This is a genomic window from Modicisalibacter luteus DSM 23508, from assembly GCF_000378505.1.
Classification (GTDB): domain Bacteria; phylum Pseudomonadota; class Gammaproteobacteria; order Pseudomonadales; family Halomonadaceae; genus Modicisalibacter; species Modicisalibacter luteus.
This window is the reverse complement of the sequence record NZ_KB899989.1, coordinates 475,669-533,339: the sequence shown is the minus strand read 5'-3', so window position 1 is coordinate 533,339 and position 57,671 is coordinate 475,669. Positions and strand designations below refer to the sequence as shown.

The 57,671-nt window shown below is 61.6% G+C and carries 48 protein-coding genes and 3 tRNA genes (2 of these 51 only partly in view); 37 read left to right on the top strand and 14 right to left on the bottom strand.

Annotated elements, in window-relative coordinates:
* Nucleotides 1-288: the start of an ion transporter gene (locus F568_RS0102470; RefSeq protein ID WP_019017114.1), read on the bottom strand. The gene continues 741 nt to the left of window position 1, outside the view; only the first 288 of its 1,029 coding nucleotides appear in the window; its start codon is at nucleotides 286-288; its stop codon lies beyond the left edge, outside the window.
* Between the two features lie 48 nt (nucleotides 289-336).
* A complete protein-coding gene (locus tag F568_RS0102465) occupies nucleotides 337-852 on the bottom strand; it encodes an acyl-CoA thioesterase (RefSeq protein WP_019017113.1) in 516 nt (171 codons plus the stop codon).
* 155 nt (nucleotides 853-1,007) lie between these two features.
* Here F568_RS0102465 and F568_RS0102460 point away from each other — a divergent pair, with 155 nt between their 5' ends.
* On the top strand, nucleotides 1,008-1,304 hold the full coding sequence (locus tag F568_RS0102460) for a hypothetical protein (RefSeq protein ID WP_019017112.1): 297 nt from the start codon (nucleotides 1,008-1,010) through the stop codon (nucleotides 1,302-1,304).
* Nucleotides 1,305-1,353: 49 nt separating this feature from the next.
* On the opposite strand, the gene F568_RS0102455 is transcribed toward F568_RS0102460, so the two are convergent.
* Nucleotides 1,354-2,664 carry a short-chain fatty acid transporter gene (locus F568_RS0102455; RefSeq protein ID WP_019017111.1) on the bottom strand — a complete coding sequence of 437 codons (1,311 nt, stop codon included), beginning with the start codon at nucleotides 2,662-2,664 and terminating at the stop codon, nucleotides 1,354-1,356.
* An 83-nt stretch (nucleotides 2,665-2,747) separates the two neighbouring features.
* Nucleotides 2,748-4,085: an MATE family efflux transporter gene (locus tag F568_RS0102450; RefSeq protein WP_019017110.1), complete on the bottom strand. Its 1,338-nt coding sequence runs from the start codon at nucleotides 4,083-4,085 to the stop codon at nucleotides 2,748-2,750.
* 194 nt (nucleotides 4,086-4,279) lie between these two features.
* On the opposite strand from F568_RS0102450, the gene F568_RS0102445 reads away from it, so the two are divergent.
* Nucleotides 4,280-5,686: an alginate export family protein gene (locus F568_RS0102445; RefSeq protein WP_019017109.1), complete on the top strand. Its 1,407-nt coding sequence runs from the start codon at nucleotides 4,280-4,282 to the stop codon at nucleotides 5,684-5,686.
* 228 nt (nucleotides 5,687-5,914) lie between these two features.
* On the opposite strand, the gene F568_RS0102435 is transcribed toward F568_RS0102445, so the two are convergent.
* The 3 genes from F568_RS0102435 to F568_RS0102425 all read right to left on the bottom strand — a co-directional run bounded on the left by F568_RS0102435 (nucleotide 5,915) and on the right by F568_RS0102425 (nucleotide 8,691).
* On the bottom strand, nucleotides 5,915-6,163 hold the full coding sequence (locus F568_RS0102435) for a YfhL family 4Fe-4S dicluster ferredoxin (protein WP_019017107.1): 249 nt from the start codon (nucleotides 6,161-6,163) through the stop codon (nucleotides 5,915-5,917).
* A gap of 31 nt (nucleotides 6,164-6,194) precedes the next feature.
* Nucleotides 6,195-6,692 (bottom strand): pantetheine-phosphate adenylyltransferase, encoded by a 498-nt coding sequence (coaD, locus tag F568_RS0102430; protein WP_019017106.1) that lies wholly within the window; start codon nucleotides 6,690-6,692, stop codon nucleotides 6,195-6,197.
* Between the two features lie 112 nt (nucleotides 6,693-6,804).
* The gene (locus tag F568_RS0102425; RefSeq protein ID WP_019017105.1) at nucleotides 6,805-8,691 is read right to left on the bottom strand and encodes a beta-ketoacyl synthase; all 1,887 of its coding nucleotides are present in this window, start codon (nucleotides 8,689-8,691) and stop codon (nucleotides 6,805-6,807) included.
* Nucleotides 8,692-8,919: 228 nt separating this feature from the next.
* Here F568_RS0102425 and trmB point away from each other — a divergent pair, with 228 nt between their 5' ends.
* From trmB to dacB, 3 genes are all read left to right on the top strand, one after another.
* Nucleotides 8,920-9,618, top strand: a complete 699-nt coding sequence (gene trmB, locus F568_RS0102420) for a tRNA (guanine(46)-N(7))-methyltransferase TrmB (RefSeq protein WP_019017104.1) — start codon at nucleotides 8,920-8,922, stop codon at nucleotides 9,616-9,618.
* 89 nt (nucleotides 9,619-9,707) lie between these two features.
* Nucleotides 9,708-10,037 carry a DMT family transporter gene (locus tag F568_RS0102415; protein ID WP_019017103.1) on the top strand — a complete coding sequence of 110 codons (330 nt, stop codon included), beginning with the start codon at nucleotides 9,708-9,710 and terminating at the stop codon, nucleotides 10,035-10,037.
* 51 nt (nucleotides 10,038-10,088) lie between these two features.
* Entirely contained in the window at nucleotides 10,089-11,531 is a 1,443-nt protein-coding gene (gene dacB / locus F568_RS0102410; protein WP_019017102.1) for a D-alanyl-D-alanine carboxypeptidase/D-alanyl-D-alanine endopeptidase, read from the top strand.
* Between the two features lie 15 nt (nucleotides 11,532-11,546).
* On the opposite strand, the gene F568_RS0102405 is transcribed toward dacB, so the two are convergent.
* Together F568_RS0102405 and F568_RS0102400 are read right to left on the bottom strand one after the other, a co-directional pair.
* Nucleotides 11,547-12,299: a DUF481 domain-containing protein gene (locus tag F568_RS0102405; RefSeq protein ID WP_019017101.1), complete on the bottom strand. Its 753-nt coding sequence runs from the start codon at nucleotides 12,297-12,299 to the stop codon at nucleotides 11,547-11,549.
* Nucleotides 12,300-12,395: 96 nt separating this feature from the next.
* A complete protein-coding gene (locus tag F568_RS0102400) occupies nucleotides 12,396-14,921 on the bottom strand; it encodes a penicillin-binding protein 1A (RefSeq protein WP_019017100.1) in 2,526 nt (841 codons plus the stop codon).
* A gap of 243 nt (nucleotides 14,922-15,164) precedes the next feature.
* Here F568_RS0102400 and pilM point away from each other — a divergent pair, with 243 nt between their 5' ends.
* The 13 genes from pilM to eno all read left to right on the top strand — a co-directional run bounded on the left by pilM (nucleotide 15,165) and on the right by eno (nucleotide 32,666).
* Complete coding sequence (gene pilM, locus F568_RS0102395) at nucleotides 15,165-16,229, top strand: type IV pilus assembly protein PilM (protein WP_019017099.1); 1,065 nt, start codon at nucleotides 15,165-15,167, stop codon at nucleotides 16,227-16,229.
* On the top strand, nucleotides 16,226-16,798 hold the full coding sequence (locus tag F568_RS0102390; protein ID WP_019017098.1) for a PilN domain-containing protein: 573 nt from the start codon (nucleotides 16,226-16,228) through the stop codon (nucleotides 16,796-16,798). Before pilM ends, F568_RS0102390 begins: the two co-directional genes overlap by 4 nt.
* On the top strand, nucleotides 16,795-17,409 hold the full coding sequence (locus F568_RS0102385) for a type IV pilus inner membrane component PilO (protein ID WP_019017097.1): 615 nt from the start codon (nucleotides 16,795-16,797) through the stop codon (nucleotides 17,407-17,409). Before F568_RS0102390 ends, F568_RS0102385 begins: the two co-directional genes overlap by 4 nt.
* Entirely contained in the window at nucleotides 17,406-17,945 is a 540-nt protein-coding gene (locus F568_RS0102380; RefSeq protein ID WP_019017096.1) for a pilus assembly protein PilP, read from the top strand. Before F568_RS0102385 ends, F568_RS0102380 begins: the two co-directional genes overlap by 4 nt.
* Before the next feature lie 30 nt (nucleotides 17,946-17,975).
* Nucleotides 17,976-20,030 carry a type IV pilus secretin PilQ gene (locus tag F568_RS0102375; RefSeq protein ID WP_019017095.1) on the top strand — a complete coding sequence of 685 codons (2,055 nt, stop codon included), beginning with the start codon at nucleotides 17,976-17,978 and terminating at the stop codon, nucleotides 20,028-20,030.
* Complete coding sequence (gene aroK / locus F568_RS0102370; protein ID WP_019017094.1) at nucleotides 20,030-20,578, top strand: shikimate kinase AroK; 549 nt, start codon at nucleotides 20,030-20,032, stop codon at nucleotides 20,576-20,578. Before F568_RS0102375 ends, aroK begins: the two co-directional genes overlap by 1 nt.
* Nucleotides 20,575-21,681 carry a 3-dehydroquinate synthase gene (gene aroB, locus F568_RS0102365; protein WP_019017093.1) on the top strand — a complete coding sequence of 369 codons (1,107 nt, stop codon included), beginning with the start codon at nucleotides 20,575-20,577 and terminating at the stop codon, nucleotides 21,679-21,681. The genes aroK and aroB overlap by 4 nt, the downstream gene beginning before the upstream one ends.
* A 416-nt stretch (nucleotides 21,682-22,097) precedes the next feature.
* On the top strand, nucleotides 22,098-26,555 hold the full coding sequence (gltB, locus tag F568_RS0102360) for a glutamate synthase large subunit (protein ID WP_019017092.1): 4,458 nt from the start codon (nucleotides 22,098-22,100) through the stop codon (nucleotides 26,553-26,555).
* Nucleotides 26,556-26,570: 15 nt separating this feature from the next.
* Complete coding sequence (locus F568_RS0102355) at nucleotides 26,571-28,004, top strand: glutamate synthase small subunit GltD family protein (protein WP_019017091.1); 1,434 nt, start codon at nucleotides 26,571-26,573, stop codon at nucleotides 28,002-28,004.
* 113 nt (nucleotides 28,005-28,117) lie between these two features.
* Nucleotides 28,118-28,672 carry a cupin domain-containing protein gene (locus F568_RS0102350; protein WP_019017090.1) on the top strand — a complete coding sequence of 185 codons (555 nt, stop codon included), beginning with the start codon at nucleotides 28,118-28,120 and terminating at the stop codon, nucleotides 28,670-28,672.
* Between the two features lie 124 nt (nucleotides 28,673-28,796).
* Entirely contained in the window at nucleotides 28,797-30,446 is a 1,650-nt protein-coding gene (gene pyrG, locus F568_RS0102345) for a CTP synthase (protein WP_019017089.1), read from the top strand.
* A 31-nt stretch (nucleotides 30,447-30,477) separates the two neighbouring features.
* Nucleotides 30,478-31,329 carry a 3-deoxy-8-phosphooctulonate synthase gene (gene kdsA / locus F568_RS0102340; RefSeq protein ID WP_019017088.1) on the top strand — a complete coding sequence of 284 codons (852 nt, stop codon included), beginning with the start codon at nucleotides 30,478-30,480 and terminating at the stop codon, nucleotides 31,327-31,329.
* A 41-nt stretch (nucleotides 31,330-31,370) separates the two neighbouring features.
* Nucleotides 31,371-32,666 (top strand): phosphopyruvate hydratase, encoded by a 1,296-nt coding sequence (gene eno / locus F568_RS0102335; protein WP_019017087.1) that lies wholly within the window; start codon nucleotides 31,371-31,373, stop codon nucleotides 32,664-32,666.
* A 576-nt stretch (nucleotides 32,667-33,242) separates the two neighbouring features.
* Here the strand turns inward: eno and fdxA are convergent.
* Together fdxA and mutS are read right to left on the bottom strand one after the other, a co-directional pair.
* Nucleotides 33,243-33,566: a ferredoxin FdxA gene (fdxA, locus tag F568_RS0102330; protein ID WP_019017086.1), complete on the bottom strand. Its 324-nt coding sequence runs from the start codon at nucleotides 33,564-33,566 to the stop codon at nucleotides 33,243-33,245.
* Nucleotides 33,567-33,758: 192 nt separating this feature from the next.
* On the bottom strand, nucleotides 33,759-36,353 hold the full coding sequence (mutS, locus tag F568_RS0102325) for a DNA mismatch repair protein MutS (protein ID WP_019017085.1): 2,595 nt from the start codon (nucleotides 36,351-36,353) through the stop codon (nucleotides 33,759-33,761).
* 209 nt (nucleotides 36,354-36,562) lie between these two features.
* On the opposite strand from mutS, the gene F568_RS0102320 reads away from it, so the two are divergent.
* The 10 genes from F568_RS0102320 (at nucleotide 36,563) to F568_RS0102275 (ending at nucleotide 47,832) form a co-directional block, all read left to right on the top strand.
* On the top strand, nucleotides 36,563-40,441 hold the full coding sequence (locus F568_RS0102320) for an AsmA family protein (RefSeq protein ID WP_026300279.1): 3,879 nt from the start codon (nucleotides 36,563-36,565) through the stop codon (nucleotides 40,439-40,441).
* Between the two features lie 62 nt (nucleotides 40,442-40,503).
* On the top strand, nucleotides 40,504-41,013 hold the full coding sequence (locus tag F568_RS0102315; protein ID WP_019017084.1) for a CinA family protein: 510 nt from the start codon (nucleotides 40,504-40,506) through the stop codon (nucleotides 41,011-41,013).
* A gap of 168 nt (nucleotides 41,014-41,181) precedes the next feature.
* On the top strand, nucleotides 41,182-42,255 hold the full coding sequence (gene recA / locus F568_RS0102310; protein ID WP_019017083.1) for a recombinase RecA: 1,074 nt from the start codon (nucleotides 41,182-41,184) through the stop codon (nucleotides 42,253-42,255).
* Nucleotides 42,256-42,263: 8 nt separating this feature from the next.
* Complete coding sequence (locus tag F568_RS0102305) at nucleotides 42,264-42,743, top strand: regulatory protein RecX (RefSeq protein WP_019017082.1); 480 nt, start codon at nucleotides 42,264-42,266, stop codon at nucleotides 42,741-42,743.
* Nucleotides 42,744-42,915: 172 nt separating this feature from the next.
* Complete coding sequence (gene alaS, locus F568_RS0102300) at nucleotides 42,916-45,519, top strand: alanine--tRNA ligase (protein WP_019017081.1); 2,604 nt, start codon at nucleotides 42,916-42,918, stop codon at nucleotides 45,517-45,519.
* A 102-nt stretch (nucleotides 45,520-45,621) separates the two neighbouring features.
* A complete protein-coding gene (locus F568_RS0102295) occupies nucleotides 45,622-46,872 on the top strand; it encodes an aspartate kinase (protein WP_019017080.1) in 1,251 nt (416 codons plus the stop codon).
* 201 nt (nucleotides 46,873-47,073) lie between these two features.
* Nucleotides 47,074-47,271, top strand: coding sequence for a carbon storage regulator CsrA (gene csrA, locus F568_RS0102290; RefSeq protein WP_019017079.1), 198 nt, complete (start codon nucleotides 47,074-47,076; stop codon nucleotides 47,269-47,271).
* A 177-nt stretch (nucleotides 47,272-47,448) separates the two neighbouring features.
* Nucleotides 47,449-47,541, top strand: a tRNA-Ser gene (locus tag F568_RS0102285).
* 60 nt (nucleotides 47,542-47,601) lie between these two features.
* Nucleotides 47,602-47,678, top strand: a tRNA-Arg gene (locus F568_RS0102280).
* Between the two features lie 77 nt (nucleotides 47,679-47,755).
* Nucleotides 47,756-47,832 (top strand) — tRNA-Arg (locus tag F568_RS0102275).
* Between the two features lie 149 nt (nucleotides 47,833-47,981).
* On the opposite strand, the gene F568_RS21990 is transcribed toward F568_RS0102275, so the two are convergent.
* Nucleotides 47,982-48,974, bottom strand: coding sequence for a tRNA dihydrouridine synthase (locus F568_RS21990; RefSeq protein WP_019017078.1), 993 nt, complete (start codon nucleotides 48,972-48,974; stop codon nucleotides 47,982-47,984).
* A gap of 167 nt (nucleotides 48,975-49,141) precedes the next feature.
* On the opposite strand from F568_RS21990, the gene F568_RS0102265 reads away from it, so the two are divergent.
* The 3 genes from F568_RS0102265 (at nucleotide 49,142) to F568_RS0102255 (ending at nucleotide 52,636) form a co-directional block, all read left to right on the top strand.
* Nucleotides 49,142-49,390: an OadG family protein gene (locus F568_RS0102265; protein ID WP_019017077.1), complete on the top strand. Its 249-nt coding sequence runs from the start codon at nucleotides 49,142-49,144 to the stop codon at nucleotides 49,388-49,390.
* Between the two features lie 81 nt (nucleotides 49,391-49,471).
* A complete protein-coding gene (gene oadA, locus F568_RS0102260; protein WP_019017076.1) occupies nucleotides 49,472-51,301 on the top strand; it encodes a sodium-extruding oxaloacetate decarboxylase subunit alpha in 1,830 nt (609 codons plus the stop codon).
* 12 nt (nucleotides 51,302-51,313) lie between these two features.
* A complete protein-coding gene (locus F568_RS0102255; RefSeq protein ID WP_019017075.1) occupies nucleotides 51,314-52,636 on the top strand; it encodes a sodium ion-translocating decarboxylase subunit beta in 1,323 nt (440 codons plus the stop codon).
* A 41-nt stretch (nucleotides 52,637-52,677) separates the two neighbouring features.
* On the opposite strand, the gene F568_RS0102250 is transcribed toward F568_RS0102255, so the two are convergent.
* Together F568_RS0102250 and F568_RS0102245 are read right to left on the bottom strand one after the other, a co-directional pair.
* Nucleotides 52,678-53,292, bottom strand: coding sequence for an IMPACT family protein (locus tag F568_RS0102250; RefSeq protein ID WP_019017074.1), 615 nt, complete (start codon nucleotides 53,290-53,292; stop codon nucleotides 52,678-52,680).
* Nucleotides 53,292-53,765, bottom strand: coding sequence for a LexA family protein (locus F568_RS0102245; RefSeq protein WP_019017073.1), 474 nt, complete (start codon nucleotides 53,763-53,765; stop codon nucleotides 53,292-53,294). Before F568_RS0102245 ends, F568_RS0102250 begins: the two co-directional genes overlap by 1 nt.
* A 263-nt stretch (nucleotides 53,766-54,028) precedes the next feature.
* Here F568_RS0102245 and ccmA point away from each other — a divergent pair, with 263 nt between their 5' ends.
* The 6 genes in view from ccmA to F568_RS0102215 are tightly spaced (at most 24 nt apart) and all read left to right on the top strand, a layout consistent with a single transcriptional unit that may run on beyond the window.
* On the top strand, nucleotides 54,029-54,655 hold the full coding sequence (gene ccmA / locus F568_RS0102240) for a cytochrome c biogenesis heme-transporting ATPase CcmA (RefSeq protein WP_026300278.1): 627 nt from the start codon (nucleotides 54,029-54,031) through the stop codon (nucleotides 54,653-54,655).
* A 24-nt stretch (nucleotides 54,656-54,679) separates the two neighbouring features.
* A complete protein-coding gene (ccmB, locus tag F568_RS0102235; RefSeq protein WP_229804220.1) occupies nucleotides 54,680-55,378 on the top strand; it encodes a heme exporter protein CcmB in 699 nt (232 codons plus the stop codon).
* A 9-nt stretch (nucleotides 55,379-55,387) separates the two neighbouring features.
* Complete coding sequence (locus tag F568_RS0102230; protein ID WP_019017070.1) at nucleotides 55,388-56,149, top strand: heme ABC transporter permease; 762 nt, start codon at nucleotides 55,388-55,390, stop codon at nucleotides 56,147-56,149.
* Entirely contained in the window at nucleotides 56,139-56,339 is a 201-nt protein-coding gene (ccmD, locus tag F568_RS0102225) for a heme exporter protein CcmD (protein ID WP_019017069.1), read from the top strand. The genes F568_RS0102230 and ccmD overlap by 11 nt, the downstream gene beginning before the upstream one ends.
* Entirely contained in the window at nucleotides 56,329-56,775 is a 447-nt protein-coding gene (ccmE, locus tag F568_RS21985) for a cytochrome c maturation protein CcmE (protein ID WP_019017068.1), read from the top strand. Before ccmD ends, ccmE begins: the two co-directional genes overlap by 11 nt.
* Before the next feature lie 14 nt (nucleotides 56,776-56,789).
* On the top strand, nucleotides 56,790-57,671 hold the beginning of the coding sequence (locus tag F568_RS0102215; RefSeq protein WP_019017067.1) for a heme lyase CcmF/NrfE family subunit. Its footprint extends 1,110 nt past the window's final position; only the first 882 of its 1,992 coding nucleotides appear in the window; it begins with the start codon at nucleotides 56,790-56,792; the stop codon falls past the right edge of the window.

Here is a 57,671-nt window from a genome sequence, read left to right as displayed (position 1 = left end):
TCGCTCGGCGATAGCCGCTGCCCAACCGAGCAGGACATCGAGCAGGAAGATCGCCACGAACACCAGGTCGATGGTGAAGAAGTTTTCATGAATCGTCTCGTTATAGGCGCGGTAAGCCTGCGGAGAGACGGCCTCGAACGCGTTATTCAGGGCGGGGATCAAGAACAGGCTGTCGATGACCAGCAGTGATAGATTAATGATGACCAGCACCACGATCATCAGGTCCCAGATCAGGTGCACGCGCTCATTGCCGGGGCGCAGGCCACGATGTGGTGTCGGCGTTGTCATTCGACCTCCTTGTCGCTACTTGCAGCGGTTGCCGGCTCAGTCGATCCGCTAGCCATCAGGCTGTTCAGCGTAGTGATTCTCATGGGTGCGCCGTGCTTCCTCTTCGGCTTCCTTGCGTAGCTTCTTGCGCAGTGCTGCCTTCTCGAAGCGCAGCTTTTGCAGAGGGGTTTTCAACACCAAGGGGGGCACCTTGGCGGGGCGACCGTTCTCGTCAACGGCAACCATGGTGAGATAACAGCTATTGGTATGTCGAATTACCTTTTCCTGGATGGATTCGGCCACTACCTTGATGCCAATTTCCATGGATGAGCTGCCGACATGGTTGACGGAAGCCAGAAACGTCACCAGTTCTCCTACATGGATGGGTTGCTTGAACAGCACCTGATCCACCGACAGAGTCACCACGTAACTGCCGGAATAGCGGCTGGCACAAGCATAGGCGACCTCATCGAGTTTCTTGAGGATCGCACCGCCATGCACCTTGCCGCTGAAGTTGGCCATGTCGGGAGTCATCAGCACGGTCATGGATAGCTCGTGCTGGCGGGGAAGGTCATCGGGCGTCATGGTCGATTTCCGTCAGGTTGATTATTTCGTCTAGGTTTACCATGTTTCGCAGGGTATTGCGTGAGCCTGCGAATTCCACCGGGCGGCTTGGTATGCCGACCGAGAAATGTGCTGTACTGCAAGACAATGGATTGGTTCGACTGAGGAGGAACAGCATGGAAACAGCATACCGCGTAGGTGCCGAGGTATGGGCCTCTGGCAACGAGAAGGTCGGGACGGTGGATGTGCTTGGCGACAAGTACGTCCGTGTCGTGGCGCCAGACGGCTCGTTCCGCTGGATCGCCTACGACAAGCTGGACGCGGAAGGCAACGATCGCCTGACATTGACGGGAGGTAGCAATCAGGTTCTGACCTCGCCGCCGGTAGGAGAGAACGATGCCATCGTCGACGAGGCCAGTGCCGACTCGTTCCCCGCCAGTGATCCGCCGGGATATACCCCGGACAAGACCTGACAGGCGACATTCCTGCTGGCGCCCACTCTACTTGTGCTATAGGCCTGTTCTACAGGAAAGTCAGGCCTAGGGCGATGATCACGCCGGTGATGACCAGCTGAACCAGGCAGAAGCCCATGATGTCCTTTGCCTTGAGTCCGGCAATGGCCAGCACCGGCAGGGCCCAGAACGGTTGCAGCAGGTTGGTCCAGGCGTCCCCCCACGCCACGGCCATGGCGATCTTGGGAACGCTGGCGCCGAGCGCTTCCGCGGCCGGCAGCATGACCGGTGCCTGCACGGCCCACTGACCACCGCCCGATGGCACGAACAGATTGAGAACGCCGGCACTTATGAAAGACCAGAATGGCAGGCTGTCGGCATCGGCAATCGAGACAAAACCTTCTGACAACGTCTCGGCCAGGCCCGACTCCACCATGATCGCCATGATACCGGCGTAAAAGGGAAACTGGATGACGATGCCCGCGCCGCCTTTGACGGCTTCGTAGAGGCTGTCCAGGAGTTGTCGGGGGGTGCGATGCAGCACCAGGGCCAGAAACAGGAACAGAAAGTTGACGATGTTCAGGTTGAGCCCGCCGCCGCGCAGCAAAAAATGATCGAGCAGGAACACCAGGCCGGGAATCCCTACCAGCCAGGAAAGCGCCACGCTGTTCTCCAGATGCTCGGCCGGGCGCATCGGCAACTGACGGCGCGGTGTGGCGTCATCCAGCATGTGGCGCTCGACGAATACGCTCTCGCTCTCGTCGGGCAGCATCCATCGGTTCACCAGTGGCACCACGATGAACAGTACGGCCACAATGGCCAGGTTGAACAACGAGAAGATCGTCTCGGTGGTGGGGATCACACCGATGCGATCAGACGCAAAGTGGCCCTCGGTGGCAATGACCAGCGGGATCGAACCGGCCAGGCCGCCATGCCAGACGATGAAGCCGGAATAGGCGCTGGCGATCAGCAGCCGATAGTCAACACGGACTTGGCGGGCAAGTTCCTTGGCGAACAGGGCACCTACCACCAGCCCGAACCCCCAGTTGATCCAACTGGCAGCCAGCGATACCACACTGACCAGGACAATAGCCTTGGCCGCGTTATCGGCCTGCGACGCAAGCTTGGCGAGCAGGCGCCTGACCGGTGGCGAACTGGCCAGCATGAAGCCAGTGACCAGTACCAGCAGCATCTGCATCGAGAATGTCAGCAGGTTCCAGAAGCCATCACCCCAGTAACGCAATACGCTCAGGGGTGTCTGGCGCTCCACGCCGATGGCGGCGGCGGCGGCGACCAGCGTCAACAGCAGGACGAAGACATAGGGATCAGGCAAGTAGCGTTCGACCAGCTTGACAGCGGGGCGTGACAGGAACTTGAGCATGGCGGTTCTCGACGGGACGTATGCTTGAGTAACGTAGCGTAAAAGCCGGACCTTGCCTGTGCCACTCTGGTCGTATCGTGAAACTAGTCGGGGACCGCTGAGGCGTTCCAGTAACGGTGACGATAGTGGCGGTAATAGGCGCCAAGCGTAGCCGAGCGCACCAGGGTGAACAGGGTGAAGGCCAGCCACAGACCATGGTTGCCCAGCCCCGCCCCGATGTTCTGCGTCAACCACCAGGCCGGCAGGTAGACGGCCAGGCCGACAAAGATACTGTTACGCATCTCACGGGTGGCGGTGGCGCCAATGAAGACCCCATCGAGCAGATAGCTCCATACCGCCAGGGCCGGCATCAGTACCATCCATGGAAGATATTCCGCCGCGGCGGCACGTACCGTCTCCAAGTCGGTCAGCAGCGAGATCAGCCATTCACCGGCAATCGCGAAGCCCAACATGGCCGTGCCGGCCGTGATCAGCGAAAAACGCGTGGCAGCGCGCACGAAGGCAGTGAATGCCGGCCAGTCGCGGCTGCCGATGGCGCGTCCGCTCAGGGCCTCTGCGGCGTGGGCGAAACCGTCCAGGCCATAGGACGTCAACATCACGAACTGAAGCAGCACCGCATTGGCGGCCAGTATGACATCGCCTTGGCTGGCCCCCTGGGAAGTAAAGAACGCCATGGCGAACAGCAGGCCCAGCGTACGTACGAACAAATGCCCATTGACCTGGAGCAGCTCTCGGTAGGCCACCAGCCTCAGCAGGCGGTCGCGCAAAAAGCGCCCCTGTAGTGAGCCAAGCTGACGTTTTACCAGCCACAGGCCGAGCACCAAGGCGGTATAGTCGGCAATCGCCGTGGCCCAGGCCACACCATCGCTGGTCATGCCCAGGCCCACCACGAACCACAAGTCGAGCGCAATATTGACGCTGTTGGTGGTGATCATGATGACCAGCGTCACGCGACTGTTCTGCTGGCCCAGGAACCAGCCGAGGATGGCATAGTTTGCCAGTACGGCCGGTGCCGAAAGGATGCGGATATGGGCGTATTCCTCGGCAAGGCGCGTGGCTTCGTCACTGCCGTCGAGCAGCCAAAGCCCAAAGGCGATCAGCGGCTCCGAGAGAACGATCAGCAAGAGGCCAATGATGCCGGCCATGAGCAGCGACTGGCCGAGCAGGTTGCGTACCGCAGTATCGTCCTCGCGGCCGGCGGCCTGCGAGGTCAGGCCAGTGGTGCCCATGCGCAGGAAACCGAAGCCCCAGTACAGGAAGCTGAACAGCGTGGCCCCCAGGGTAACTCCGGCCAGATATTTCGACTCGGGCAGGTGGCCGACCACGGCGGTATCCACCAGGCCTAGCAGTGGTACGGTAATGTTGGAAAGAATGATGGGCCAGGCCAACATCCATACGCGTCTGCCTGGCGTGGTGGACATGCTCACTCCGCTTCCTTGGATAGCTGAAACGCACGCAGCATAGCATTGCCATGCCCGGTCGCGGATAGCGAATCGGCACGGCACTGGCTGTGACCGGCGATCGTCTCCTAAGGTAAAGGGTATAACTGCGTCCGGCTCGGTATTCGGCGTGTTTCGGGACGCGATCTGCCCGGCAGTACAAAGGAGATGTTGTCATGATTCGTCTTATGTCGAGTCCCCAGCGGCGCTTGCTCAGGCTGCTGCCTGGCCTGGGTAGCATGGCTCTGCTGCCGATGCCGTCATTCGCGGCTGTGACTGACCTCGATTACGTCGAGGCGGGTATAAAGCCACCCTCGGCGCCGCACACGTTCTACGAAAGCGTCGATGGGCGTCGCTACGCCAAGGCAGGGTTAATGCTCTACGGGTTCGGCGCCGTGACTGATGACCTCAACTTCGGCTCGTCATACAGCATCGATGGGGCGGCGCCGACTCAGGAAGACCCCGCCTGGTGGGAGGCGGTGATCCAGCCTGCCCTGACCGCAGGCTGGAACACCGGAGCTGGCACCTTCTTTACCGGCCTGCAGGGCAGTTACGCCCTGACCCGGGGCAATCGCTATGGGGATGCGGCTGGCGCGACGCCGGGCCACCCCGAGCACGCACGTCTCGATCGCGCCTACGTGGGATGGCGCAGCGGTAGCCTATGGGCGGATTCGCTGGGCAAGGATGCGCTGACGCTATCTTTTGGCGATCAGAAGTTCATCTTCGGCGACGGTTTCCTGGTCGGTGACGGCTATACCGACATGGGCCGTCACGCGGCGTATTACATTGGGCCCAGTGAGAGCTTCGAGGATACGGCGATCCTGTCGTTGGACAGTCATGGCTGGCATGCCGACGTGTTCCATCTCGAGCAGCAGCAGGATCTGGGGGGGGGAGGACAGGAGGAAACCCTCGTCAACGGCACCAACCTAGATTATACCTGGGGCGACCGGGCCAAGGTCGGGGCTGCCTACCTCCACACCTACGCCAGCGATATTGCCACTCGCGAGGGTATGGACGTCTATAACCTGCGAGCCAAGGGCAAGCCGCTGACCAGCGTGCCGGGCTTGGCACTCGGCGGTCAGTGGGTTTACGAAACCAATAGCGAGCAGGGTATCGACGACACCGGCTGGTATTTGCAGGCCACCTACACCTTTCATGACACGCCCTGGCGGCCCCAGGTCCTCTATCGGCATGCGGAATTCAGCGAACGTTACGACACGTTGTTCTACGATTTTGCGGGCGGCTGGGGCAACTGGTTCATGGGCGAGATCGTTGGCGAGTACATGCTGTTCAACAGTAACCTCGACATCGACATGGTCAAGGCATCGTTCAAGCCGCGCGACGACCTGGAAGCCGGTCTGATCGGTTATCGCTTTCGCTACCACGACCGTGCCGCGGCGGGAGCCGACGACCGAGACTTCGCACGGGAGATGAATCTTTATGCCGACTGGACGATTACCGACACGTTCTTTGTTTCGGCAATCTATGCCGTGGCCTTCCCCGGTGGGGGGGCTGACGAGCGGTTTATGGGCAACGATGAAACGGCACAGCTTTTCGAGGTGTTTGCCTCATACCGTTTTTAAGAACCGAGGTGCGGGAGCCATCCCTGGCCGTACTGCGTTGCATCCTGCTTGAGCAAGTTAATGTTAATTTGCGTAAAGTAAAAGATGGAATCCATCATCGCTGGGCATGAAAATGCCTCATGGGCGATAACGATTCACGCTAATTTGGGCTTGGAGCACAACTGCCTCGCGATGCAGAACACCACGAGGCAGCGAATCGGGTAAAGAAAACGACGTACAGCGGCGACATCAGGCGGCAACGATGATGTGATACTTTTCCATCAATTGCTCATGGGTTTCCTCGCGCTCCGGGTCGAGCGGAATGCAGTCGACCGGGCACACCTGCTGGCATTGCGGCTCGTCGTAATGACCCACGCACTCCGTGCACCGGTTGGGATCGATCACGTAGATCTCTTCCCCGGGGGAAATGGCGTCGTTCGGGCACTCGGGCTCACAAACGTCGCAGTTGATGCATTCGTCGGTAATCATCAGGGCCATGCTTCAATCCTCGCTGCGTGGTGAGCGACCATCACTGGCCAGGACGCTGACCGGAATCATAGTGCGCGCGCAGCGCGTCAGCGACCCTGGGGTGAACCAGCCGGCTGACGTCGCCGGCTAGGCGCGCAATCTCACGCACAATAGTGGCGGAAATATAAGAGTTCTCGACCGCGGGAGTCAGGAACAGGCTTTCGACATGCGGTGCCTGCGCCCGGTTCATGTTGGCCAACTGCAATTCATATTCAAAGTCGGATACCGCACGCAGACCACGCAGGATGATGCGTGCGCCTTGCTGGTCGAGCAACTCAGTGAGCAGCGAAGCGAAACCGACGACCTCCACGTTACCGAGCTCTTCAGTCACGTCACGCGCCAGTGCCACGCGGGTATCCAGGTCGAATGTCGGTTTCTTGCCGGGACTGGCCGCCACCGCAACCACCACCTTGTCGAAGATCCGCGCAGCGCGCTCGATCAAGTCGAAATGGCCATTGGTGATGGGGTCGAAGGTGCCGGGATAGACCACGATGTTCATGGGCGCATCCTATGCCGGGTCGGGACATCCCGGCGCTGAAAAGGGCCGGGCTCATAGGGTACTCGAAGCATGAGACAGCGACAATTGACGCCGCTGGTCTCTACACCTCGGTCTAGGTCTCGTCCTCGAGACGGCCGTAAGGGTTGTCCACCGCCAGTGAGACCGGCTTGGCATATCCCGGAATATGGATGGCCTGAGCGTCGATCGCCAGTTCGGGACCTTCCAGTACACCTTCGCCGAAACGATAGATGACGCTGAAATCCGCGGCATCGGCGCGCTGAAGGTAGGCATCGCTGGCAGCCTGCGTCGCTTCGCGGTGCTGCTTCCAGCGCTTCACCGCCTCCTGACCATGGCGCTGTATCAGCAGGCGTTCGGTGACTTCGGGCGACAGCACCACGCCGGTGGCGTTGTTGCCACCGAAGCCCTTGGCATTGATGAAGGCGACATCGGCTGTGAAAGGCAAGGGCTCCTGGAACAGTACCAGGCGTTCGGCGTATACGTCGTCGGCTACGGCATCCAGGTGCGGCAGGCCCGGGATCAGGCCGTGAGCGAAGGAACCCAGCGCGCTGGCCAACTGATCGCCGGCAGCGCTGCCTTGGGAGTGCCCGACGAAGGTTTTGATGCCGGCCAGCGGCCATGAAGAGATCTGATTGGCACGTGCAATCTCGTCAAGAACATGGGACTCGGTGACGCGGTTCTTGGGGGTACTGGTCCCATGGGCATGTATGAAGCTGCGTTCACGCACGGCGCGCTCACCCAGCATTTCCGTGGCCAGTCGTACCGCCTTGCCTAGGGTAATGTAATTGCCGATGCCCGGCGCCGAAATAGAGCGCTTCCAGCCGTCTGCGTTGACGAAGACACCGGGTACCGCGCCGAGAATGCACGCACCGGTGTCCAGGGCCAGAGTGTCGTCCATCAGCAGCAGGAACTGGCTGGCCTCGGCAATGGTGAATCCACAATTACGGGCGAAGGGGCGGCAGGCGCGCTGATAGTCTGCGTCAGTCAGCAGGGTCAGCGCATCCAGCGCCTTGAGGCTGTCATCGTCGGCCAGCGCACCCATGGCGCGAAAGCCCTCGATGATTTCGGGTGTGATCGGAGCATCGCTGGTACCGACCATCACGACGCGACGGCGGCCACTGCGGATATCCTCGACACCCTGGCGCAGGTTGTAGAGGAAGCTGGCGCAGGCACCCTGGATGGCGCCGGTAGCCCCCACGCTGCCCAAAACGTAGGCATTGAGAAAGTCGGCCGGCATCTGACCGTAACCCAGCGGCATCTGCTTGGAGGTGGCGCGGTTGCCCGAAACAAAGCTCTTGAGTAGACCGCCCCAGCCCTGCTCATCGAGTTGGCCGATGGAATTGCCGGCATACACGGCAATATGATCCGGGTCCAGGGAGTCGCGCAATCGTTCCCAGTCCAGGCCGCTTTGGCCAAGGCAGTCACTGGCGCCGAACACCGCCATCGACAAGCCGCGAGGATGATGCACGCTGCGATACAGCTCGCCGGGCGTGAAGCCGCAGGGCAGCTGGCCGGCGGCACGAACCTGGGCCGGGCGGCGCTCCGGCATGAGGATGTCGAGCGTTCCGGGTGGAACGCTGACCTCGACTTCGCGGTTGTCCAGCTCACGTACCGACCAGTCTGTTGGCAGCGGTTCGGGCAACTGGCGGCGGCGAACCCGAAAGGTCAACGACGTGTCGTGCTGGAGCTGGGCTTGGCGATTGGCGGGAATGCCATCCACGTCGAAGTGCGACGATTCGATACGTCGTATCAACGTCTTCTCCAGGACCTGCTGGCGATAGCGTGCCACTACGGCGTCGGCGTCGAGATAATCACCTTCGCCGTCCAGCCAGCGGCCGTCCGGTTGGCGTTCGACGAGGTGCATCATCGCCGCCAGGGCAAGCAGGGTGCGTGTCTGTTCCTGGACAGGCAGGGCATCGAGCACGGTACGTCGAAATGCCTGGTGGCCTGATGTCCTACCTGCGGCATTGACACCGCCCATGCCGACAATCACCGGTAACTGTGACAAGCCGCATCCCTCGTATGCTGTGAGTCTACGCGTGTTCATATCCTGCGCGGCACGAGTCAGTGCCGATCAATTCTGGGGCGCGATGATAGCACTTGGGCTGCAGTCCCGTCATGGCGTCAAGCATGAGTCCTGCCATCCCGGCATCCCTCGCTGTTTGCTGGTAGACTGGCCGCCGCTTTCCGACCATTGCCTCGTTTGAGTATGCAATCCAATTCGCGTTCCATCACGACCAATCAGCACGGGCCGCACGACGAACTGTCGCGGCGCGTTGAGCGCGGACTCACGCATCCGTTGCGCAAACCCGTGGCAGAGCATACGCGGCAAGCCTTTGCCCATGCCGAGGCCTGGCTTAAGTTGCACCGCGCGCCGCTGATCCTCGATGCCGGCTGCGGCGTGGGCTTATCGACACGTCGCCTGGCTCTTGAGCATCCTGACCATGCAGTGATCGGGGTCGACCGGAGTGCGGATCGGCTCGCCCGAGAGCATGGCGAGCCACCGGGAAACTCCCTGCTGGTTCGAGCCGACCTGGTCGACTTCTGGCGATTGGCCCTGGCTGCTGGCTGGAAGCCTCGAAAGCACTACCTGCTCTATCCCAACCCCTACCCCAAGGCCGCCCATCTCAAGATGCGCTGGCATGGGCACCCGGTCTTCCCCGCCATTGTGGCGTTGGGTGGGCGACTCGAAGTGCGCTCCAACTGGCGCCTCTATCTCGAGGAGTTCGCCCTGGCCGTTGGACAGGCGTCCGGCCAGCGACCCGAGGTCATCGAGCATCATCCTGCTGGGGAGTGTTTGACGCCCTTCGAAGCCAAGTACCTATCCAGTGATCAGGCCTTGTGGAAGCTGGTGACGGATTTGCCGCATCGGCCTGAACTGCTGCCAGGCCTGAACGATATTCGCTAATGCATGGCAGCATCGTGATTTCCCCAATCGCAATGCGGGGGCTAGACTGTCGCTCTTGTTGCGATGGCCGGTCGTTGAGGAGTGTCTCCATGGGCTATGTATATCTTTTTGTCGCCATTGTGGCCGAGGTGGTGGGGACCAGCGCACTGAAGGCATCTCAGGAGTTCACGCGCTTCTGGCCGAGTGTCGTTGTGGTAGTGGGCTATGGGCTCGCCTTCTATATGCTGACTCTGGTGTTGCGCACCGTTCCGGTCGGTATCGCCTATGCGCTATGGGCTGGGCTCGGTATCGTCTTGGTCACGATAATTGGTGTCATAGTGTTCGGCGAGAAGCTGGACCTGCCCGCCGTGCTTGGACTGACCATGATCATCGCCGGTGTCGTGATCATCCAGGCGTTCTCGCAAGTGTCGGCTCATTAATCTCTGGCTATTGCCTTTCGTTATTCCCTGTTACCAGTAAGGTCTCTTCTCATGTTGCGCCCCTCTGTCGTTCTGCTCAGCGTTCTCGCGCTCCTGGTTTCGCCGCTGCCTGCCGTAGCGGCCGGCTTCGAGCATATTGCCCGGTTGACAAGCGAAGGCTACGCGGTGGGCGCCAAGGCACAGCTACTGGATAGCGGCGAGGTGCTGGGCGAGATCGCTGCCGAGCGACAGCTCTCCCCGGCTTCGGTCACCAAGCTGTATGCCTCGGCGGCAGCCCTGGAGCGCTGGGGGCCTCAGCATCGATTTGCGACGCGACTGGTCACTACGGGGGCTGTGGACGCTCAAGGAACCCTGCATGGCGACCTGGTCATGGAAGGGGGAGGTGACCCGGCACTGGCCACCCAGGACCTCTGGCAATTGGTGCAAGGCCTGCGACAGCAGGACATAACAGCGGTGAAAGGCATGCTTGTCGTCAGTCAGTGGCGTTACGGTCCCGTCGAATGTATCACTACTGACCGCTGCGAGGCCCAGTCGCGCTCGGCTCATGCCTATGATGCCCGGCTGTCGTCGGCAGGCGTCAATTACGGGAGCTGGTGCGTGAGCGTAATGCCGGCAGCTCAGGCGGGCCTGCCGGCGCGAATGCTGAGCTGCGACACTCTCGAGCCGGCCATGGTGGTGGTCAACCAGGTCACGACTGTGGCCGCCGGAGAGAAAGTACGACTGAATGCCGAGCGTGTGACCCATGAGAGCGTAGATACGCTGCGCATCAAAGGGCAGGTGCCGTTGGGTAGCGTACCGCATCCGGTCTATCGCTCCAGCTCCGACCCTGCGCGCCAGACGGGGCATACGCTGCTGGCCTTGCTCGAGCAGAGTGGCGTGGCGGTGAGCGGAGGCTTTTCTACCAGCGACACGCCGCCCCCGGCCACGGCCCGGCCCTTGGCCTCGGTAGAGGGCAAACCCCTGCAGGAACTACTATTGCGGACGCTGAACTACTCCAACAACTTCATGGCGGATGTGCTCAGTCTCAACCTGGTGGACGAACCGCGTGCCTCGCTGGCGCAAGCCGGCCAGGCGCTCGAGGCATTTGCCGAAAGCCTGCCGGGACATGGCCCAGTGACCCTGCTCAGCGGCAGCGGACTGACCACCGAGAACCGCACGTCGGCGCAGGGCGTGAATGCCCTGCTTGAGGCCATGTACCAGCGCCCCGCGTTGTTCCCGACCTTCGTGGCCGGACTGCAACTGCCCGCCAATGGACCGATGCGCTTCATCCGTCGGGGAGGCGAGACGTTCCAGAACCACGTCATGCTCAAGACCGGAACGCTCAATCAGCCGTTTGCGGTACGCTCCGTGGGAGGGTACTTCCGCACCCAGAGCGGGCGCTGGGGCAGTTTCAGCGTACTGGTCAACGGCAATGCCAGTACGCCCTATCTGTCATGGTCGGAGGTGCTGGAACCGCTGGCCAAGGACCTGACGGCGATGATCGATGCCTACTGAGAGAATCTGGTTGGGCTACCAGCTGTAGAGCAGCGAGGCGGCGGTAGTACGGTCGGTATGCTCGTCGCCGGCCTCGGGGGGCGGGTCGGAGTTGTTCTTGAGTTCGTAGGAAATGCGCAGTGCCAGGCTGGCATTGAGCTGGGTGGTCAGTGCCGAGAAGGCCCGTGTCGTGACGTTCTCATGGGTGCCTTCCACGGAAAACTCCTGCTGGAAGTTCGAGCTGTCGGAAAACGCCCATAGATAGTCGAAAGCGCCATAGCCAACCGCCAGGTCCTTGTTCTCTCCCTCCTCCAAGGCGTCACGCCGGTAGCCCGGCCCGGCTTCGACCGACAGGGTGTGGATCGGGCCGTTGAGCAGCTGGCGCCCATAACCGGCGATAGTGGTCAGCTGGTAGTCATAGCCGCTGAAACGGTCCTTTTCCCAACGGGCGAAGCCGAACAGGTAATGGGGCCCGTCGAGTTCGTAGCGCTCGCGTCCGGCGATCAGGTACTGTTCGGCGCTGGTATCGTCGTTCTCTTCCACTTTGCGGGTCTCGCCGCGCAGGCTGTGCGTCCAGCGTCCTGTCAGCCAGGTAAAGCGACCCTTGGCGATCAGCGTCTCGTTATTGGTGTTTCCCGATAGATGGGTATAGCCGAGCTCGGCCTGCCCGGTAAACTCGGGGGCATCATCCCCCGGTGCCGGTGGGGCATAGAACGCGGCGGCCAGTGACGGCACAAGACATGCTGTCACGCTGGTGGCGATGATGGCCGCAAGCCATGGACGAGGCATGTCGAAAACTCCCGGTTCTCTTCGTCATGCAGATAGGCATCAACACGATCGGTAAACGTTACCGCCCGCCAGGAAGTGCCAGGCGGGCGGTGGGTCTCAGAAGATCGCTTCGTAGGTTCCGGTACCCTGCGAGCCGCTTCTGGTTTCCAGCTCCTGCTGGATGCGCCGCGGTTCGTAGTCCGGCAGGTTGCCTTCACGGAACAGCTCCTCGACTCCGCCCGGCTGGTCGTCATGCAGTCGCCTGCCCGTGTCGGGATCGATGCGCGCCGTGACGAGGCCCTCTGGGCGCTCGGGGGCACTTTCCGGCATACCTTCCAGCGCCTGGCGCATGAAGGTTTTCCAGATCGGCAAGGCGGCCTGGGCGCCATATTCGCCCGTGCTTTCATTACTGTCCTTGCCGACCCAGACCGTGGTCACCAGCTCGTTATTGAAGCCGGAGAACCAAGCATCGCGTTGTTCATTGGTCGTGCCGGTCTTGCCGACAATATCGCCACGGTTGAGCTCAAGCGCAGCGCGCCCCGTACCATGCTCGATGACATCCCGCATCATGTCGCGAAGAATGTAGAGGGCCTGCGGGTCGACGACACGTTCAGCGACCGGATAGGCCTTGCCGTCGATCAGTGTCTGGGTGGCACCCTCGGCACAGCCGGGGCAGGCGACCGCGGGGGTGGCCTCGGCCAGCGGTTCTTCCTGGTCGGCCTTCATGATGCGCTGGATATACCAGGGCGAGACCTTGAACCCGCCGTTGGCCAGGACAGCATAGGCATTGGCCATTTCCAGTGGCGTCAGCGAGGCGCTGCCCAGCGCCAGCGACAGGCCATGCGGTAATCTGCCCTCGGCGAAGCCGAAGCGCTCGAGAAATTCCAGAGCGTTGTCCAGGCCGACCGATTGCAGTACGCGAATGGTGACCAGGTTGCGCGACTGATAGAGGCCCACGCGCAGTCGGGTCGGTCCGCGGAACTCACCCTCCGAATTGCCGGGTCGCCAGTCGCCACCGACGTCGCTCATGACCACCGGCGCATCGTTGACTACGGTGGCTGCCGTCATGTCGCCCTGTTGCAGAGCGGCAAGGTAGATGAACGGCTTGAAGATGGAGCCAGCCTGACGGTTGGCCTGGATGGCGCGATTGAACTTGCTATGCTCGAAATTGAAGCCGCCCTGAAGCGCGCGAATGGCGCCGGTCTTGGGATCGAGGACGACAATGGAGCCCTCGATGCCCGGACGCTGGGACAGGCGCCAGTTGCCGTCGTCGTCGCGCATGACACGCACCAGGGAGCCACGCTTGGCGATCTGCTCGGCGCTGGTGGGGGCCTCACCGCGCCACTTCGGACTACGGTAGGGACGAGCCCAGCTCATCGCCTCCCAGTCCAGCGTGATCAACTCGGGCCCCCGAGTCAGGACCTGCATCTGCTTGCCGTCGGTGGATACTACGATGGCCGGCTGCAGCGGTCCGAGTACCGAGGTGCGGTCGAGGACCTTGAGCCAGTTGCTGACATCGCCCTCGATGCCGCTGACCTGGGCCTTGCTGCTTTCTGCCGCCTGACGGGCGGTTTCCATGACCTCAGGCGATTCGGAAAGCTCCTCTTCGAGCCCTTCGCGCTGGGTGCGGTCCTGAGCCTCGACCAGGCTGGGCGGAATGTCGGTCTCCTCCGGTCCCCGCCAGCCATGGCGACGATCGTACTCGATCAGGCCTTCGACCAGGGCCTGGCGCGCCATGGGCTGCAACTCGCTGTCGAGAGTGGTGTAGATGCTGTAGCCGCCGGTGTAGGCCTCGTCGCCGTACTGCTCGACGGCGTACTGGCGCCCCATCTCGGCGACATAATCGGCCTCGACCTCAACCTGGGTTGCGTGGCGGCGTGCCGTCAGTGGAGATTGCACCGCCTGATCGTAGGTGGCCTCATCGATGTATCCCAAGTCGCGCATGCGATAGAGAATCCAGTTGCGCCGAATCAGCGAACGCTCGGGGTTGGCCAGCGGGTTGAAGGTCGACGGCGCCTTGGGCAGGCCGGCAATCATGGCTTTTTCGGCCAGGGTCAGCTCGGCCAGGGGCTTGTCGTAGTAGGCCTCGGCCGCCGCTGCGACGCCGTATGCCCGATTGCCGAGGAAGATCTTGTTCACATAGAGCTCGAAGATCTCTTCCTTGCTGAGGATCTGCTCCATCTGCAGGGCCAGCAGAATCTCACGGATCTTGCGGGTAAAGGTGCGGTCCAGGGTCAGCAGGTAGTTGCGCGCCACCTGCATGGTGATGGTGCTGCCCCCAGACTGGATATCGCCGCCGCTGGCAATCAGTTCGACGGCGGCGCGTGCGAGCCCCTTGGGGTCGACACCGGGGTGTTCGAAGAAGCTGGCATCCTCGGCGGCGAGAAAGGCCTGCACCATGTCTTGGGGAATTGTGTCAAAGGTGACGGGCATGCGTCGTTCTTCACCGAATTCCCCGATCAGCTTCTCGTCTCGGGTGAAGATGCGCAGCGGGGTCTGTAGTTCGTAGTTCTGCAATTGACGCACGTCGGGCAGGCCGGGCGCAAAGTACAGGGCGGCGCCGATGACGGCCAGAATGGCGGCGGCGCTCAGCGAGATGATGAGCCACAGGGCCGAAGTCAGCAGACGTCTGAAAAGCTTCATTGAATGGCGGTATCCGTGGTGTTCGGGTGGTGGTCCGGCCGCGAAGAGCAGGTCAATCCATTGAACTGCGCATTATAGGAATCTGGCGAGGCAGCGGCCAGCGTTGATGGCCAGCTTCGCTTGTGAGTGTGTAAACAATGGAAACACTAGGGGGACTCGTGATTTAGTAGCAGTCGGAAATCGAAGACGCCAGCCGATAATACCAAGGCGGCATACCGCGCATGGGAATCAGGAGTGCATCAATTGTTTGGGCTCAGTAAGTCTGCAAAAGGGCTGATCGGTGTGGATATTACCTCCGCCACGGTCAAGCTGATCGAGCTCAGACGCAGCGGGCAGCAATTCCGCGTCGAAAGCTACGCCGTCGGGCCGCTGCGCGAAGGAGCGGTAGTCGAGCGCCGTATTCGCGACATGGGCGAGGTCGTCGATGTGCTGCGGCGCGTCGTCGACCGGGCACGACCTCATAGTCGACGTGTCGCGATCGCTGTGCCTGCCAGTGCCGCCATCACCAAGACCCTGACCCTGCCCGCCTCGCTGAGTGACGAGGAGATTGAAGCCCGCATTCAACTCGAGTCAGACAAACATATTCCCTTTCCGTTCAACGAAGTTGCCTTCGATTTTCAGCGCCTGGGCCTGAACGCACGTTTTGGCGACCAGCAGGATGTTCTGCTTGTCGCTTGCCGCCAGCAGGACGTGGGCCAGATCACCGATGCCGTAACCCAGGCGGGGCTGGAGCCCGAGGCCGTGGACATCGAGACCTTTGCCATGGAGCGGGTATGCGAGGAGCTGCGGCAGGCGGCCCACAAGCAGGGCGCGCCAGACGAATGTATCGCCGTAGTGGATATCGGCGCGACCATGAACTCGTTTCATGTGCTGCGCGGAGGGCGCATCATCTACAGCCGTGACACGGTGTTTGGTGGTCGTCAGTTGACCGAGGAGATCCGCACCCGCTACGGATTGAGCCTGGATGAGGCGGGGCTGGCCAAGAAGCGTGGCGGGCTGCCTGAAGACTACTTTCCCAACGTATTGACCCCCTTTCTGGATACCCTGATTCAGCAGGTCGGGCGCTCCCTGCAGCTCTACTACACAGCCGGGCGCAACCCTGAGGTCAAGAAGGTCATCCTGGCCGGAGGATCCAGCGTGATCCCCGGGCTCAGCGATCGACTGGCCGCCGATAGCGGTATGCCGGTAGAGATCGCCAATCCGTTTCTGCGCATGAAGGTCAGTCCACGGATCGATATACACACCTTGGCAGGCGATGCGCCCGCCATGCTCACCGCCTGCGGGCTGGCGATGAGGGCACGCAAATGACCATCGACATCAATCTGCTGCCTTGGCGTGAAGCGCAGCGTGAACGCCGCAACCGACGCTTCCTGATCATCCTGGTGCTGGCTGCCCTGGTGGGGGCTGGCGGCGCCTGGGGACTATCGCTGTGGTACGAACAGGCCCTCGACGCGCAGCGACAGCGCAACGAGCATGTTCTGTCACGAACCCAGCAACTGAACGAAGACATAAAAGCCATTCAGGATTACCAGGCGCTCCGCGAGCGCATGCTGGCCCAGATCGAACTGATCGGCGAGCTACAGGCTAGCCGGCCGCAGACGGTGCGCATGTTCAACCAGTTGGTTACCAGCCTGGAAGAGGGTGTGTACTACACGCACATGGCCCGCAAGGGACATCAGTTGAATCTCACCGGGCTGGCCGAGACCAACCGGCAGGTGTCCGACCAAATGCGGGCGCTGGAGGCTACCGAGGTGTTCGCCACGCCGACGCTGTCCGAGGTGCAAGCCGAGGAGGCTACAGGGAGGCGGCGCTTCGACCTGAGCGTTGAAGAAACGCTGCCGCCAGCGGTTACGGATAAGAAGGAGCTGGCACCATGAGCCTGAGTGCCGAACTACGCCGCCTGCGTGACCTCGACTGGCGAGAACTCAGCCTGCGTGAAGCAGGGACCTGGCCGGTATCGCTGCAGGTAACCAGTTGCCTGATTGTGCTGGCCGCGGTGTTCTGGCTGGTTCAGTGGTATGTAGTGGCGCCGCAGGCCGAGGCGCTCGAACGTGAACGGGCCCATGAGAGCGAACTGCTGAGTCAGTACGAGGCCAAGGCTTATCAGGCGGCCAATTTGCCGATGATGCGTGAGCAGATGAGTGAGCTGGAGGCGCGCATAGCCGAGCTGCTGCAGATGCTGCCGACCGGCGCCGAGGTGCCCACGCTGATCGATAACATCAGTGATACTGCGCTGGAAAACCAACTCGCCATCGACTTCATTCGTCTGCGCACACCAGTGCCGCAGGAGTTCTATACCGAGCAGCCGTTCGATATTCAGGTACGGGGCGATTACCACCGCATCGCGTCGTTTCTGTCAGGAGTGGCCGGGTTGCCGCGAATCGTTACACTCCACGACTTCACGCTGGCGCCGGTGGATGACGCCGGTACGCTGCAGCTGTCGATGCTGGCCAAGACCTACAGCCATCGCGAGGAGACGGTGCCATGAGTCGCCCAGTTAGCTTCCTTGCACTGGGTATCGTCATAGGGCTGACTGCCTGCAGCGATGCCGAGTTGGACTCGCTCGATCAGCGCTTGATCGCGATGCGCGACAGCCCGACTGGCAAGGTGGCACCGTTGCCTGAGGCTCCCGTCTACCGGGCTGTGACCTATGACCAGGCCGGGTTGCGCAGCCCATTCTTGCCCGAGCGCCCCGAGCCGGAGGAGACCCCAGCGGGGGAAAATCTGGCCCCGGACCTCACCCGGCCGCGCGATCCGCTGGAAGCCTATCCGCTCGATGAATTGACACTGGTCGGTACGCTACAGATCGACGGCAGGCGTTCGGCACTGGTCCGGGATCCGGAGGGGCAGGTTCATCGCGCCTATCTCGGCGATTATCTGGGCACCGATTTTGGTCGCATCGTGGCGATTACCGAGGCCTCGCTGCAATTGGTGGAGGTTGTCACTAATGGTCAGCGGGGATGGATCGAGCGTAGCCGCACGCTCTATCTCAATAACGACGACACCGACCAGCGCCAAGAGTAGCTGGTAGTTGCGCAGGGGAAGGATGCTTTCATGACAAGATACGTTCGCGGGCTGCTGGTGGCATTGCTGGGGGTGGCCGCTTGTGGTTCGGCTTGGGCGCAGTCGGCCCTGAGCGACCTGGATTTCGGCCAGCGTGCCGACGGTCAGCTCGAGGTGACGCTGCGCTTTTCCGGTGAGGTGCCTGAAGTGCGCGGCTACCGTATCGATTCGCCGCCGCGCCTGGCCATCGACCTGATGGAAACCGTGAGCCAACTGGAGCGCCGGCGATATGAGCTAGGGCTGGGTGGGGTCAACGACGTCGTGGCCCTGGAGGCCAGCGGCCGCACGCGCCTGGTATTCAATCTCGATGCGGCAGTTCCTTATGCGATTCGTGAGCGGGGCGACAGTCTGGTGCTCAGCCTGGGAGAGAGCGCTGCCGACCTGCAGTCCTCTGCGCCGGTCGTGGCCGGCTCTACCTCCAGTGAGTCGCTGGGCCGGACGCCCAGTATCGAAAATATTGACTTCCGCCGTGGCGAGGACGGCGCCAGCCGCCTGATCGTTACTTTCGACCGTGATGGCGTGGATGCCAGTGTCAGGGAGCAGGGGCGCGAGCGCATCGTCGCCGACCTGGAAAACGTCGAGCTGCCGGCATCGCTGGCCCAGACACTCGATGTCAGCGATTTCGGTACCCCGATGCAGCGCATCACCCCCGTCGAAGACGCCGATGGCACCACGTTGTCTATCCAGGCCAGTGGTGACTACGCCATGCTCTCGACCCAGAGCGGTCGACAGTTGATCATCGAGGCGCGCCCCGTCTCAAGCGCCGAGCGCGAGACGCGGCAGCGTGAAATGTTCCCCTATACCGGCAAGCGGATCTCGCTCAACTTCCAGGACATCGAAGTGCGTGAGGTGCTGGCGATCATTGCGGAATTCACCGGGCTCAACCTGGTGGCCAGCGATAGCGTACAAGGCAGTGTGACGCTCAACCTGAGGGACGTGCCGTGGGATCAAGCCCTTGAGTTGGTGCTGCGCAGCCATGGCTTGGCCAGTCGCAAGAACGGGAACGTGCTGGTCGTGGCTCCGGCCAGTGAGCTGGCCTCCATGGAGCGTCAGGAGCTCGAGACCGAGGCGCAAATGCAGGAGCTGATACCGCTGGCCACCGAGTACCTACAGGTGCGCTACGCCAAGGCAGCCAGCCTTGCCGCCATGCTGCGCGGCGAGGAGGGGCTGGGACTGATCTCCGATCGCGGGCGGGTGAGTATCGATGAGCGGACCAATACGCTGATCATCCAGGATACTCGTGAGCGGATCGAAGAGATCATCGGGGTTGTCGATCAGCTCGATATCCCGGTGCGTCAAGTGCAGATTGAGGCACGTATCGTCATCGCGCGTGATAGCGTGGCACGGGAGCTGGGCGTGAGCTGGGGGCTGTCTTCGGCTGATGCCGTTAATGGCGTGTTGGGCAACGGTAGTAGTCTCGATCTGAGTGGAGCCGCAACCGGCTCGGTAAGTGATGGTGGGTTGAGTGTCGATCTGGGAAGCAGTACAGGAGCCTCGACGTCCTTCAGCTTCGGTTATATCTCCGGTGATATTCTGCTCGACATGGAACTGCGCGCGTTGGAGAGCGAAGGCAAGAGCCAGACCATCTCCCAGCCCAAGGTGATTACCGCCAACCAGCAGCCGGCGGTAATCAAGCAAGGCCAGGAGATCCCCTATCAGGAGTCCACCTCTAGCGGGGCGACCAATGTCGAGTTCAAGGAAGCCGTGCTGTCCCTGCAGGTCGTGCCGCAGATCACGCCCGATAATCGGATTATCATGGAGCTGGTCATCAACAATGACGATGTTTCCGACACCACCTTCGATGGGGCCCCGGCCATTGATACCAACGAGATCCAGACTCAGGTACTGGTCAACGACGGTGAAACCGTGGTGCTAGGAGGGATTTTGCGCACCGAGCAGCTGCGTCAGTTGTTCAAGACCCCCTTGCTCGGCGACCTACCACTATTGGGTCATCTGTTTCGCTATACCGAGGAGAGCAATGAGAAGGTAGAATTGCTAGTCTTCATCACCCCGAAAATCATCGAGGATGGGCTGGCAATTCGCTGATGCAGGATTTTCCCAATCTTTTCCTGGTCGGCCCCATGGGGGCGGGCAAAAGCACGATCGGCCGCCTCTTGGCGGCCGAGTTGCAGCGCGATTTCGTCGATAGCGATCACGAAATTCAGGCGCGCTGCGGTGCCGATATTCCCTGGATCTTCGATGTCGAGGGCGAGGGCGGTTTCCGCGAACGCGAAGTTCAGATGATCGACGAGCTGACGCATCGTGCCGATATCGTGCTGGCGACCGGGGGCGGTGCCGTCATGAACGAGGCTAACCGCCGGGCGCTGCGTGAGCGGGGTACCGTGGTCTATCTCTACACCACGGTCGAGCAACAACTGCGCCGTACCGCCAAGGATCGCAACCGCCCGCTGCTGCGCAGCAAGGACCCCGAGGCGGTGCTGCGCGGCCTGTTCGAGCTGCGCGACCCGCTCTACCGGGCGACGGCCGACCTGATTGTACGTACCGACCGGCGCGGCCCCCGTTCGGTGGTCAACGACATTCTTCGACGTGTGACCCGCCTCGTCGACCCTCTGCAAACCAAGGCTGAACCATGACAGCGACCCCGTCCTCGCCACGCTCACTCAACGTCGACCTCGGCGAACGCAGCTATCCCATCCATGTTGCTCCGGGATTGCTCGACGATCCGCAGAGTCTGCGTCCTTATCTGGCCGGCCGCCAGGTCATGATCGTCACCAACGAGACAGTGGCTCCGTTGTACCTCGAGCGGCTCAAGGGCGGCCTGGAGGATGACCTCGACGTGCGCGAGGTCATCCTTCCCGATGGCGAGCACACCAAGACTCTGGCCTCGGTGGAGCGCATCTGGGATGCCCTGCTGGCGGCGGGGTTCAATCGCCGTTGTACGCTGGTGGCGCTGGGCGGCGGAGTGATCGGTGACATGGTCGGCTATGCCGCGGCCTGTTATCAGCGCGGCGTGGCCTTCATCCAGGTGCCAACGACCCTGCTATCGCAGGTCGATTCCTCGGTTGGCGGCAAGACCGGTGTCAATCATCCGCGCGGCAAGAACATGATCGGGGCGTTCTGGCAGCCGCGGGCCGTGCTCATCGATACCGGTACGCTGACTAGCCTGCCGGATCGTGAGCTGAGCGCCGGCCTGGCCGAAGTGATCAAGTACGGCCTGATTCGGGATGCCGCCTTCCTCGACTGGCTGGAAGCGAACATGGGCGAGCTGCTTGACCGGGACGCCGATCTGCTCAGCGAAGCAATCCTGCGCAGTTGCGCGATCAAGGCCGAGGTCGTCGCTGCCGACGAAACCGAGCAGGGCGCGCGAGCCATGCTCAATCTCGGACATACTTTCGGGCACGCCATCGAGGCACATCAAGGCTATGGGAAATGGCTGCATGGCGAGGCCGTCGGTGCCGGCATGCTCATGGCAGCGATGCTGTCACGGCAGTTGGGCTGGCTGAGTGAAGCCGATGTGGCACGGGTCGCCCGGATCATCGCGGCGGCAGGTCTGCCCATGGCCGCGCCAGCGTCCATGGATGCCGATGCCTTCCTTGAGCGTATGCGGCTCGACAAGAAGAATATCGACGACCGGATCCGGTTGGTGCTGTTGAATGCGTTGGGAGAGGCCTGTATCCACGACGAAACGCCCCCCGCGCAGTTACGCAGTTTCCTGGACGACTACCCTCGCGCCTGACCGTGTTCATGGCCATAAGCCTGCGCCTATGCGCAGGCTTTTTTATGCGTGCATAGACAATGGCAAAGACGGTTCTGTGCTGCATGATTTGCATGTCTTATGCATGATCGGCATGGCTTGGCGCAAAGAGATTAGACTAAAGTTGTAGGTAGCGCTTCCCTAGTTCATCAGTGGGCTAACTCTTTGAACGATCAGAGATTTTGGTGAGAAAGGGCGCTAACAACGCGATTTTGAAACGATTTTTGAGCGGGAGGCAGGGGGAGGGAATTGCACTGGCCGTTTAGCGTGGCTATGCTGGTCGGCCTTTTGACATCAGAAAGACGGCCGCTAAACGCCGCGCATAAAATAAAGATAACCATTCAGCTTACCCCGCTTTCTTTCTGGACACAAGTTTCTGCTTTCTGTGAGGCACGCCCATGATGAGAGGTCTCCACCAGCCTGGTGAGTTTCGCGATAACTGTGGCTTTGGCCTGATAGCCCATATGGAAGGGCGGGCCAGCCATGACCTGCTGAAGACCGCCATCGAGTCGCTGACGTGCATGACTCACCGTGGCGGCATCAACTCCGATGGCAAGACCGGCGACGGCTGTGGTCTGTTGCTTTCCATGCCCGATGCCTTCATGCGGGCTATGGCCCGTGAGGAGCTAGGCTTCGAGCTGGGCGAGCAATACGCCGTCGGCAGCGTGTTCCTGCCCGACGATGACGTTCGCGAGGCCGAGGCCCGCGAGACGTTCGAGAACGCCTTGACCGAGCGTGGCCTCACTGTGCGCGGCTGGCGTTCCGTGCCCCATGATTCGAGCGTCTGTGGTCCCATCGCCCAGGCCTGCCAGCCCCGTATTCGTCAGATTTTTGTCGAGCCGGGCGACGCCCAGCGTAGCGAAAGCCAGCTGTTCAATGTCGACTTGTTCATGGCGCGCCGCATCGCCGAGCAGCGCCTCAAGCACGAAGAAGACTTCTATGTCAGCTCGCTGTCCTCCAAGGTCGTCTCCTACAAAGGGTTGATGATGCCGGAGGACCTGCCGACGTTTTATCTGGACTTTGGTGACGAGCGTATGGAAATCTCCATCGCTGTCTACCACCAGCGCTTCTCGACCAACACCGCGCCGCGCTGGCCATTGGCTCAGCCGTTTCGTTATCTGGCCCACAATGGTGAGATCAACACCATCGAGGCCAACCGCAACTGGGCCAATGCGCGCAAGGAGAATTTTGTCTCCGAGCTGCTGCCCGATATCGGCGAGCTCGACCAGGTGGTCAATACTGACGGGTCCGACTCATCGAGCATGGATAACATGCTTGAAATTCTGTTGACCGGGGGCATGGAGCTTTACCGTGCCGTGCGTCTGATGGTGCCGCCGGCCTGGCAGAACGTCGAGACCATGGATGCCGACCTGCGCGCTTTCTACGAATACAACTCCATGCACATGGAGGCATGGGACGGCCCGGCCGGCATCGTGGTGACCGACGGCCGCCATGCCGTGTGCATGCTCGATCGCAATGGCTTGCGCCCGGCGCGTTGGGTGATTACCGATAACGGCTATATCACCGTCGCGTCCGAGATCGGCGTGTGGGGCTATTCGCCTGAAAGCGTAGTGGCCAAGGGGCGTATCGGGCCTGGACAGATTCTGTCCGTCGATACCCACACCGGCGAGGTGCTGCACACCAGCGATATCGACGATCGCCTCAGATCGGCCTATCCCTACAAGCGATGGCTGAACGAGAACGCCAACTATTTGGAGTCCTCGCTGACTGAGCTTGCGCGTTTCCAGCCGATGGAGCCCGACGAGCTTGCGGTCTACCAGAAGATGTTCCTGGTCTCCAACGAAGAACGCGACCAGATCATGCATGTGCTGGCCGAGACCGGCCAGGAGGCAGTTGGCTCGATGGGCGACGATACGCCCATGGCCGTGCTGTCGCGTCAGCCGCGGATGCTCACCGACTACTTCCGCCAGAAATTCGCTCAGGTCACCAACCCACCGATCGATCCGCTGCGCGAAGCGATCGTGATGTCGCTGGAAACCTGCCTGGGCGCCGAGCGCAACGTTTTCGTTGCTACACCCGAACACGCGCATCGCCTGATTCTGACCACGCCGGTCCTGTCGCCGCGCAAGTTCACTGCACTGACCACGCATGACGACCCGGCCTTCGCCAGCGAAACGCTATCGCTGGCTTACGATCCCGAGACGACAGGCCTCAAGCAGGCCATCATCGCACTCTGCCAGCAGGCCGAGCAGGCCGCCCGCAATGGCAAGGTCGTACTGGTATTGTCCGACTGCGGTCTGGTCAAGGGGCAGCTGTCGATCCATCCGGCATTGGCCGTCGGCGCCGTGCACCACAATCTGGGCAACAAGGGCCTGCGTACCCATGTCAACCTGATCGTGGAAACCGGCTATGCCCGTGATTCGCACCAGATGGCCGTACTGTTCGGGGTCGGGGCGACAGCTATCTACCCCTACCTTGCCTATCAGGTCATGGCCGACATGCATCGCACTGGCGACTTGCTCGGCGATCCGGCGGATTCCCGCGAGAACTACCGCAAGGGCATGCAAAAGGGGCTTTACAAGATTCTCTCCAAGATGGGGATCTCGCACATTGCCTCCTACCGCGGCGCGCAATTGTTCGAGGCGGTAGGGCTGTCGTCCGAAGTGATGGAGCTGTGCTTCCCGGGGATGGCCTCGCGCATCGAGGGGACTGGCTTCGCCGAACTGCAGCTTCAACAGGAACTGCTGGCTCGCGATGCCTGGATTCCGCGCAAGGGGCTGCGCCAGGGCGGTCTCTACAAGTACGTTTACGGTTATGAATATCACGCGTTCAACCCGGATGTGGTCCGTGCGCTGCAGGCTGCGGTTCAGCAAAGCGACTACGGGAAGTGGAAGGAGTTTGCCCGCCTGGTCAATGAGCGCCCGGTAGCGACCATTCGCGACCTGCTAAAGCTCAAGCCGGCCGATGAGCCGCTGCCGCTGGACGAGGTCGAGCCGGTAGAAGATCTGATACCACGCTTCGACAGCGCCGGCATGTCATTGGGCGCCCTGTCGCCCGAGGCGCACGAGGCGCTGGCTCAGGCGATGAACGAGACCGGCGGTCGCTCCAATTCCGGTGAAGGCGGCGAAGATCCGGCACGCTACGGCACCATCCGCAGCTCCAAGATCAAGCAGATTGCCTCCGGGCGCTTCGGCGTGACACCGGCTTACCTCGCCAATGCCGAGGTGCTGCAGATCAAGGTCGCTCAGGGTGCCAAGCCCGGAGAGGGCGGCCAGCTGCCCGGCAGCAAGGTCAACGGCCTGATCGCTCGGCTGCGCTATGCCGTGCCCGGCGTGACATTGATCTCGCCTCCGCCGCACCACGACATCTATTCCATCGAGGATCTGGCGCAGCTGATCTTTGACCTCAAGCAGGTCAACCAGAACGCGCTGGTGTCGGTGAAGCTGGTCTCCGAGCCCGGCATCGGCACCATTGCCACCGGTGTGGCCAAGGCGTATGCCGATCTGATCACGGTGGCGGGGTATGACGGTGGCACTGCGGCCAGCCCGCTGACCTCGATCAAGCATGCCGGTAGCCCATGGGAGCTGGGCCTGCCCGAGGTGCACCAGGCGCTGCGCATCAATGGGCTGCGCGACAAGATTCGTCTGCAGACCGACGGAGGCCTGAAGACCGGCCTCGACGTGGTCAAGGCCGCGATTCTGGGCGCCGAGAGCTTCGGCTTCGGTACCGCCCCGATGGTATCGCTGGGCTGTATCTACTTGCGTATCTGCCACCTCAACAACTGTGCCACCGGGGTTGCGACGCAGCACGACTATCTGCGTGACGAGCACTTCCGCGGCACGGTCGATATGGTCAAGAACTACTTCCGTTTCGTGGCAGAGGAAGTGCGCGAGATCATGGCGCTACTTGGTGTGCGCAAGCTCACCGACCTGATCGGTCGCACCGACCTGCTCGAGAAAATCGAGGGCGAAACCAGCTCGCAGCAGAAGCTCGTACTCGATTCGTTGCTCGATAACGACTGGGTGCCGGCGGATGCGCCGCGCTTCTGCGAGGTCAAGCGCAATATGCCGCATGATCTGGCGACCAAGAACGAAGAAATTCTGGATGTGCTGCGCGAGGCCATTGAGAGCAAGAGCGGCGGTGAATTCACGTTCCGCATCAGTAACTGCGACCGCTCCGTGCCGGCGCGTGTTTCCGGCGAAGTTGCCAAGCGCTATGGCGAAGCCGGCCTGGAAGACGCCCCGGTAACGCTGCGCCTGTCTGGCGTGGCGGGGCAGAGTTTTGGGGTCTGGAACGCGCGCGGCATTAACCTTTACCTCGAAGGCGATGCCAACGATTACGTCGGGAAAGGCATGAACGGCGGTAAGATCGTGATTACGCCGCCCCAGGGTAGCCGCTTCGAGAGTCACAAGACGGCAATCATCGGCAACACCTGCCTGTACGGGGCGACCGGCGGCAAGCTGTTCGCGGCGGGAACCGCCGGCGAGCGCTTTGCGGTGCGCAACTCCGGTTCGCATGCCGTCATCGAGGGTGCGGGCGATCACTGTTGCGAGTACATGACTGGCGGCCTGGTTTGCGTGCTCGGTGACACCGGGCTCAACTTCGGCGCGGGCATGACGGGCGGTTTCGCTTACGTACTAGACCAGGATCGCACCTTCGTTGACCGCTACAACCACGAGCTGGTCGAGATCCATCGCGTCAATACCGAGGCCATGGAAGCCTATCGGCGCCACCTGCGTGAAGTGATCCAGGAGTACGTCGCCGAGACCCAGTCGGCACGGGGCCAGGAGATTCTGAGCAACTTCTCCGATTACATCCGCCATTTCTGGCTGGTAAAGCCCAAGGCAGCGAGCCTGAACAGTTTGCTCGCCGAGTCCCGTCGTCGGCCCGAGTAAGAGGAGTCACCGAACATGGCTAACCGTCTCAATAACGATTTTCAGTTCATCGACGTTGCGCGCAAGGATCGCACCAAGAAGGATGCTCGTCTGCGCGCCAAGGAATTCTCCGAGATTTACGAGCCCTTTCGCCCGCAGGAAGCGGCCAGCCAGGCGCATCGCTGCCTGGATTGCGGCAACCCTTACTGTGAGTGGAAATGCCCGGTGCACAACTACATCCCTAACTGGATGAAGTTGGTCAGCCAGGGCAACATCCTCGCCGCAGCGGAGATCTCTCACCGTACCAACACGCTGCCCGAGGTCTGTGGTCGTGTTTGTCCGCAGGAGCGCTTATGTGAAGGCGCCTGTACCCTCAATGAGGGCTTTGGCGCGGTGACCATCGGTTCGATCGAGAAATACATTTCCGAGACTGCTTTCGCCATGGGCTGGCGGCCGGACATGTCCAAGGTCACATGGACCGACAAGCGCGTGGCGGTAATTGGTGCCGGGCCGGCCGGCCTCGGCTGTGCCGACATCCTGGTGCGCAACGGCGTCAAGCCGGTGGTGTTTGATCGCTATCCCGAGATAGGCGGGCTGATTACCTTCGGTATTCCCGAGTTCAAGCTCGAGAAGCACGTCATGCAGCGTCGTCGCGCCATCTTCGAAGAAATGGGTATCGAGTTCCGCCTCAATGTTGAGATCGGACGCGATATCCAGTTCCAGGAATTGCTCGACGAGTACGATGCCGTATTCATGGGTATGGGCACCTACAAGTACATGGAAGGTGGTTTCCCCGGCGAGGACTTGCCCCAGGTACATAAGGCGCTCGACTTCTTGATCGACAACATCAATCACAACCTCGGCTTTAACGTCGCCACCGACGAACACGTGTCGATGAAGGGCCGGCGCGTGGTGGTGCTGGGCGGCGGCGATACCGCTATGGATTGCAACCGCACCTCGATTCGCCAGGGCGCGACCAGCGTGACCTGTGCCTATCGTCGCGATGAAGCCAACATGCCCGGTTCCAAGCGCGAAGTGGCTAGCGCCCGCGAGGAGGGGGTCGACTTCCTGTTCAACCGCCAGCCGGTGGCCATCGTCGGAGAGGGCAAGGTAGAAGGCGTCAAGCTGGTGCGTACCCGCATGGGTGAGCCCGATGAGAAAGGGCGTCAGCGTGCGGAAGTGGTGCCGGGCTCCGAGGAGATCGTTCCTGCCGATGAGGTCATCATCGCCTTCGGTTTCCAGCCCAGCGAAATTGCCTGGTTCGATACCCACGATATCCAGGTCGACGAGCGCGGTCGCGTGATTGCCAAGGAACAGGGCAAGCTCGACAAGGGCAAGTTCGCCTTCCAAACCTCCAACGAGAAGGTCTTTGCCGGCGGCGACATGGTTCGTGGCTCAGACCTGGTCGTGACGGCGGTCTTTGAAGGTCGTCAGGCCGGCGAGGGTATCCTCGACTATCTGGAAGTCTGACTCGCTCGTTATTGAGTGTCGCCTGTAACGCCCTGGCCTTGCCGGGGCGTTTTCGTTGTGGGCTGGCCCTGTCTAGACTGGCTTGCAGGCATTCAGAGCCAAGGAGGCTAGCAATGGACGATGAATTGGCAGTGCTGGGGCTGCAGGGAGAGACCAGCGGCTCGGTAGACCCGGAGCGGCTGACCTTCGAGGACGACGGTCACATCCCCAATACGCCCCTGGCCACCCTGGTGTTCCGCTCGCAGGGCCTGGATAGCACTCTCGACCGTGAGGCGATAGCCGAGCGCTTCGCGGCGATCTTTGCCGCCAATGGCTGGGCGCCGAGCTGGCGGGGTGGCGTCTACGATTATCACCACTACCATTCGATCGCCCACGAGGCGTTCGGGGTGCTCTCCGGTTGGGGGCGCCTACGCCTGGGTGGTGAGTCCGGGCGAGACGTCGAGATTCGTGCCGGCGATTCTCTGGTGCTGCCGGCCGGAACGGGACACTGTTCCCTGGAAGCCAGTGACGATTTTCTGCTGCTGGCGGCCTACCCCGTCGACCAGCCCGAGCTTGACCTGCTGCGCGCCGACCCAACGGAACACGATGCCGCCGTGGCGCGTATTCGTCAGGTATCCCGTCCCGAGCGCGACCCGCTGGGCAGCCCCATTGGCCAATGGTGGGGGTAGGTCAATTCAGCAAGGCACGAAGGCCGGGCGCAAAATTGAGCGACCCGGTCGAATCTGCTATTCTGGCGTCCCATCCAGGCCCGGCTCCCTCCAGGGCTTTCCGTTCAGATTCGACAGGTTTTCCATGACACGATATATCTTCGTGACCGGCGGCGTTGTGTCCTCTCTCGGCAAGGGCATTGCGTCGGCCTCGCTGGCGGCGATTCTCGAGGCGCGTGGCCTCAAGGTCACCATCCTCAAGCTGGATCCGTACATCAACGTCGATCCGGGCACCATGAGCCCGTTCCAGCACGGCGAGGTCTTCGTCACCGAAGATGGCGCGGAAACTGACCTCGACTTGGGCCACTACGAGCGTTTCATACGCACCAAGATGACCCAGGGCAACAACTTCACCACTGGGCGTGTCTACGAGCACGTGCTGCGCAAGGAGCGGCGTGGCGATTATCTGGGCGGTACGGTACAGGTGATCCCGCATATCACCGACGAGATCAAGCGCCGGGTGATCGAGGGTGGTGATGGCTACGACGTGGCGCTGGTGGAAATCGGGGGCACGGTAGGCGACATCGAGTCGCTGCCGTTCCTCGAATCGATCCGTCAGCTGCGCAGCGAGGTGGGGGCCAATCGGGCGATCTTCATGCACCTGACCCTGGTGCCTTACATCAAGACTGCCGGCGAGACCAAGACCAAGCCGACTCAGCACAGCGTCAAGGAGCTGCGTTCGATCGGTATCCAGCCCGACATTCTCATCTGCCGCAGCGAGGTGGAACTCGAGGAGACCGAGCGACGCAAGATCGCTTTGTTTACCAACGTTGAAGAGCGTGCCGTCGTGCCGTTGCAGGATGCCGATACCATTTACCGCATCCCGTTGATGCTGCACGAGTTCGGCCTCGACGAGATCGTCTGCGACAAGCTGCGTCTCGATGCACCGCCGGCTGACCTGTCCGAGTGGATCCGTGTTCTCGATGCCAAGCTCAATCCGCTCAAGTCGATCAACATCGCCATGGTCGGCAAGTACATGGATCTGCTCGATGCCTACAAGTCACTTAACGAGGCGCTGATACACGCTGGTATCCAGTCGCGGGTCAAGATCAACATCGACTACATCGATGCCGAAATCATCGAGCGTCACGGTACCGAGCGGCTGGCCGGCAAGGATGCGATCCTGGTGCCTGGCGGGTTCGGCGAGCGTGGCGTGGAAGGCAAGATCATGACAGCCCGCTACGCACGCGAGCAGGGCGTCCCGTATCTGGGCATCTGTCTGGGCATGCAAGTGGCGGTGATCGAGTACGCGCGCAACGTGGTCGGCTGGGAGGATGCCAACTCCACCGAGTTCACTCACGACACCCGTCACCCGGTGGTCGGCCTGATCACTGAATGGGTCAATGCCGAGGGCAAGATCGAGCTGCGCGACGCGGCGGCTGACCTGGGCGGCACCATGCGCCTGGGCGGGCAGGTCTGTCACCTCAAGACGGGCTCCAAGGCGCATCAGGCCTATGGTCTGGAAGATATCACCGAGCGCCATCGCCATCGCTTCGAGGTCAACAACCAGTTCGTCGACGACCTCGAACAGGCCGGCTTGGTGATCTCGGGCAAGAGCGTCGACAATTCCCTCGTGGAGATGGTCGAGTTGCCAGACCACCCGTGGTTCGTGGCCTGCCAGTTCCACCCCGAATTCACCTCTACCCCGCGTGACGGCCATCCGCTGTTCTCGGGGTTCGTAAACGCGGCACTGGAACACAAGGCGGCTCGTTCGCGCGCCCAGACCCAGGGCTAGGATCGGTCGATTGCCACGCAGGAGCGACGTTATGGCAGAATCCCAACGCAACATCGAGTTTGCCGGCCTCAGGGCCGGCAATTCATTGCCGCTGATGCTGTTTGGCGGTATGAATGTACTGGAGTCCCGCGAGATGGCGCTCGAGGTCGCTGAGACCTATGTCGACGTCTGCACACGGCTGGGCATCCCCTACGTATTCAAGGCCAGTTTCGACAAGGCCAACCGCAGCTCCATCCATTCCTACCGCGGCCCGGGATTGGACAAGGGGCTGGCGATCCTCGACGAGGTCAAGTCGCGCTTCGACGTGCCGGTAATCACCGATGTTCATGAGCCTTGGCAGGCAGCGCCGGTGGCCGAGGTCGCAGACGTCATCCAGTTGCCAGCTTTCCTCGCCCGCCAGACCGACCTGGTGGTCGCCATGGCCGCCACCGGCGCTGTGATCAATGTCAAGAAGCCGCAATTCGTCGCTCCACATGAAATGCGTCACATCATTGCCAAGTGCCGCGAGGCAGGCAACGATCGAATCATTCTCTGCGAACGCGGCTCAAGCTTCGGCTATAACAACCTTGTCGTCGATATGCTCGGTTTCGGCGAGATGAAGCAGACCGGTTATCCAGTGATCTTCGACGTCACCCACTCGTTGCAGCGCCCAGGTGGACGTGGCGACAGCGCCGACGGACGCCGCGCGCAAGTCTTCGAGCTGGCTCGTGCTGGTGTTGCGGTGGGGCTGGCCGGGCTGTTCCTGGAAGCGCACCCCGATCCGGACAAGGCGTTGTGCGATGGCCCTAGCGCCCTTCCGCTGGATAAGCTCGAGCCGTTCCTCAGCCAGTTGAAGCAGCTCGACACGCTGGTCAAGGGCTTCCCGGAAGTTCAAGTTCAATAACGCGACTTTGCCCAACCACAACCGATTAAGGAAGATACGATATGGCAGAAATCGTCGATATTCGCGCTCTCGAAGTCCTCGACTCGCGTGGCAATCCGACCGTGCAGGCTGATGTTTATCTTGCCAGTGGTGCGCATGGCAGCGCCTGCGCCCCGTCCGGCGCATCCACCGGTTCCCGTGAGGCGCTGGAACTGCGTGACGGCGACAAGGCGCGCTATCTGGGCAAGGGCGTGCTCAAGGCGGTCGAGGCCGTCAATGGCAAGATCTGCGATCGTCTGAAGGGCATGGATGCCAACGATCAGCGCGCGCTTGACAAGGCCATGCTCGAACTCGACGGTACCGACAACAAGGCGAACCTCGGCGCCAATGCCATCCTCGCAGTATCGCTAGCCGCCGCCAAGGCTGCCGCCGCCGAGAAAGGCGTGCCTCTTTACGCGCATATCGCCGAGCTCTACGGCCAGCCCGGCAAGTACACCATGCCGGTGCCTATGATGAACATCATCAACGGTGGGGAGCATGCCGACAATAACGTCGACATGCAGGAGTTCATGATCCAGCCCGTGGGTGCACCGACCTTTCGTGAAGCGCTACGCATGGGGGCCGAGGTATTCCACTCACTGAAGAAGGTGCTGTCCTCTCGGGGGCTGGCCACCTCGGTGGGCGACGAAGGCGGTTTCGCCCCCAATCTGGACTCCAATGCCGAGGCGCTGGCGGTCATCAAGCAGGCGATTTCCGATGCCGGCTATACACTGGGTAAGGACATCACCCTGGCGCTCGATTGCGCCTCCTCCGAGTTCTACGAGGGGGGCGAGTACAATCTGGCCGGTGAAGGAAAACGCTATGACGCGGCCGGATTCGTCGATTACCTGGCCGAGTTGGTGTCGCAGTACCCGATCGTCTCCATCGAGGATGGCATGGACGAGTCCGACTGGGACGGCTGGAAGCTACTGACCGAAAAGCTCGGCGATCGTGTGCAGTTGGTCGGGGATGATCTGTTCGTGACCAACACCCGCATTCTCAAACGCGGTATCGACGAGTCCATCGGTAACTCGATCCTGATCAAGTTCAACCAGATCGGCTCGCTGTCCGAGACCTTGGATGCCATCAAGATGGCCCAGGACGCCGGTTTCACCGCAGTGATTTCTCACCGTAGCGGCGAAACCGAGGACACCACTATCGCCGACCTGGCCGTGGCGACCTCCGCCGGGCAGATCAAGACTGGCTCGCTGAGTCGCTCAGACCGCATCGCCAAGTACAACCGCCTGCTGGTCATCGAGCAGGAGCTTGGTGACAAGGCTGTCTATCCCGGCCTCAAGGCCATCAAGGGTCAAGGCTGAGTTATCTGCCCCAGAAACAGCGGCGCCGGTGAATCCGGCGCCGCTGCGTCATTCCCCCTGTCTGTCCCCTCGCACCCTCCTTCCTCGCCTGTCTCGAGTAATACTTTTTTCGGACAACAATCTCTCCAAATCTTGTAGGAAATTGCCTACAACTTGGGGGCGTTTTTGTAGACGAAAGCTGCCAGCAAAGAGCGCATTATCTAAAGGTTTTGGCGTAACATGCTGTTTTATAAGTAATAAAATCTAGCGGATATATGCTGGGAGCCAGATGCCGGTTGAGGCACCCCTTTGCGGCAGCCCGCGAGGTTGCGACAATACTCTCGGGATTTGGGAAGTGGGTTCGCCCGCTACTGGCAGGATGCTACGGGATACAGTCTAAGGCTCGTTCGGTGCTGCAGAGAGGTGGCTTCTGAACAGGGACGAGTGCCAGAGGATTCGGACAAAAGGTATGTCCAAGGACAACATGGATGGAAGCAGGCGGCCTACAGGCCGCCTTTTTTACGTCTGCGCGTTGTGCGATGCGCATCCAGAGCGCTCGTTGGGTAGCGCTCTGGAAGTAGAATGGATGCGAGCCGGTTAGCGCTCGAGATATTCCAGCTTGCCGGACTTGCCGTCCCATTCCTCGGCTTCTGGCAGGGGATCCTTTTTCTCGGTGATATTGGGCCAGACTTCCGAAAGCTCGGCGTTGATCTCGATGAATTCCTGCTGATTGTCCGGCAGCTCATCTTCCGAAAAGATGGCCTCGGCGGGGCATTCCGGCTCGCACAGGGCGCAATCGATACATTCATCGGGATGAATGACCAGGAAATTCGGCCCTTCGTAGAAACAGTCGACCGGACAGACCTCGACGCAATCGGTGTACTTGCAGCGAATGCAGTTTTCGGTGACGACGAACGTCATGGGGTGTCTCCCTCAATCTTGGTGTTCCGGTGCGGCGGGCGCCGGGACCTCATCAGCTAGGTTATAAGCGTTAGAGCCTATATAAGGCCTAATTCTAAAATGGGGGCCATTCTAGAGGCCCCGCCTATCCATCGGCAAGCGAGCGTTATGATCGTTTGGGCATGAGGAAATAGCCTGTATCTCCTTATACGCCTAGACGTTTTCACGCCAACGGTAAAGCAGCTCCAGTGCCTGACGCGGGGTCAGTTCGTCGAGTGCAAGCCCAGTCAGTTCCTCTACAACGGGGTGGGGGGCGCTAGCGAACAGGTCGGGTTGCTGCGGAGCCGAGCTGGCCGTCGCCTCACTATGGCCAGACTTACGCTGACCCTGGTCAACTTCCTGCTGCTCGAGACCCGCCAACTTCTCGCGGGCCCGGGCAATCACCGCCTGCGGCACTCCGGCCAGCTGCGCCACCTGCAAGCCGTAGCTCTGGCTGGCCGGCCCATCCTCGACTCGGTGCATGAAGACAATGCCGTCTCGATGCTCGGCCGCTGTCAGATGAACGTTGACCACCCCTTCCATCTGTTCGGCCAACGCGGTCATCTCGAAATAGTGTGTGGCGAATAGTGTAAAAGCCTTCACCCGCGCCAGATGCTCGGCACTGGCCCAGGCCAGCGACAAGCCATCGAAGGTGCTGGTGCCGCGTCCGATCTCGTCCATCAGCACCAGGCTCTGATGGGTAGCGTTGTGCAGGATGCTGGCGGTCTCGGTCATCTCGACCATGAAGGTCGAACGGCCGCCCGCCAGGTCGTCGCTGGAACCGATGCGCGTGAAAATACGATCCAGCGGACCGATCTCGGCGCGGTCGGCGGGCACGAAACTGCCGCAGTGAGCGAGTAGCGCGATCAGTGCGGCCTGGCGCATGTAGGTGGATTTGCCGCCCATGTTGGGCCCGGTAATCACCAGCATATGGCGGCTCGGGTCGAGCCGCAGGTCGTTGGGCACGAACGGTCGGTCGCTGACGTGTTCGACAACAGGGTGACGCCCACCCTCGATGCACAATCCCGGTGAGTCGAGCAGCTGTGGGCGCACGAAATCCAGGGCCTGGGCGCGCTCGGCGAAGGCCGCCAGCACGTCGAGCGCAGCCAACGAACGTCCGGTGCCCTGCAGGGCATCGAGTTCGGCGTTAAGCGTGTCCAGCAGGCTCTCATAGAGCAGTTTTTCCCGCGCCAGGGCGCGCGATTTGGCCGACAACGCCTTGTCCTCGAACTCCTTGAGCTCGGGTATGATGAAGCGTTCAGCGTTCTTCAGGGTCTGTCGGCGGATATAGTCGGCCGGCGCCTCGCGGGCCTGGGCGCGGGGAATCTCGATAAAGTAGCCATGCACCCGGTTATAGCCGACCTTTAGTCCGGCCAGGCCGGTACGCTCGCGCTCCCGTATCTCCAGCTTGACCAGGTAATCCCCGGCATGTTCGGCCAGGCCGCGATATTCGTCGAGTTCATCGTCGAAGCCTTCGGCGATCACGCCACCGTCGCGGATCACCACGGGCGGGTTGTCGACCAGCGCCCGGGTCAACGTTTCGGCCAGCTCGGGGTAGGGACGAATATGGCGTCGCAGCTCGTCGAGAGCGGTGCCTTCGTCGAGTGCGGCCAGCTCCTGCTGCAGCGTCGGCAAGGCATTGAGTGCATCGCGCAGGCGCGCCAGGTCGCGCGGCCTTGCACTGCGCAGGGCGACGCGCGCCAGAATGCGTTCCACATCGCCGATCTGCTTTAGCATGTCGCGCAGCGAAATGAAGCCCTCCTGGGCCAGCAATAGCTGCACGGCGGCCTGGCGTGCAGCGACTTGCTCGCGGTTGCGTAGCGGTCGGTTGAGCCAGCGCTTGAGCAGGCGCGAGCCCATCGCCGTGGCAGTAGTGTCGAGCACGCTGGCCAGGGTGTTGTCGCCGGTCCCACCGAGGTTGGTGTCGATCTCCAGATTACGGCGGCTGGCAGCATCGATGACCACCGCATCGTCGCGGCTCTCCACGCCCAGGGCAATGACATGGGGCAGACGCGAGCGCTGGGTGTCGCGGGCGTAGTCGACCAGCACCCCAGCAGCCGTGATGGCGCATTCCAGGTGGGCGCAGCCGAAACCCCGCAGGTCAGCCACGCCGAACTGATCGCAAAGCAGACGATTCGAGGTTTCCAGATCAAAGAGCCATTCGCTCTGACGCTTGAGTCCGGCACGTTCGGACAGGGCCGGCGCCAGCTTGAGCCCATCGGCGATCAACAGCTCCGCCGGCGCCAGACGGTGCACCTCGGCGAGCATGTCCGCCTCGCCGTCGACCTCAAGGACATTGAAGTGGCCACTGGACAGTTCGAGCCAGGCCAGGCCCCAGCGCTCACCCTGGCAGTGCAGGGCGAGGAGAAGATTGTCGCGTTTCGCGTCGAGCAGCGCCTCGTCATGCAGCGTGCCGGGCGTGACGATGCGCACCACCTTGCGCTCCACCGGACCCTTGCTGGTGGCCGGGTCGCCAATCTGCTCGCAGATCGCTACGGATTCACCGGCACGCACTAGCCGCGCCAGGTAACCTTCGGCGCTGTGATACGGCACGCCGGCCATGGGAATCGGCTTGCCGCCGGACTGGCCTCGCTGGGTCAGCGTGATGTCGAGTAATTGTGCGGCACGACGGGCGTCGTCGTAGAACAGCTCATAGAAGTCACCCATGCGATAGAAGAGCAGCACGTCGGGGTGCTCGCGCTTGATCTTCAAATATTGCGCCATCATGGGGGTGTGCTGGGGACTTTTCGTCTCGACCGCGTCTTGCATGAGCTTCGCATTTCCCGGGTAACAGTGGGCGGGTCGCCCTGGGGCGTTTGCTGGGTGGACATTCTATCGCAGTCCGGTCGGGGGTCGACAGGCCGACATGCACCTATCCGCCAGGGATATGTCGTCTACGCTCGTATTTATGCGCTTTTTAAACACGGAAGAAAGTCGCAGGGTGCTTGACGCGCAGGTAACTGAACCAGGGAGTGGACGTGGCTAAGGCAGCTCGACGTATTCTCGTGTCGCTGGCCTGCATCGTGGTGTTACTGGTGGCTGGCATGCTCCTCCTCGAATCACAGTGGGCTCGCGGATGGCTGGAGGGCCAGGTCAGCCAGCGCCTGAATGGGCGCCAAGTCGAGATAGGCAGTCTGGATATCGGTTGGGGCTGGCCGCTGACGGTGCATCTCGAGAACATTACCGTCGCCAACCCTGATTGGGCGCCACATGACCGGATGCTGAATATTGAGGCGCTGGATGTTGCGATAAATCCCGGTGCGTTGGTGACGGGGCAGCTTGAACTGCAACGGCTCGGATTGAACCAGCCGATAATTCATCTCGCCAAGCGCGAGGATGGCACCTCGAACTGGGATAGCCTGGTCGGTAATAAAGTCCAGCAGAGCAGTGGCGGTGGGCTTGGTATCAGCCCCGACGTCATCAAGGTCGCCGACGGCCACCTGACCTACCGGGACCCTAACTTGGACGCGGATCTTAGTATTGATTTCCATACCCGCAGTGGCAGTAGCGCTCGTGAACTCATGGTTGAGGCGCAGGGGACATTCCAAGGCCTGCCGCTCGAACTCACTGGCCACGGCGGCGCTCCCTCCAAGGCCTTGACGAGTAACAATGCCAATACGTATCCCGTCACGCTACAGGGCCATCTCGGCCAGTTGCAGGCAAGCTTCGATGGTCGGCTTCGCGATGTCTCCCAGCCCACCAGTCTAGAAGGACAATTGACCGTTTCCGCACCGCAGAAAGCGGACCTGGCTAAAATGCTCGGGCGTCCCTCGCTTGAGTTGCCTTTGCTCGAGCTGCACGGTCAGATCAGTCATCAGGATCAGCAGTGGTCGCTGCAGAACGCCACGGCCCAGTTGGGCGATACCCATGTGCAGGGCTCGGTCAGCGTCGCCCTGGCTGGCGAAAGCCCCAAGATCAACGCCCGACTCCAGGCCGACCGGCTCAACCTGTCTCGCTGGGGCCTGCCCGGTGCTGATGAACAAGTGCAGGCGGACAGGGAGAATGCCTCCGATCAATCAGTGCCATGGGACCAGCAGCTAGCGCAAAAGCTCGCGCCATTGCAGGCTTTCGATGCGCGGTTCGATCTGGCGGTTGATCGCCTCGTCTATGGCGACACAGGGTTGAATGATGTGACGCTGAAAGGCTCTCTGAGCCAAGGAACCCTGACCATCCAGCGCCTTCACGCCGCTCAGGACCAGCCTCAGGGCCAAGGCGAGCTGAATGCACAGGGCAAGATCGATATTCGAGAGAAGACGCTGGCTGCCGATATCGAAGCACAGCTTTCCCGCGTAGACATGGGCAGGGCGTTGGCGCCGTTCGGCTATGACGGGCTAGGAACCTGGGACGGAACGGTCGGCTTATCGCTACCGGCCGATGCGGCATCGCAGGGCAAGCGCCCTCAGGTCAACGCTCAACTCGATATCGGGCATCTCAACCTGGCGCAGCTCGGTATTCTGTCGCAGGACAGCGAAGCTCGGTCATCGGATGCCACGCAGGAAGAGACCGCGTGGGATCGCAAGCTGGCACGACAGCTTGCTCCCCTGCGTCGAGTCGATGCCAAGGTTGACCTGTCGGTCGATCGGCTGAGCTACGGCGATTCCCAGCTCAGCGATGTGGCGCTCAAAGGTAGCCTCGAGTCAGGCAAGCTAGACGTTCAACGTCTGCATGCTACCCAGAACCAGGGCGAGCTGACCGCTCAGGGCCAGGTGGGCATTCGCGAGAAGACTCTGATAGTCGACATCGAGGCGCAGCTTTCCCAAGTCGACATGGATCAGGCGCTGGCCCCACTGGGCTACGCAGGACTGGGCACCTGGGACGGAAAGATTGGCGTTCAATTGCCCGCTAACGCCGCGGCGAAGGGCAACCGCCCGATGATCGACGCGCAGCTCGATATCGACCATTTGGACCTGGCCCAACTGGGTGTGACTCAAGATGGCGATGAAAAAATATCTCAGGAGGCTAACGAGCCCGGCCCGGATGCTGCTTGGGATCGCAGCCTGGCGGAAGGGCTCGAGCCGCTGCGTCACTTCAATGCGCAGGCCGACCTGTCGATAGGCCGGCTGAGCTACGGCGACGCCCAGCTGCGCAACGTGGCGCTGAAGGGCAGTCTTGAAGCGGGCCGGCTGGATGTGCAGAACCTGCATCTGGAGCAGGACCAAGGAGCGCTGACGGCCCAGGGCGTCCTGACCATCCAGCCGCAGACATTGAGCGGCGACATCGATGCGCAGCTGGCCCGGTTTGACCTGGGGGAAGCATTGGCGCCGTTGGGTAATAGTGATCTGGGCACATTGGACGGCCAACTGCATGTCCGCCTCGAGGACGGCGAACTGGTGGCGGATGATACTTCGCTCGACTATCGGCTCCCCTCGCAAGATCTGTTCCTGCATGTGAATACCGATTCCATTAACCTTGAAGGAACCTCGGTGCCTGGCGTCCATCTTCGGGGCTACGGGCAACACAATGGAGAATCCTTCGAATATGATCTGGAAGTCGGGCCGCTACTCAACCTGCGCAATCCCGGCAAGCCCTATCCTGTACGGGGACGGATTACCTCTGGCCAGTCAGCATTGTATGTGGATGGAACGATCGAAAAACCGCTGGAGCTCGGTCGTATTCAGGCCTCGTTCCAGCTCTCGGGCCCCAACCCAGCCCGCCTTAACGATTTGACGGGGCTGAACTTACCCGCCTTGCCGCCTTACGAGCTGCAAGGGGAGTTGCGTGTCAGGGACGATCTGGTTCGTTTTCTCAACCTGGATGGCACCTTTGGTAACAGCGACGTCAGCGGCGACGTTCGCCTGCGCCTGGGCCAGCGCAACATGCTCTGGGCGACCCTGAATTCGCAGCGATTGGACCTCGATGATTTGTCGCCACTCACCGGCAGTGCACCTGAGACGGAAGGCGGAGAAACCGCTTCCCCCACTCAGCAGGCGTGGGCTCGGCAGGAAGAAGGCCGGCAAGGGCTATTCTCCGATCGTGAGTGGGATCTCGAAGGGCTGCGCAGGATGGACGCGGAGGTTCGCTATACTGCGGATAACGTCGACTCCGAGTATGTCCCGCTGACCAAAGTGTCGATGGACCTATCCTTGGAGGAAGGCGTGCTGACGCTCGAGCCGCTGCGCATGGGGCTCGGGGGCGGTACGGTCGTCGCCCAGCTGCGACTGGATGCGCATGGCCAAGCGCTGGATGGCAGGCTTGAGCTGGCTATCCGGCGGGTCAATCTCAAGCCGGTGCTGCGTCGTGCTGGTGTGCCCGAGATTGCCGAGGATTCCGCCGGAACCATCGGTGGAGAGGGTGCGGTCCGCTTTGTCGGTGGCTCGATGGACGAGGTGATGGCCAGCCTGGGTGGCCGCTTGGAGCTGGCCATGTCCGGTGGCCGCCTGGACATGCTGCTCATAGAGGCGCTGGGGCTCGATGTCAGCGAAGCACTTGCTGCTGCGCTGGCGGATGCAGACCGGATCCCCATGCAGTGTGCCTATACCCGGCTCGATGCCGACAGCGGTATTGCCGCAGTCGAGCAGTTCTATATCAACACTAGCGACTCGAATATCACCGGGGGAGGAGAGATCGACCTGGATCACGAGCGGTTTGATCTTGTTTTCGAGGCGCACCCCAAAGATCCCAGCCTGCCGGCCTCCGATTCGCCGGTCAAGCTGCAGGGTGCCATCACTAGCCCGCAAGTGGATGTAGTGTCTCGTGAGCTGGTCGCGCGCGGTGTGCTGTCCGTCCTGGGAGCCTTGGTGGCGCCTCCGCTGGCCATACTCCCCTGGGTAGAACCGGGCTTGGGAGAGGGGACCGGGCCGGGGTGCCAGCAGGTGCTCGACGAATCGCTGACGAAGAAGGCGGCGCCTGAAGGCTGAATGCGTAGCATGTGGCTTCTGTTAAGCTGCTTGCCTTTGGTTCTGACCGACGAGGAAACCGTGTGACCCGGAGCGATACTGCGAACGAATCCGAGCTGCAAACCCTCAGCGAGCGACTGCAGCAAGCTTGCCTGGCCCGGCGCCTGTCGGTGACCACTGCCGAATCGTGTACTGGCGGCGGCGTGGCCAGTACGATCACCGACATTGCCGGAAGCTCGGGCTATTTCGAGACGGGCTACGTGACCTACTCGAACACCGCCAAGACTCGCCTGCTTGGCGTGCCGAAAACGATCCTCGATGTTCACGGGGCCGTCAGTCGCGAGACGGTGATGGCGATGGTCGCCGGAGCCTGCCGCGAGAGCGGAGCCGATGTTGGCGTGGCTATCAGCGGCGTGGCCGGGCCCGGCGGTGGCAGCGAGGAAAAGCCGGTGGGGACGGTCTGGTTTGCCTGGGGGAGTGCCCAGGCGCAGCATGCCGAATGTCTGCGCTTCGACGGGGACCGTCGAGCGGTTCGCGAGCAGGCGGTACATGTGGCTCTAGAAGGACTGGTCCGCTGGCTGGAAGAGGTGTGAGCGGTTCTTGATGGAGCAGAATTATCCTCGCCGGGGAGTAGGCGAGTGACGAATTTTTCGTCATAATACTGTCTAGCCATACAGTGATTGGTTAAGCCAGTCGACGCTGGCGATGCGAGCCCAGAACCGGGTATCGCGCCAACCTACACGTGCTATCAGGAGACATTCATGGCACAGGACGATAACCGTTCCAAAGCGCTCAACGCGGCGCTCTCGCAGATCGAGCGTCAGTTTGGCAAGGGCACCGTGATGCGCCTGGGCGATACGCCCCGCGTGACGATGCCGTCGATTTCCACCGGCTCGCTGGGTCTGGATATTGCCCTGGGCATCGGCGGTCTGCCGCTGGGCCGCGTCGTCGAGATCTTCGGGCCGGAATCCTCGGGCAAGACCACGCTGACACTGTCGGTCATCGCTCAGGCCCAGAAACAGGGCAAGACCTGCGCCTTCATCGATGCCGAGCACGCCCTCGATCCGAGTTACGCCGAGAAGCTGGGCGTCAACCTCGACGATCTGCTGGTTTCGCAGCCGGATACCGGCGAACAGGCACTGGAAATCTGCGACATGCTGGTTCGCTCCGGCGGGGTCGACGTGATCATTATCGACTCGGTGGCCGCACTGACGCCGCGTGCCGAGATCGAGGGCGAGATGGGTGACTCCCACGTCGGCCTGCAGGCCCGCCTGATGTCCCAGGCGCTGCGCAAGATCACCGGCAACATCAAGAACGCCAACTGCATGGTGGTGTTCATCAACCAGATCCGCATGAAGATCGGCGTGATGTTCGGTAGCCCCGAAACCACTACTGGCGGTAACGCGCTCAAGTTCTACTCCAGTGTGCGCCTCGACATCCGCCGTACAGGTTCGGTCAAGCAGGGCGACGAGGTGACCGGTAACGAAACCCGCGTCAAGGTCGTCAAGAACAAGGTGGCCCCGCCGTTCCGGCAGGCCGAGTTCCAGATCCTCTACGGCAAGGGTATCTACCATGCCGGCGAGGTGGTCGATCTGGGCGTGCAGTGCAAGCTGGTCGACAAGGCGGGTGCCTGGTACAGCTATCAGGGCAACAAGATCGGCCAGGGCAAGGCCAATGCGGCCCAGTTCCTCGAGGACAACCCGGCGATCATGGAAGAGATCGAGAGCCAGATCCGCGCCCAGCTGCTGACTACGGTCGAGCCCAAGGCCAAGGACGGTGAGCCGGAACAGGAAGCGGCAGCCATCGACGACGATAACGACGACACGCTGCTGTAACATCCGTCATGTCCGGTCCTTCCACGGCCCAGGAAAGCTCGCCACGCGACGATGCCATTCGCCTGCTGGCTCGGCGCGAGTATGCTCGCGCCGAGCTGGAGCGCCGCCTGCGCGCCAAGGGGCATGCATCCGCTGACATCGAGCAAACCCTCGACGCGCTGGCCGCAGAAGGGTTGCAATCCGACGAGCGCTTTGCCGAAGTCTTTGTGCGTTCTCGTATTGCTCGCGGACAGGGCCCACTCAAGATCCGGGCCGAGCTTGGCGAGCGTGGCATTGCCACCGAGCAGGCCCGGCAGGCTTTCGACGAGGCCCAATCTCGTGAGGCGGTGGACTGGTTCACGCTGGCTTGCGAAACCTTGGCCAAGCGCTTCTCCGGCCCTGGCGAGGGTCCTCGTGAGCGCGCCCGGCGGGAACGCTTCCTGGCCGGGCGTGGCTTCGATTTTGACCAGGTGCGCCATGCGCTGGCGCATGCCTGGGATTCCCCCTAGTTCCCTCCATTCCCTTTTGCCCCTTTAGTCGCTTGACAAGTGCGTTATACTAATGCGCCTTGTTACGGCCCCGGGTGGCGCCTTTTCGTTAACGCCAAGCCATCGGCTACCCAAGTGCTGGGTGGTGACCGCTCGCCCGCAGCGCCCAAACGCTCACTTCCACGGGTTTTCTATGAAAAGCGCAGACATCAGACAGGCCTTTTTGACCTTCTTCGAAGAGCAAGGGCACACCATCGTTCCGTCTAGCTCGCTGGTGCCGGGTAACGATCCGACCCTGCTGTTCACCAATGCCGGCATGGTGCCGTTCAAGGACGTCTTCCTGGGCCGCGACCCGCGCCCCTATGTGCGCGCAACATCGTCGCAGCGTTGCGTGCGTGCGGGCGGAAAGCACAACGATCTCGATAACGTCGGCTATACCGCGCGGCATCACACGTTTTTCGAAATGCTGGGCAACTTCAGCTTCGGTGATTACTTCAAGCGCGATGCCATTCGCTTCGCCTGGACGTTTCTTACCGAGCGCCTGGGGCTGCCGGCCGAGAAGCTGTGGGTCACGGTGCATGTCAGCGACGATGAGGCCGAGAAGATCTGGAAAGAAGAGATCGGCATCGATCCCGAGCGCTTTTCCAGGCTCGACGAGGACAACTTCTGGCAGATGGGCGACACCGGCCCCTGCGGTCCGTCCTCGGAAATCTTCTTCGATCATGGTCCCGACGTCTTCGGCGGTCCTCCCGGCAGCCCGGACGAGGATGGCGATCGCTACATCGAGATCTGGAACCTGGTCTTCATGCAGTTCGATCGCGATGCCGCCGGTAACCTGAACCCGCTGCCCAAGCCGTCTATCGACACGGGTATGGGGCTGGAGCGTGTCGCTGCGGTACTTCAGGGCGTGCACTCCAACTACGAGATCGACCTGTTCCAGAACCTGCTCAAGGCCGCTGCCGAGATCATCGGCCACGCCGACACCACGACGCCATCACTACGGGTCATTGCCGACCATATTCGCTCCTGTGCGTTCCTGATCACCGACGGCGTGCTGCCGTCCAACGAAGGTCGTGGCTACGTGCTGCGTCGGATCATCCGTCGCGCCATCCGCCACGGGCACAAGCTGGGCGCCCGCGAGCCGTTCTTCCATAAACTGGTTGCCGCGCTGGATGCCGAGATGGGCGAAGCCTATCCGGAACTTCGCAAGGCTCGCGCGCAGATCGAGAAGGTCCTGCTCAAGGAAGAGGAGCAATTCGCGCGTACCCTGGATCATGGCATGGGGCTACTTGAAGCGGCGCTCAGTGAGTTGGACGGCGATACGCTGCCTGGTGAGACCGTTTTCAAGCTCTACGATACCTATGGTTTCCCGTTCGACCTGACGGCTGACATCTGTCGCGAGCGTGGCGTGACCCTGGATGAGGCGGGCTTCCAGCGCGAACTCGAAGCGCAGCGCGAACGAGCCCGCGCCGCTAGTCAGTTCGGCGCGGACTACACGGCCAGCGTCGAAGTCGAAGGCAAGACCGAGTTCACCGGCTACGATCAGTTGGAAGGCGAGGCGCGTGTCACCGCGTTGGTCGACGAAAGCGGCAATGCCCTGGCCGAACTCGACGAAGGTAGCAAGGGCGTGGTCGTCCTGGGTCGTACCCCGTTCTACGGCGAGTCGGGCGGCCAGGTCGGCGATACCGGGTATCTCGAAGCCGAGGGCGTACGCTTTCAGGTAACCGATACCCAGAAGCAGGCCGGCCATCACTTGCATCATGGGGTCGTTGTTGAAGGCCGCCTGAGCGTGGGGGCTGCTGTTCGGCCTCGCGTGGATGCCAGCTTGCGTGCCGCGACCATGCGCAATCACTCGGCGACCCACCTGCTTCACGAGGCACTCAAGCGCGTTCTCGGCGATCATGTCCAGCAGAAAGGCTCTCTGGTTAGCGCCGAGCGCCTGCGCTTCGACTTCAGCCACTTCGAAGCCATGACCCGTGAGCAGCTTGCCGAAGTCGAAGCCATCGTCAACCAGCAGGTCCTGGCCAACGCCGACACGCGTATCGAGCACATGACGCTCGACGAAGCCAAGGCCAGGGGAGCTGCGGCGTTGTTCGAAGCCAAGTATGGTGATGACGTGCGCGTGCTGACCATCGGTACCGACGATTTCTCCATCGAGCTTTGCGGTGGCACTCACGTCACCCGCAGTGGCGATATCGGCGCCTTCCACATCCTCGCCGAAACCGGGATCGCTGCTGGCGTGCGGCGTATCGAGGCAGTAACCGGGGAAGGTGCGCTCGATTATTTCCGCGATCAGGAGGCCAGCCTCGCTCGTCTCGGTGAGCGCCTCAAGGCCAAGCCCGAGCAGGTCGAGGAGCGCGTCGAGTCGCTGATCGAACGCAACCGGACCCTGGAGAAGGAGCTGGAGCGCCTCAAGGCCAAGCTCGCCAGCGCGGCGAGCAGTGACATGCTGGCCGATGTCAACGAGGTTGCCGGCGTCAAGGTACTGGCCAAGCAGGTCGAGGGTGTCTCCGGCAAGGAGCTGCGTGGCCTCATGGATCAGCTCAAGAACAAGCTGGGCTCCGGCATCCTGGTTCTGGGGGCCGCGGAGGGTAGCAAGGTCAGCCTGATCGCTGGGGTAACCGACGACCTGACTTCTCGCATCAGGGCTGGTGAACTAGTCAATCATGTCGCGGCTCAGGTCGGCGGCAAGGGAGGCGGCCGGGCCGACATGGCCCAGGCGGGCGGCAGCGATGGGGCTGCGCTTCCCGGTGCACTGGCCAGTGTGCCGGAGTGGGTCTCGTCGCAGCTGAGCTAGAATCGAATCAAGGGCCGACTGGCAGATTGCCTCGGCCCTTTATTTGTATTTGACGTTCGGGTTTCGACGTTTTCATTCACGAACTCCACGGATAGGCATGATATGGCGCTATACGTACAGAAATTCGGCGGCACCTCGGTGGGCTCTGTAGAGCGCATCAAGGCCGTTGCCGACAAGGTCAAGCGGTTTCGTGACGATGGTCACCAGGTCGTGGTCGTCGTTTCGGCGATGAGTGGCGAGACCAACCGCCTCATCGAACTCGCCGGGCAGATCAACGACGAGCCGACGCCGCGAGAGATGGATATGCTGGTATCCACCGGTGAACAGGTGACCATCTCGCTGCTGGCGATGGCCCTGCAGAAGTTGGGCGTGCCGGCGACGTCTTACACCGGGGCGCAGGTCGGTATCCAGACCGATAGCGCACATACCAAGGCGCGCATCCAGCGTATCGAGACCAATGATCTGCGTGATGACCTCGACGAAGGCAAGGTCGTCGTTGTCGCCGGCTTCCAGGGTGTCGATGAAGAAGGCAACATCACCACCCTCGGCCGTGGCGGCTCCGATACTACCGGTGTGGCACTGGCAGCGGCGCTCAAGGCCGACGAGTGCCAGATCTACACCGACGTCGATGGTGTCTATACCACCGACCCGCGAGTCTGCTCCAAGGCGCAGCGTCTCGAGACCATCACCGTCGAAGAAATGCTTGAGCTGGCCAGTCTGGGCTCCAAGGTGTTGCAGATCCGTGCCGTCGAGTTTGCCGGCAAGTACAACGTGCCCCTGCGCGTGCTGTCCAGCTTCGAGGACGGCCCGGGTACCCTGATCGTCGCTGAATCAGATGAAGAAGAGGATTCCATGGAAGAGCCGCTCATTTCCGGCATCGCCTTTACCGCCAACGAAGCCAAGTTGACCCTACTCAATACGCCGGATGTGCCGGGCGTGGCCTCCCGCATTCTGGGCCCGATTGCCGACGGCAACATCGAAGTGGACATGATTGTCCAGAACGTGGCGCCGGCGGGTGACTACACCGACTTCACGTTCACTGTCGCCAAGGGCGATTACAAGCAGACCATGAAGATCCTCAAGGATCAGGTCATTCCCGATCTCGGTGGCGGCGAGCTCCGTGGCGACGATAATATTGCCAAGGTCTCCCTGGTCGGGGTTGGCATGCGCTCCCATGCCGGCGTGGCGGCCAAGATGTTCCGCACGCTGGCCGAAGAGAACATCAATATTCGCATGGTGTCGACGTCGGAAATCAAGATTTCCGTTGTTATCGACGAGAAGCAGATGGAATTGGCCGTTCGTGCCCTGCACAAGGCCTTCGGTCTGGATAAAGACAGCGTAGAAAGCGAGTAACGGGGTGCAGAGTTGCACGAGCGTTCTACGCTGGGGGGTGTAGGGATACCGAAAGGCCTTAATTGGCCTTTCATTCAACGAAACTATCAGGTGTCATACGCCCGCCATTGGTCATGGGGTCGTGCATGCCGCATAATCGCGCGGCCCGGCTTCAAGTAGGCGCAGTGCACCCCGTTGGAAGAAGTCTGAAAGGAGATCAGCATGCTCATCCTGACTCGCCGTGTTGGCGAAACGTTGATGGTAGGTGACGAAGTTACTGTCACCGTGCTAGGTGTGAAAGGTAATCAGGTCCGCATTGGCGTCAACGCGCCGAAGGACGTGGCAGTTCATCGTGAAGAGATCTATCAGCGCATTCAGCGCGAGAGATCCGGTGACGATGACAACAGCGGTAATCGCTGAAGTGTAGCGGGAAGTTGTGACAGCAAGAAAACAAAGGTGCCAGAGCTTCGCTAGACGGCCGGCCAGCGCTAGGGACTCGGACACATTCCGGCTGGTGCCATCGTCACTTTAGAAAATTCCCGCTTGAGGGTGGACAAGAGCCAGCAGAATCGGTAACCTACGCGCCGTGTTGATGAGGGAGAGATGGCCGAGTGGCTGAAGGCGCTCCCCTGCTAAGGGAGTATAGGGTTTATAGCCCTATCGAGGGTTCGAATCCCTCTCTCTCCGCCATTCACGCTGTGGAATGGCATCAACGCAGCAAGGATGTTCATGGTTCGCCCATGAGATCGAGCGCCCGTAGCTCAGCTGGATAGAGTACCTGACTACGAATCAGGTGGTCGGAGGTTCGAATCCTCCCGGGCGCGCCATCTTGCTTATGACAGAGTCGTCTGTATTGCTCTGTCATGTTCCGAATTGCGGAATGACTCACAGAAACGTTTGATATGCGCCCGTAGCTCAGCTGGATAGAGTACCTGACTACGAATCAGGTGGTCGGAGGTTCGAATCCTCCCGGGCGCGCCAGATTCCTACACGCCCTCCCTTCGGAGGGCGTGTTCTGTTTGTGCGATAGGTTTTGTTTCCTTGGTAGCAGCGAAGGCTTCGCCGTTTGGTAATTGAGGCCTTTGGCGATCGTTTCAGGCGTGTCCTCCTTGGGGCACGCCTTTTTTGTTTCAGATGGATATTTCTGAACAACTCAACGCCTGGGCCGGGTCATCGTGTTGTGGTACGCAGGGTATTGGAGACATCAGGCCTGCCAGGAAAGGCGCCAGACGGGTCTCTCGGCGTAACATGGCGAAGCGCGCGGCAGCTTCCGCGTCCCTGGCACGCATCTGGTTCAGCCACTGCTTGAGCAGCGAGACCACGACTTTGTCGGGCAAGCTGGCCTGCTGGCGGTTGGCGTAGGCTTCCAGAATGGCGGCGCGGCGTATCCAGGCGGTTTCGGGTAATTGCTCTCCCGTGCGCTGCCAATGCCGGATGCGTTGGGCCAGGTCAGGGTCGGCGAGCATGCCACGCCCCAGCATCACATCCTCGCAGCCGGATAGGCTGCGAGCCTTCCAATAATCCTTCAATGTCCATATGTCGCCATTGGCAATGACCGGTATCGACAGTTGATGGCGAATACGCGCGATCCACTCCCAGTGGGCCGGTGGCCGGTAGCCTTCGTTACGCGTTCGCGCGTGTACGACCAGATGTCGGGCGCCGCCGGCCTCGGCTGCCTGGGCGCAGGCCAGCGCCAGGCGGCGGTCGGCAAAACCCAGTCGGACCTTGGCGGTGACCGGCACGGTGCCGTCTGCTGCATCGGCGACGGCAGCCACGACACGAAAGACGCGCTCGGGGTCGCGGAGCAGCGAGGCGCCACCATCATGCCGATTGACCGTCTTGGCGGGGCATCCGAAATTGAGATCGAGTCCCGTGGCACCAAGCTGGATGGCCTGATGTGCATTGGCTGCGAGAGCTTGCGGGTCGGAGCCGAGCAGCTGAAGGTGCACCGGTATGCCGCTAGGGGTGGCAACGGCCGATTCGCGTAACTCGGGGCAATGCTTGTAGAACACGCGCGGCGGCAGCCGGGCATCGACTACGCGCACGAACTCGGTCACGGTCCAGTCGAGGCCTTCTTGCATGGTCAACAGATCACGAGTGATCGCGTCGATGGCCCCTTCCATGGGCGCTAGGCCGATTTGGCCCGGATGTAGTAAGTTAACCACGTGACAACCCAACCATGGTGTGATTGCAAACGCTGTGAATTCAGGCAGGTTATTGTACCAAGCGCAATGCTGCCGACGAGATGCAGCGATAGGATACAGACTGCCGCAGCGACAGGGAGACCGCGATGAGTGACTCGCAACTGGTACAGGAAGGACTGAGCCTGATGGCCTTCGGCATGGGGTTCGTCTTTGTCTTTCTGACGTTACTGGTGTTCGCCACGACCGGCATGTCTCGCCTGGTGATGCGATTCGTGCCGACGCCCGTGAAGGAGGAGACGTCTCGGCAGGCGCCACCTCCTGCGCGGGCGGAGGACGATGTGATGGCAGCGATCAGTGTGGCGGTGCACCGTTACCGCCAGCGTCACCGGCGCTGAGGCAGACAGGGAATTCAAGGCAGGGCGGGCTGCGTTTCATCTCGTCCAGCACCGTTCAAGGAATACAAGAGGCCATAAGCCATGACCGAGAACCGACGTCCGCTGGGAATCACTGATGTGGTGCTGCGTGATGCTCACCAATCGCTGTTCGCCACGCGCCTGCGCCTGGAGGACATGCTACCGATTGCCGAGAAACTCGACCGGGTCGGCTTCTGGTCGGTGGAATCCTGGGGCGGAGCGACCTTCGACGCCTGCATCCGTTATCTGGGAGAAGATCCCTGGGCGCGTATCCGCGCGCTCAAGGAGGCGATGCCCAACACGCGCCAGCAGATGCTGCTGCGTGGCCAGAACCTGCTCGGCTACCGCCATTACGCCGATGATGTGGTAGACAGGTTCGTCGAGCGTGCACGCACCAACGGCGTCGACGTCTTCCGCGTCTTCGATGCCATGAACGACCCGCGCAACCTGGAGCGGGCGCTGCAAGCGGTGATCAAGCAAGATGGTCATGCCCAGGGCACCATTTCCTATACGGTCAGCCCGGTGCACACGCTCGAAGGTTGGGTCGACCTGGCCCGGCGCATCGAGGGCATGGGGGCGCACTCCATCGCCATCAAGGACATGGCGGGCCTGCTCACGCCATACACCGCCTATGAATTGGTATCGCGCCTCAAGCAGCATCTTTCGATCCCGATCCAACTGCATTGTCATGCGACCACCGGCCTGTCGACGGCGACCATCGTCAAGGCGGTGGAGGCGGGCATCGATAACGTCGATACCGCCATCTCATCGATGTCGATGACCTACGGGCACAGCCCCACCGAGTCGGTGGTGGCGATCATGAAGGAGACCGAGCGCGATACCGGGCTCGACCTGACGCTACTCGAGGACATCGCCGCCTACTTCCGCGAGGTGCGCAAGAAGTACGCCGCCTTCGAGGGGGCGCTCAAGGGCATCGATTCGCGCATCCTGCTGGCCCAAGTGCCGGGTGGCATGCTCACCAACATGGAAGGCCAGCTCAAGGAGCAGGGCGCCGGCGACAAGCTCGACGACGTGCTCAACGAGATCCCCAGGGTGCGTGAAGACCTGGGCTTCATCCCGCTGGTGACGCCGACGTCGCAGATCGTCGGTACCCAGGCGGTCATGAACGTGATGATGGGCGAACGCTACAAATCCATCTCCAAGGAGGTCCAGGCGCTGCTCAAGGGCGAATATGGCGCCGCGCCAGCCGAGTTCAACAAGGAGCTGCAGAGCCGCGTACTCGAGGGTGGCGAGCCGATTACCGTCCGCCCGGCGGACAATCTCGCCCCCGAGATGGCGCGCTTGCAGGAAGAGCTGCGCGGCAAGGCGCGTGACGAGGGCATCCGCCTGGAAGAGGGCGAGCGCGAGATCGATGACGTGCTCACCTATGCGCTGTTCCCGCAGATCGGACTCAAGTTCCTCAAGAACCGCGACAACCCCGACGCCTTCGAGCCGGTGCCGCAAGCCCCGGAAAATCAGGCTTCCGCAGCATCGGCGCCTGCCCGCGTCGAGTCCGGCACGCCGGCCGACGCACCGGAGACCTATACGGTCACCGTCAACGGCAAGCAGTACGTGGTCGAAGTGGCCGAGGGCGGCGATATCAGCCAGGTCCAGGCCAGTGGCGGCCAGGGCACCGCGAACGACTCGGCCGTCTCCCGCGACGAGGGATCGGCGCCGTCGTCCGGCGAGACGGTGACGGCGCCGCTGGCCGGCAACATCTTCAAGGTCAACGTCAAGCCGGGCGACAGCGTCGCCGAGGGCGATGTGGTGATTATTCTCGAAGCCATGAAGATGGAAACCGAAGTGCGTGCCGCCAGTGCCGGCACGGTATCCGAAATCAAGGTCAAGGAAGGCGACAGCGTATCGGTCGGCGATACCCTGATCGTGCTTTAAGGATACCGCGTCATGGAAAAATTGCTGACACTCTGGTACGGCTCGGGGCTCTATAACCTGAGCCTCGGCCAGGCGGTAATGATCGTCGTCGGGCTGGTGCTGCTTTACCTTGCCATCGCCAAGAAGTTCGAACCGCTGCTGCTGGTACCGATCGGCTTCGGCGGCATTCTCGCGAACATTCCCGAGGCCGGGCTGGCGCTATCGGCTGCCGAACAGGCTGCGCACCTGGCCCGGCCTGCGGTACTCGAACAGGTTGCCGCGGCGCTGAACCTGGGACTCGATGCCACGGCTGGGCTCGAGGCCTGGCGTCACCAGATCGCCGAAGTGCTGCATGGCGACATCTCGCCGGCGCTGATCCGGGCCGCCAACGACGTGGCAATGGATGCCGGTTTCACCCACGGCATGCTCTACAACTTCTACAGCGTGGCCATCGCTTCGGGAATCGCACCGCTGGTCATCTTCATGGGCGTCGGGGCGATGACCGACTTCGGCCCGTTGCTGGCTAACCCGCGTACGCTGTTTCTGGGCGCGGCAGCGCAGTTCGGCATCTTTGCCACGCTCCTTGGCGCGGTGGGCTTTACTGCACTGGGCTGGATGGATTTTACCCTGCCCCAGGCAGCCGCCATCGGCATCATTGGTGGAGCCGACGGGCCGACATCGATCTATGTCTCGAGTCTGCTGGCGCCGGAGTTGCTGGGTGCGATCGCCGTGGCCTCATACTCCTACATGGCGCTGGTACCGCTGATTCAACCGCCGATCATGCGAGCGCTGACATCCGAGGACGAGCGCCGCATCGTCATGAAACAGCTGCGCCCGGTCTCCAAGGTCGAGAAGATCTGCTTCCCGCTGGTGCTGCTGGTCCTGGTGGTCTTGTTCCTGCCCGATGCCGCGCCACTGCTGGGCATGTTCTGTTTCGGCAACCTGATGCGTGAGTGTGGCGTGGTCGAGCGACTCTCGGATACCGCCCAGAACGCCTTGATCAATATTGTGACCATCTTCCTTGGGCTGTCGGTGGGCTCCAAGCTGATTGCCGACCGTTTCCTGGCAGTGGAAACGCTGGGCATTCTCGGCCTGGGCATCGTCGCCTTCGGCATCGGCACGGCATGCGGTGTACTGATGGCCAAGCTGATGAACCGCATGAGCAAAATGCCGATCAATCCGCTGATCGGCTCGGCTGGGGTTTCAGCAGTGCCCATGGCGGCGCGCGTCTCCAACAAGATCGGTCTGGAATACAACCCGCACAATTTCCTATTGATGCATGCCATGGGACCGAATGTGGCGGGCGTCATAGGGTCGGCCGTCGCGGCGGGGGTCATGATCAAGTACCTGGGGTAACGATCTACCGTGCTCGTGACAGAGCGTGCCTGGTACGGGCATCAGTCGAGGCGGGCAATGTTCCCTTTAAGCCGGGCTTCGAGCGGGGTGAGGTCGACCGGCTCGTTGCTAGGCCAGCCGACGGTGAGCGTGACGCCGCTGCCATCGTAGTCAGCGGCGTCGACGGGGATGGCCTGGCCGGCGAGCCAATGGCGGGCTTCCGCCTCGCCAGCAAAGGCAAGGTGCAGTCTGACGGGGCGGCGTTCGGTGTACTCGTCTAGCGGCAGGGTCTCGAGTGCCTTCTGCACAGCCTGGGAATAGGCGCGCACCAGTCCGCCAGTGCCCAGCTTGGTGCCGCCGAAGTAGCGCGTCACCACGCAGCCGATCTGGCCAATGGCCGCGCCGTCGAGCACCTGGAACATCGGGCGGCCTGCGGTGCCGCCAGGCTCGCCGTCGTCGGAGAAGCCAATCGCGGTCTGCTCGCCGGGTGGGCCAGCCACGAATGCACTGCAGTGATGGCTGGCGTCGGGATAGGTCTGACGGGCGAGGGCGAGCAGGGCCTCGAAGTGGCCTGTGTCTGGCGCATGGCATACCCAGGCTATGAAGCGGCTGCGTTCGATCTCGATCTCGGCAATGTGGAGTTCGCCTTCCGCGAGGCGCGGGATTGGGTAGCTCATCAGGCTGCGATGGTTGGCTGGCGCATCACACCCATTACCAGGCCGAGCACCTGAACGTCGTCGTTCTTCAGGTAGATTGGTTCCATGGTGTCATTGGCTGGTTGCAGACGTACGCCGGACTTGTCGATGTAGAGCTTCTTCAGAGTGACTTCCTGATTGTTGATCATCACCACGGCAGTCTCTCCATTCTCGGCGGACTCATAGCGCTCAATGATGATCACGTCGCCATCGTGGATGTTGCAGTCGATCATCGAGTTACCGCGCACGCGAAGGGCGTAGGTGTTGCGTCGCACCATGCGTGAGGGAATCCTGACGCTGCTCGCGTCCGGGCAGGCCTCGATCGGCAGGCCGGCAGTGACCAGCCCAAGCAAGGGGATCTCGACGAGATCAGTCGCGTCAATCTCTTCCCAGGCGCCATCGATCAGTGGCAGGTTGGGCAGACGATGCAGGTAGTGCGGAGTCGTTTGCTGCATGACCTTCTCCCTTGGGAACCGCGCTGGGTGGTGAAGAAAGTGCCGGTGTCCGGGCCTGCTGCCACCTCGAGCATCAATCCATGAAGCGGTTCCTGACGATGAAGCCAGCATCATAGCAAGCGTGGCGGGGCGGGCAAATGCGCTGCGTGTCATGGGCGCGACATGCATTCAACGGCCGCGACTGGCTGGCGAAAGAGCGCGTCTGGTCGCTCATGGGCTTTGCGTGTAAAGTGCCGAGCGAACCGGGATGGTGGGAGAATGCGGTGACGTTCCGCCTTGAAGGGCGCGGCCTGGGCTGCGAGCGCGACGATCGTTGGCTGTTCGCGAATCTCGATCTGGCCGTGGGGCCGGGTGAGATGCTGCGTGTCGAAGGACCCAACGGGAGTGGCAAGACCACACTGCTCAAGATTCTGTCTGGGCAACTCTCCGAGCATGATGGCGAGTTGCTCTGGAGCGGGAAGCCGATGCGGCGCAATCGAACCGCGTTTCTCGCCAACCTGCTGTATCTGGGCCATGCGCCGGGCGTCAAGTCGGCCTTGAGTCCCCTGGAAAATCTTGCCTGGTATCAGGCGTTGAATGGCGAGCATGGTAGCGAGGCATCGCGGATGGCCGCCCTCGACGAGATTGGACTGTACGGCTTCGAAGATGTGCCCGTCGCCCAGTTGTCCGCCGGCCAGCAACGCCGGGTGGCGCTGGCTCGAATGCTGCTCTCACCGCGGCCGTTATGGGTGCTCGATGAGCCCTTTACCGCTATCGACCGCCAGGGCGTAGCCGCGCTCGAGACTCGCCTGCAGACGCATGTGGCCCGGGGCGGAAGCGTGATACTCACTACACACCACGAGCTGACACCCCTGCCGGCGTTGCGTCGTGTATCGCTGGGCGTATCCTGAATGGATCAGCCATCGGAAGAGAGTATGCAAGTCGTTGAACCCAAGACCGGCCTGGCAGTCGCAGTAAAAGCGACAGTGAAGCGTGACCTGACGTTACTGCTACGCCGGCGGGGCGAGGTCCTCAATCCGTTGGTGTTCTTCGCCCTGGTCATCACGCTGTTCCCTCTGGGAATCTCGCCCGATACCGATCTGCTGGCCGAGATCGCCCCGGGGCTGCTTTGGGTTGCCGCGCTGTTGGCCACGCAGTTGTCGCTGGACGTGCTGTTTCGGGGCGACTTTGACGACGGTAGCCTGGAGCAGTTGCTGCTTGCCCCTCAGCCACTGCCGGCGCTGGTACTATCCAAGGTGCTGGTTCACTGGTTGCTTACCGGCCTGCCCCTCGCCGTGATGGCTCCGCTGCTGGGCGTGATGCTGGCGCTGCCGGCCGGGAGCTACGCCGTGCTGGCCGTGTCGCTGGCGTTGGGTAGTGCGTCACTGAGCCTGATCGGTGCTATCGGTGCTGCCTTGACGGTAGGTCTGGCGCGGGGCGGGGTCCTGTTGTCGTTGTTGGTCCTGCCACTGTATATCCCGGTTCTCATTTTCGGGGCCGGGGCGGTGCAGGTCGCTGTGCTGGGCGGCAATGCCGCGCCACACCTGGCTCTGCTCGGGGCCTTGCTGGCGCTGGCGCTGATGCTGGCCCCTTGGGCCATTGCCGCTGCGTTGCGGATCAGTATCAACGGTTGAGGTAGCTTCATGTGGGCCTTCATACATAAGCTGGGTTCGCCCAAGTGGTTCTACGCCATCAGCACACGCTTGTTGCCCTGGTTCTGGGCGGCGGCTGCGGTACTGTTGATGGTAGGCGCAGCCTGGGGGTTAGCGTTCGCCCCGTCCGATTACCAGCAGGGCAACAGCTTCCGGATCATCTATGTTCATGTGCCGGCGGCAATTCTCGCCCAGTCATGCTTCGTCGCCCTCGCGGTCGCCGGGGGCATTTTTCTGGTCTGGAAGATCAGGCTCGCCGACATGGCGGCGACTGTCATTGCTCCATTCGGCGCCGCAATGACTTTTTTAGCATTGTTTTCCGGAGCGGTGTGGGGCGTGCCAACCTGGGGAACATGGTGGGTGTGGGATGCCCGGCTGACATCGATGCTGATTCAACTGTTCCTGTACCTGGGAATCATTGCCCTGCGGGGCGCCTTCGCCAGCCGCGATAGTGGCGCAAAGGCGGCTTCTGTTCTGGCCCTGGTCGGCGTCGTCAATATTCCAATCATCAAGTATTCGGTAGAGTGGTGGAATACCCTGCATCAGCCAGCGACTTTCACGCTTACTGAGCGGCCGGCCATGCCGGTTGAAATGTGGCTGCCCCTGCTGGTGATGGTGCTGGGCTTCTATTGTTTTTTCATCGCTTTGACCCTGACGCGTACGCGTAGTGAGATACTGCGTCGGGAGTCGGCTAAACGCTGGGTCCGGGAGTTGGTCGAGGGCCGTACCGGGGGCGATACTGATGGCCTTTGATTCGTTGCATGCCTTGGTCGCCATGGGCGGACATGCGCCTTACGTCTGGTCCGCCTGGGGGGTGACTGCGGCGCTGTTAGTGGCCAGTGCGGTACATGCCCGCGCTGAGCGTCGCCAGCTGATACGCGAACTTCAGCGGCGCAATCGCAGGGAGCGTAACCTGAGCGAAAGAGAGCTTCATGAACCCTAAACGCAAGCAGCGCCTCTATCTGATTCTCGGCCTGGTGGCCCTGGCCGCCATTGCCGTAGGACTGACCCTGTACTCGCTGAGCAGTAACATCAACCTGTTCTTCAGTCCGGCGCAGATCGCCAGCGGCGAGGCGCCGGTGGATCGTCAGATTCGGGCCGGTGGCATGGTCAAGGCCGGTAGCGTAAAGCGCGACAGCGAGAGTCTTGACGTCAGCTTCATGGTCACTGACTACGAGAGCGACCTTGAGGTTCGCTACAGCGGGATCCTGCCGGATCTTTTCCGCGAAGGGCAGGGAGTGGTGGTGGTTGGAGAATTGAATGGCAACGGCCTGCTTCGGGCCGACCAGGTGCTCGCCAAGCACGATGAGAACTACATGCCGCCCGAGGTGGCCGAGGCCCTGAAGGGCAAGATGCCCACCGAAACCATCGCCAAGTAGGTAGAGGCAAGCCCATGCTGGACAAGATCATTCCCGAAATCGGCCACTTTGCGCTGATCCTGGCCCTGCTCATGGCCGTGCTGCAGGCCACGGTGCCGATGGCCGGGGCAATGACACGGCGACCGCTGTGGATGGCCTTCGCGCGCCCCATGGCGAGCGGACAGTTCCTGTTTCTGCTGCTGGCCTATTTCTGCCTGACCGCTAGCTTCCTGATCGATGATTTCAGCGTGGCCTACGTCGCCAATAACTCCAACTCGATGCTGCCCTGGTACTATAAGTTCAGTGCCGTGTGGGGCAGCCACGAAGGTTCGGTACTGCTGTGGAGCCTGCTCATGGGCGGCTGGGGGTTCGCCGTCAGCCGATTCTCGTCGCAGCTGCCTCACGACATGCTGGCCCGGGTGCTGGGTGTGATGGGCTGGGTCAGTGTCGGCTTCATCCTGTTTATCCTGATGACCTCCAACCCTTTCGAGCGCCTGTTGCCCGACGTGCCGCAGGACGGCGCCGACCTCAATCCGCTCCTGCAGGATTTTGGTCTGATCATTCATCCGCCGATGCTGTACATGGGCTATGTAGGTTTCTCGGTAGTGTTTGCCTTCGCCATTGCCGCGTTGATCGGCGGGCGTCTGGACGCTGCCTGGACGCGCTGGGCGCGGCCTTGGACCAATATCGCCTGGGCGTTTCTGACCGTTGGCATCGCGCTGGGCAGCTGGTGGGCCTACTACGAGCTGGGCTGGGGCGGCTGGTGGTTCTGGGACCCGGTCGAGAACGCCTCGCTGTTACCCTGGCTGGCCGGCACGGCACTGATGCACTCATTGGCGGTGACCGAGAAGCGTGGCAGCTTCAAGAGCTGGACTGTCCTGCTGGCAATCATCACCTTCTCGCTGTCACTGTTGGGC

Coding starts and splice junctions, on each gene's coding strand:
- F568_RS0102465 (WP_019017113.1), bottom strand. CDS start 852: ATGACGCCCGATGACCTTCCCCGCCAGCACGAGCTATCCATGACCGTG.
- F568_RS0102460 (WP_019017112.1), top strand. CDS start 1,008: ATGGAAACAGCATACCGCGTAGGTGCCGAGGTATGGGCCTCTGGCAAC.
- F568_RS0102455 (WP_019017111.1), bottom strand. CDS start 2,664: ATGCTCAAGTTCCTGTCACGCCCCGCTGTCAAGCTGGTCGAACGCTAC.
- F568_RS0102450 (WP_019017110.1), bottom strand. CDS start 4,085: ATGTCCACCACGCCAGGCAGACGCGTATGGATGTTGGCCTGGCCCATC.
- F568_RS0102445 (WP_019017109.1), top strand. CDS start 4,280: ATGATTCGTCTTATGTCGAGTCCCCAGCGGCGCTTGCTCAGGCTGCTG.
- F568_RS0102435 (WP_019017107.1), bottom strand. CDS start 6,163: ATGGCCCTGATGATTACCGACGAATGCATCAACTGCGACGTTTGTGAG.
- coaD (WP_019017106.1), bottom strand. CDS start 6,692: ATGAACATCGTGGTCTATCCCGGCACCTTCGACCCCATCACCAATGGC.
- F568_RS0102425 (WP_019017105.1), bottom strand. CDS start 8,691: ATGGGCGGTGTCAATGCCGCAGGTAGGACATCAGGCCACCAGGCATTT.
- trmB (WP_019017104.1), top strand. CDS start 8,920: ATGCAATCCAATTCGCGTTCCATCACGACCAATCAGCACGGGCCGCAC.
- F568_RS0102415 (WP_019017103.1), top strand. CDS start 9,708: ATGGGCTATGTATATCTTTTTGTCGCCATTGTGGCCGAGGTGGTGGGG.
- dacB (WP_019017102.1), top strand. CDS start 10,089: ATGTTGCGCCCCTCTGTCGTTCTGCTCAGCGTTCTCGCGCTCCTGGTT.
- F568_RS0102405 (WP_019017101.1), bottom strand. CDS start 12,299: ATGCCTCGTCCATGGCTTGCGGCCATCATCGCCACCAGCGTGACAGCA.
- F568_RS0102400 (WP_019017100.1), bottom strand. CDS start 14,921: ATGAAGCTTTTCAGACGTCTGCTGACTTCGGCCCTGTGGCTCATCATC.
- F568_RS0102390 (WP_019017098.1), top strand. CDS start 16,226: ATGACCATCGACATCAATCTGCTGCCTTGGCGTGAAGCGCAGCGTGAA.
- F568_RS0102385 (WP_019017097.1), top strand. CDS start 16,795: ATGAGCCTGAGTGCCGAACTACGCCGCCTGCGTGACCTCGACTGGCGA.
- F568_RS0102380 (WP_019017096.1), top strand. CDS start 17,406: ATGAGTCGCCCAGTTAGCTTCCTTGCACTGGGTATCGTCATAGGGCTG.
- F568_RS0102375 (WP_019017095.1), top strand. CDS start 17,976: ATGACAAGATACGTTCGCGGGCTGCTGGTGGCATTGCTGGGGGTGGCC.
- aroK (WP_019017094.1), top strand. CDS start 20,030: ATGCAGGATTTTCCCAATCTTTTCCTGGTCGGCCCCATGGGGGCGGGC.
- aroB (WP_019017093.1), top strand. CDS start 20,575: ATGACAGCGACCCCGTCCTCGCCACGCTCACTCAACGTCGACCTCGGC.
- gltB (WP_019017092.1), top strand. CDS start 22,098: ATGATGAGAGGTCTCCACCAGCCTGGTGAGTTTCGCGATAACTGTGGC.
- F568_RS0102355 (WP_019017091.1), top strand. CDS start 26,571: ATGGCTAACCGTCTCAATAACGATTTTCAGTTCATCGACGTTGCGCGC.
- F568_RS0102350 (WP_019017090.1), top strand. CDS start 28,118: ATGGACGATGAATTGGCAGTGCTGGGGCTGCAGGGAGAGACCAGCGGC.
- pyrG (WP_019017089.1), top strand. CDS start 28,797: ATGACACGATATATCTTCGTGACCGGCGGCGTTGTGTCCTCTCTCGGC.
- kdsA (WP_019017088.1), top strand. CDS start 30,478: ATGGCAGAATCCCAACGCAACATCGAGTTTGCCGGCCTCAGGGCCGGC.
- eno (WP_019017087.1), top strand. CDS start 31,371: ATGGCAGAAATCGTCGATATTCGCGCTCTCGAAGTCCTCGACTCGCGT.
- fdxA (WP_019017086.1), bottom strand. CDS start 33,566: ATGACGTTCGTCGTCACCGAAAACTGCATTCGCTGCAAGTACACCGAT.
- mutS (WP_019017085.1), bottom strand. CDS start 36,353: ATGCAAGACGCGGTCGAGACGAAAAGTCCCCAGCACACCCCCATGATG.
- recA (WP_019017083.1), top strand. CDS start 41,182: ATGGCACAGGACGATAACCGTTCCAAAGCGCTCAACGCGGCGCTCTCG.
- F568_RS0102305 (WP_019017082.1), top strand. CDS start 42,264: ATGTCCGGTCCTTCCACGGCCCAGGAAAGCTCGCCACGCGACGATGCC.
- alaS (WP_019017081.1), top strand. CDS start 42,916: ATGAAAAGCGCAGACATCAGACAGGCCTTTTTGACCTTCTTCGAAGAG.
- F568_RS0102295 (WP_019017080.1), top strand. CDS start 45,622: ATGGCGCTATACGTACAGAAATTCGGCGGCACCTCGGTGGGCTCTGTA.
- csrA (WP_019017079.1), top strand. CDS start 47,074: ATGCTCATCCTGACTCGCCGTGTTGGCGAAACGTTGATGGTAGGTGAC.
- F568_RS21990 (WP_019017078.1), bottom strand. CDS start 48,974: ATGGAAGGGGCCATCGACGCGATCACTCGTGATCTGTTGACCATGCAA.
- F568_RS0102265 (WP_019017077.1), top strand. CDS start 49,142: ATGAGTGACTCGCAACTGGTACAGGAAGGACTGAGCCTGATGGCCTTC.
- oadA (WP_019017076.1), top strand. CDS start 49,472: ATGACCGAGAACCGACGTCCGCTGGGAATCACTGATGTGGTGCTGCGT.
- F568_RS0102255 (WP_019017075.1), top strand. CDS start 51,314: ATGGAAAAATTGCTGACACTCTGGTACGGCTCGGGGCTCTATAACCTG.
- F568_RS0102250 (WP_019017074.1), bottom strand. CDS start 53,292: ATGAGCTACCCAATCCCGCGCCTCGCGGAAGGCGAACTCCACATTGCC.
- F568_RS0102245 (WP_019017073.1), bottom strand. CDS start 53,765: ATGCAGCAAACGACTCCGCACTACCTGCATCGTCTGCCCAACCTGCCA.
- ccmB (WP_229804220.1), top strand. CDS start 54,680: ATGCAAGTCGTTGAACCCAAGACCGGCCTGGCAGTCGCAGTAAAAGCG.
- F568_RS0102230 (WP_019017070.1), top strand. CDS start 55,388: ATGTGGGCCTTCATACATAAGCTGGGTTCGCCCAAGTGGTTCTACGCC.
- ccmD (WP_019017069.1), top strand. CDS start 56,139: ATGGCCTTTGATTCGTTGCATGCCTTGGTCGCCATGGGCGGACATGCG.
- ccmE (WP_019017068.1), top strand. CDS start 56,329: ATGAACCCTAAACGCAAGCAGCGCCTCTATCTGATTCTCGGCCTGGTG.